Below are 57,671 nucleotides of genomic sequence, written 5' to 3' on the forward strand. Positions count from 1 at the left end.
AGTAATATCCATCTGCATCAGCTACTGCGTCCCAACTAATTCCGGTACTAACACTAACATTCGTTGCTCCGTTACTTGGAAATGTGATTGTTGTACAATTCGGTGCTGTTAGTAATATTTCTGTAGTAAAACTAATTTCTGAACAACCTATAGCACTTCCTAGAGAATTGTATGGAATTACCGAAACATAAATTATGGTCGTTTCTGGTAAATCACTTGCTAGCGTGTAACTCGTTCCTGTTACTACTTCATTACTTACAATATCAGTTCCGCCTGAAGTTGTTCCTATTGACAGGTAATATCCATCTGCATCAGCTACTGCGTCCCAACTAATTCCGGTACTAACACTAACATTCGTTGCTCCGTTACTTGGAAATGTGATTGTTGTACAATTCGGTGCTGTTAGTAATATTTCTGTAGTAAAACTAATTTCTGAACAACCTATAGCACTTCCTAGAGAATTGTATGGAATTACCGAAACATAAATTATGGTCGTTTCTGGTAAATCACTTGCTAGCGTGTAACTCGTTCCTGTTACTACTTCATTACTTACAATATCAGTTCCGCCTGAAGTTGTTCCTATTGACAGGTAATATCCATCTGCATCAGCTACTGCGTCCCAACTAATTCCGGTACTAACACTAACATTCGTTGCTCCGTTACTTGGAACTGTGATTGTGGTACAATTTGGCACATTTACAACTGCATCTCCTGTAGTAAAACTTTCTTCTACACAACCTGTAGCGTCACCTACATCATTGTATGGAATTATACGAACATAATGTATTCTATTTTCTTGTAGATCTTGGGTAAAACTATACGAAGTAGTGTTTCCTACATCAATACTATTCACAACTTCTATTCCTCCTTGAGTAGTTCCTACACTTACTAAATACCCTGTTGCTTCTGCAATTTCATTCCAAGAAATATCAGTATTCAACGGAACATTCGTTGAACCATTTATAGGATTCACTAAACTTGTACAACTAGGTGCTACTGGAATAAACTCTGTTTTAAAAGATTCTTCTCCACAACTTATTGCATCTCCTTCATCGTTATAAGGAGTTATAGTTACAAAAATATCGGTGTCTTCTGGTAAGTCTACAGGTAAATCATATGTTGTACTGTTACCTACATCAATACTATTAAGAATATCTGACCCTCCAGAAGTAGTTCCTACTGTAAGCCTATACCCATCTGCATTGCTTATAACATTCCATTCTAAATTTGTACTTACAGGTATATCTGTACCGCCAGCAAGTGGTAAGGTTAAATTGGTACAATTTGGTACTGTTGATGGAGTTGTAGACAGGGTAAAACTTTCTTCTGAACAAGGTCCTACTGCATCTCCATTTTCGTTTGAAGGTACAATAGTAACATGAACTGTTTCTCCTCCTGAAAAATCTGTAGCAAATTCATAAGTGGTAGCATTTACAACAGTTTCATTTATTATGGTTCCAGATGGTTCAATTCTAATTGTTAAAGCATATTCACGTGCATACAAAACAGATTCCCAAGTTAAATTGGTATTTACAGGAACATCTGTTGCTCCATTTAAAGGAGCTATTAACTGTGTACATTCTGGAATAGGACAATCTAAGACATCACCTGTAAAAGACCATCCAAAATCATCAATCATTGATTGTCTTTCTTCTACAGCATCACAATATGGAAGAGTGTTAGCTCCTAGATTTATTCCAGGTGTTAGTGTTTGTTCAGACCATGCAATAAGCGTATTGTCATAATTTACTCTGGTAAGAGCTGTATTATCTAACATATTTTGCATGTTGGTTACACCACTAATATTCCAATCACCTAAATCTTGATTAAAAGCTGTAGCGTTATTAAACATAGCGTTCATAGATACCGTATTTAATAACCATTGGTTTAAAGATTGATTAAACAAACTTGCACCTTGAAACATTCTATCCATGTTTATCACTGCTGTTGGTCTCCAATTATTAATAGGTTGATTAAAGTTTATTGCACCATTAAACATATCTTGCATGGTGGTTACTCTCCTGATATTCCAACTTCCAATAGCACCATCAAAAGCTTTTGCTCCGTAAAACATTCCTTGCATGTTAGTTACAGATGCTACATTCCATGAATCTAAAGATTGATTAAATGATGCTGCATTTCTAAACATATCTTGCATTGTCGTTACAAAGGAAACATTCCAGTTTTTGATATCTTGATTAAAAACTAAAGCTCCATAAAACATTTCAGCCATTGTTTGGGCTTTTCCTGTATTCCATCCATTTAATGGTTTGTCGAATATTTTTGCTCCCCTAAACATAGCTTCAAAATTTGTAACCACAGCTACGTCCCAACTTTCTATATCTTGATTAAAAACAATAGCTTCTTCAAACATTGAAGGCATCAAGGTAACCGAACTCACATCCCAATTATTTAATGGTTGGTTAAACAATTCTGCTCTTTCAAACATGCTACTCATATTAGCTACAGCACTAACATCCCAATTATTTAATGGTTGATTAAAAGATTTTGCACTTTGAAACATACTAGACATGTTAACTACAGAGTTTACATCCCAACTATTTAAAGGTTGATTGAAGGCAATACTATACCTGAACATTCCAGACATATTGGTTACATTAGTAACATTCCAACTATCTATGTTTTGATTAAATTCTGAGGCAGATGAAAACATATAACTCATATTAGTTACATTACTAACATTCCAATTATCTAATGGTTGATTAAAAGATCTTGCACTTTGAAACATAGAGTTCATATCAGTAACTAAAGACACATTCCACGAATTTAGTGATTGATTAAAATCAACACATGCTAGAAACATTTCAGACATATTAGTAACATTACTTACATCCCAATTATTAAGTGGTTGGTTAAACACTTCTGTTCTTTCAAACATACTACTCATATTGATAACATTACTTACATCCCAATTATTAAGTGGTTGATTAAATACTTTTGCTCCTTCAAACATACTACCCATATTAGTAACATTACTTACATCCCAATTATTAAGATTCTGATTAAATACAACTGCACTCAGAAACATTCTTCCCATATCTGTAACATTTCCAGTATTCCAATTCCCTATATCTTGATTAAACTTTATAGCACTACCAAACATATAGTTCATGTTCGTAACATTACCCACATCCCAATTATTAAGTGGCTGATTATAAATTGAGGCTCCCCTAAACATACTACGCATGTTGGTTATATTACTTACATCCCAATCGTTAATATTTCCATTAAATTTTATACACGAACTAAACATGCTTTCCATATCCGTTACTTTACTAAGATTGGGAATATCTGTAGCCTTGTATTCCATATTTCTACAGCTTTCAAAAGCTTCATACATACTTTCCCATACTTGAGTACCCCATTGATCTATTGATAGTAGCTTATAGGAATCTCCAACGTACTCATGTTTAGGAGAGGGAAAAGTACCTATAATGCTTACTGTATAAACTCCTGGTGTAAGATATGTATGCGTAATATCTCCTGTGACATTATGGTTGTATTGTCCATCTCCCCAATCTATAGAATAATTATATGTTAGGTATTTTGGGTAACCTGAATTTGTTTCTATTTTTAATTGATTTATTGGTGTGGTAAATGAGTATGGTGATTGTATACTTGTATCGTAAGTAAGTTTAAATGCTTCTGGACTATTTACCCAACTCTCTATTACTGTAAAACTAATTTCTTGGCAACCTGTTGCTGGTCCTTCAGCGTTATACGGAACAACTGTTACATATACAGTGTCTCCTGGGCTAAATTCATTAGTAAAGTCTACTCCTACTACATTTCCTACATCTTCATTATTATATATAACCTGTGAAATCGCTCCGTTTTCTCTTCTTACACTAATTCTGTATCCTGTAGCATTAGGTGCTGGATTCCAACGAATATCGCTATTAGCAGGAACTTGTGTGTCACCTACTTTCGGCATCGTTATCTCTGTACATAATACATAAGAACAGTTTACAACATCTCCCGTTATAATCCATCCATTATTATCTATTAAGCTCTGTCTCTGGTTTAACGCATCACAATAATTAAGATTTGTTGCTCCTAAATTAACACCACTTTTTACTGTTTGTAAAGACCAAGCTGTAAGAATTTCATCATAATTTTCTTGAGAAACACCACTATTCGACAACATATTTGTCATGTTTGTAACACTAGATATGTCCCAAACTCCTATATTTTGATTAAATGAGCTAGCCTGATTAAACATATAAGACATATTTCTGGCAGCCGTGGTTACCCACATGCTTATATCTTGATTAAAGGATATAGCTCTATCAAACATATATTGAAAATTGGTAACTTTACTTACATTCCAATTGTTTAAAGGTTGGTTAAAAACTTCTGCTTGCTGGAATATGTTACTCATATTAGTAACATTGCTTACATCCCAAGTATTTAAAGGTTGATTAAAAGCTTCTGTTCTTTCAAACATGCTTTCCATAATTGTAACACCACCAATATTCCAAGTACTTATGTCTTGATTAAATATACCTGCCCCCTCAAACATTCCTCTCATATTAATAACACTACTTACATCCCAACTACCAATATCTTGGTTAAAACCTAAATTGTCACGAAACATATAACTCATATCAGTAACATTACTTACATTCCAAGTATCTATAGGTTGATTAAAAACGGTTCTCCCTAGCCATCCATCAAACATACCTGACATATTAGTAACATTACTTACATTCCAAGTATCTATAGGTTGATTAAAAGTTCGATTACTAAAAAACATTTGAGACATATCAGTAACATTACTTACATTCCAAGTGTTTAAAGGCTGATTGAATTTAGATCGACTAAATGTACCCTTCATTGTTGTAACATTACTCACATTCCAATTTTCTATTGGGTTATTAAAACTAGACTCTTTGAATGTCTCAATCATATTGGTAACGTTACTAACATTCCAGTTGTTCATGGGCTGGTTATATGCACTTGTATAATAAAAGGCACCTTGCATGTTAACAACATTCGCTACATTCCAATTATTAATATTTTGGTTGAATTTAATAGCTTTAAACAGGAAGTTTTCTAAGGTAGTTACAGATGATGTATCCCAGTTACCTATAGGCTCATTGAAGTTTTCTGCAGATCTAAAGGTGTTAGACATATCTGTTACATTAGATGTATCCCACTGATCTAAAGGTCTATTAAAAATTTCGCAATCCATAAATAATCCTGATATATTAGTTATGTTACTCATATTCCAATTATTCATAATCCCATTAAATAATGAACAACCTCTAAAAGCATTTTGTAAACTAGTAACTTGACTTAAATCTGGTGGAGTAATGGCATCAAAATTTAGATTTGAACATCCATAGAATGCATTTTCCATACTTTGCCATTGAATTGTACCCCAAGACAATATTTCAATAATTTTGTCAACGTCTCCAGTATTGTTAAAATAGATTGCAGGAAACGTACCATCTATTTTAATTGTGTAAGTTCCTTGTGTAGCATAGGTATGAGTAATATCTCCTGTTACATTTGAATCTATATTTCCATCTCCCCAGTCAACGGTATAAGAATACGTATAAGCTGAATTGGTTGGTATGGTTATTTCATTATCTGCAGAAGAACCAGTACTAACATTTGCTGTATTCCACAAAGAAGTAAATGATTGTGAAAATAATTGATTTGTTAAAACAAAAAATAGGAATATTAATCCATTTCTTGAAAAGTTATGTCTTGATTTTTTCATTTTCGCATGCTTTTTATATCGACTAAATCGTTTTAGCCTTAACATATAAAAGGTAATTGTACTAGCAAACCTATACTCCGTATAGTTACCTTAAAATTAAGATGCGCAAGATATAACTGTTCGTTATTTTAGAGGTATCACCCTAAAGAGTGGAACCTGATTTATTCATTTTTTCACGGTATTCAGTAGGGGTATAACCTGTTTGTTCTTTGAATACACGGTTAAAAGTTGTTTTACTTTTGAAACCAGAATCGTAAGCAACAGCTAGTATTTTATAATTTTTATTAGTTGGTAAACCTAACAATCTCTTTGCTTCTTCGATTCGATATGAATTAATAAGTTGATAAAAATTGGTATCAAACTCAAAAGAAAGTACTTCTGATAAATGGTGACTGCTTAATGCTAATTTTTGAGCAAAACTTGCTTGAGTTAAATCGTGATTTAAATATACTTTTTCTTCTTCAATCACCTTTGCTATTTTTTGTTTGAAAGAGATTCTATCTTCTGGAGATAATGAGGAGTTTTTGTATTTCTCTGTTATAACATTTATTCCGTCTACTTCTCTTTTTGTTTTCTTAATTGTATTTTTTTGATCATTCCTTTTTATATAAATCCAGAACAACCCTCCCAACCCAAAAACACAAAAAGTACTAAACCATAATATTGTTTTTTGCTGTTCTGACAAAAAAATTGCCGTCTCTTTTTGATCTAAAATTGCTTTTTCTTTTGCTTTTATTTCCTCTTTTAACTCGTCTGTTATTGCTTTTTTTTGGTTATTAAGAACAGCTATACGTATTTCATTGTATTTTTTCTCTGCATTTATAAAAGCTACTTTTTTATCTAATTCTTGGTACACTTTGGTAAGGTTTTCATAGCATACCATTATTATTTCTTCTATATTTTTTTCAGCAGCTATACTTAGTGCCTGATTTAAATGTTTTTCTGCCTCATTATAAGACTTCAACTTTAAATTTGCTACCCCTATATTTACCAAAAGCCATGCTTTTACTCTTGTGTTTTTTTTAAAATACTTATAATTATTGGCTTCACTTGCTGTTTCTATAGCTTTTTGGTAGGCACCTAATTTATAGTGAGAGTTACTAATATGATTTAACGATGTTAATATAATACTTTCATTACCCTTTTTTTCTGCTATTCTTTTTACCTGATTTGCATATACCAAAGATTCCTTTTCATTATCTAAAGCTGAATAACTTATTGACAAACCATTTAAAGCCCCCATTTTCATTAAATCTGGTGTCTTAGTATCTTCAGCATTTTTTAACACCTTTTTCATTGTTTCTATGCTTTTTTCATATAGCTCTACGTTATTATAGGTGTTTCCTAAATTAACCAAAACTAGTGTTTGAGTATGTTTGTCATTTGGTATTTTCTCTGCTATGATTAAAGCTTTCCTATACAATGTAATAGCCTCTACATATGCTGCTTGCATATTTAAGTTTATCGCCTGATTGACCATTGCTTTAACTTGAAAAGCTGTTAGGTTATTTTTTTTTGAAATAAAATATAATGAATCACTATAAATCTTATGTAATTTATAATTCCCTTCTTTATAGCTTTTTTGTACCAGCTTTAAATAGCGCTCAGTCTCTTCAAGATTTTCTGTAGCTTGATCTTCTAAACCATCTTGACTATAAACTTGAGTGACTACACATAAAAATAAATAAAGTGCTATTTTTTTTATCAATCTTTCCTTCTTTTAAGGTTTACATACAATTTTTACAAAATTAAGGTAATGTACAATTTTAAAAATGTTTTATTAATAAAAAACATGACCTCTTTCCATAACAAAATCAAACACTTACTTCACTTGGTAACATTCCAAAGTGATTTTTAAACGCTTTTGAAAACTGACTTAAATTAGAATACCCCATTAAAAAACCTGTTTCTGACACAGAGTAGTTACCTTGTTTTAAGGTTTCCATCGCTTTTTCCATTTTATTTTTTAAATGATATTTATACGGAGTTGTTCCTAAAACTTGTTTAAAAAGACGTTTAAACTTTGATAAACTCATTCCTGCTATACCTGAAAGATCGTTTAACAAAATTTCTTTTTCAGGGTTTGTATCTAGCACTTTTCTTACCTTCATTAACTGCTGTAAATCATTTGGATGTATATTTTGTTTACCTTCTTTTAAAGGTCTACTTCCAAAACGGATAAATAAATAATCGACTATTTGTATAACGTTAGAAATTGATGTTAACCTATTATCTTGGTTTAAATCAATTTTCTTTAATAAATCTTTGAGTTTATAATCTAAATTTTCCGATAAATATATAGGGCTTTCACAACTAAAAAAACCTCTTAAACTCTTATGATCGTCTAATACGTTTTTAAACAACCATTCTTTAGAAATAAGAATATTAAAAGCTTTTATTCTTTGGTTTTTAGGTAGTAATGCTTTTGATGCTGTGGTAGAAGAACTCAATACCATATTTACATTTTCAAAACTTTGCCTAAACGTTTTTCCTTCTGCACATCTTATTATTTCTGTATCGGACAAATAAAAATCAACTAAATAAAAATCATTTGTGTTTTTAGGTATTCGAAATAAACCTATTTCATCATGCAAAGTATAATCTATTTGTTGCGCCCATAAACCTTCTTGCACTTCTATATATTTCATTTTTCCTTTACCTAACTCTTCTTTAAGAGTAAGCTCGGTCCCTATGATTTCTATAGGTAATGTTTTACCTAACTCTGCAAAAAAATCTTTGGGTTGTGCAAGTTGATATTTTATTATTCTTTCCTTCATTTACTTATATGACGATCTCTAACATCAAAAATAATTATTTTAAAACAATCTCTTTTATCAAAAAAAAAGTGCCATAAGTTTTACAACTCCATGACACTTCTTAAAACCACAAACTTACATCCCTATTTAGTGGTAGGTTTTAAAGAATTTAAATTATTAACAATCATATATTCCAATAATACTTCTTTCGGGTAATCGTCAAACAAATTATCGGCATCAAACAAACGACGTTCTAAATCACTTAAATATAATTTGCTAAATAATTCAAGGTCTGCATCTGGTCTTATTTCTCCATTACTTTTAGCTTCTTCAAGTAACTTCATTACATCTGTTGAAACTACATCTTTAGTAATTTCTTTATAAGCATCGTACGCATTAGGATAGTACTTTTTTAACCCGAAAATAAATGACGGTTTAAATTTAACTACGTATTTAAAAATTACTTCATAAACTGCTATTACCTTATCTAAAGCTAATTCATTAGAATTAAGAATAGGTTCAACATCAATTTTAAATTCATTTATTAGCGCTTTGATACTTTCTATAATCAATTCTTCTTTGGATGAAAAACAAGTATAGATTGTTTTTTTAGATATTCCGAGTAATTCGGCTATTTCATCCATTGTAGTATGTTTACTACCAAAAGCTATAAACTTTTCTTTAGCTACATCGATAAGTTTTTTCCTATTACTCATAATAAAACAATCTTATTTCCAACCGCCTCCTAATGCTTCATATAAATTCACTACACTTAATAACTGATTTAATTTGTTATTGATAACGTTTAATTCAGCATTCAATGCACTTTCTCTTGCGGTTAATAAATCTAAATAATTTGCATATCCGTTTTTCAATAATTCTTCAGAGTTTGCTTCTGCTCTACGCAACGCTTCAACTTCATTTTTTCTATACTCGAACTTCTCTGTTTCTGCATTATAATCGAAAAGTGCATTAGAAACCTCATTTCCTGCTGTTAACAATGTTTTCTTAAAGTTTAACAACGCTTGTTCTTGTTGTGCTTTTGCTACTTCATGTTGCGTTCTAATTTTTCTTTGATTGAAAATTGGTTGAGTTAATCCGCCCACAATATTAGCAAACAACGAATTTGCACTTATCAACTCATCTAACTCTAAGCTTTGAAAACCACCATTTGCAGTTACGGTTAACGATGGATAAAAGTTACTTTTTGCTACATTAGTCATTTCAAAAGCATTGATTAAACCATATTCAGCAGCCTTTACATCTGGTCTATTACTTAATAATGTAGCCGGTACGCCAAGGTTAATAGCTGCATTAAGCTCTTGCTGATCTAACTTACTTCTTTCAATAACTACAGAAGTTCTACCTAACAATAGATTTAACGTGTTTTCTGCTTTAAAGATTGCTGCTTCTAAATCAACTTTTAAAGCTTTAGCTTTGTTATATTGAGCTATATTCTGATCTACAGCAACCTGTGTTACTTGACCTGCATTTTTCAATTCTTTAATAGTACTTACACTACTCTCTCTAGTCTCAATGGTTTGTTCTGTTATTTCTAACTGTGCATCTAACGCTACTAATTGATAATATGTAGACGCTATAGCTGAAACTAATTTTGTTTTAACCGCTTGGTGAGCTGCAACACTTTGTAAATAACCTGCTTTTCCTGCTCTTTTATTACTACGTATTTTTCCCCAGATATCTGCTTCCCATGAAAGATTAGCTGCTAAGTTAAATTGATCAAAATGATCAATATCTAAACCTGAAGCTTCTATTTGTCTTCCTACCTGACTACCTTTTGAAAAATAATTTCTTGACACAGAGCCGTTAGCACTTAAAGTAGGTAAATACCCTGCTTTACCTTGTTTCATATAAGCCTCAGCAGCTGCCATTTGTTGAATAGCCACACGAATATCAAGATTGTTTTGAAGCCCTTCATCAATATATTGCTTTAAATGAGCATCAGTAAACATATCTTTCCAAGACACATCTGCCATTGAAAGACTATCTTGTGGTAAATTATCGGTACGATACAAGTGTTCTGTTTCTTTTAGTTCAGGACGAGCGTAGTCTTTTGCTACAAAACAACTTTGTAAGGTTGTAGCCATTACGACTACAACCAAGGTTTTATTTATAAGTTTCATAATTAATCTTCTTTAGTTTCAACAACAGCTGGCTTACTTGATACTTTTTCTTGTAACCATTGGAAAAGGATGAATAAAATAGGGATTACAAATACTCCTAAAATTGTACCAATTAACATTCCTCCTGCTGCTCCTGTTCCGATAGAATTGTTTCCTTCTGCTCCTACTCCTTTTGCTAATACTAATGGCATTAACCCTAAGATAAAAGCAAATGATGTCATTAAAATTGGACGTAAACGTGCTTTTGCTCCATGAATAGCCGCATCTACTATACTTTCACCGTTTTTCCTTCTTTGTACTGCGAATTCTACAATAAGAATTGCATTTTTTGCCAAGAGTCCTACCAGCATAATCAGTGCAATTTGGAAGTAAATATTGTTTTCTAAGCCCATTACTTTTGTTGAGAAGAATGCTCCGAAAACCCCTAAAGGTAACGAGAAGATTACTGCTAATGGTAAAATATAACTTTCATATTGCGCTGCTAGTAAAAAGTAAACAAAAACAAGAACTAATAAGAAAATTACAACTGTTTGGTTACCCGCACTTACCTCTTCACGAGATAAACCAGAATAAGCAACATCATAATTACTTGGTAAGTTTTTAATTTCTTCGTTTACAATAGCTATCGCATCACCTGTACTATATCCTGGGTTTGCTGCTCCGTTAATTTTTGTTGAGTTATATAAATTAAAACGTGTTACTGATTGTGGACCATACACTCTTTTTAATTTTACAAACTGTGTTATTGGAGCCATTTCTCCACTACCCGTTTTTATATACAATTCATTTAATGAATTAGCATCGCTACGATCTTCTGGTAATGCTTGAACATATACACGGTATTGTTTACCAAACCTTGCAAAGTCAGCTGCATAAACCCCTCCAATATATCCTTGTAAGGTTGAGAAAATACTACTTATAGAAACTCCGTATTTTTTAGCTAACGGTACATCAATATCTAATTCATATTGAGGATATTTTGTATTGAATGATGATTGCCCATACTGAATTTCTGGATGTTTCATCAAATTCCCAATAAACTGTTGTGTTGTCTTATCTAAATCTTCAAAACTTCCTCCTGATTTATCTAATAAGTTTACTTCAAATCCTCCTGAAAGACCAAAACCTGGAATACTAGGTGGGGCGAAGAAAATAATATTAGCATCAGGAATTGTAGCTGCAACACCAAACAGTTTACCAATAATAGCATTAGCTGATTGATCATCTGCCTCTCTCTTATCCCAATCTTCTAACTTCACGAAACCTAAACCGTAATTGGTTCCTGCTCCACTAATTAAACTTCTACCATTAATTACCGTTACTCCTCTAACTCCAGGAATTTCTTTTGCTTTCTTATACATTTCCTGTGTTACCACATTTGTTCTATCCATAGAAGCACCTGCTGGTAACTCTACGTTCATAAAGATAATACCACGATCTTCACTAGGAACAAATCCTGTAGGCGTTGTATTAGCAGCCCACCAAATTCCTACTCCTGAAAGAACTAATATTAATCCTGTTACCCATTTATTTTTATATAAAAAGGCTAATGATCTTCCATAACGTTCTGTCGTAGCATTGAATCCTGCATTAAATCGGTCATAAAACTTTTGTAAAAAACTTTTGTTTTCATCTTCATGATCATCATGCCCTTTTAAGAATAAAGCACACAGCGCTGGACTTAACGTTAATGCGTTTACTGCCGAAATTAAAATTGCCACAATAAGTGTAATACCAAACTGCTCGTAGAATACTCCTGTTGGTCCTTGAATAAAGGTTACAGGAATAAATACCGCTGCCATTACTAAAGTAATCGAAATAATTGCTCCTGAAATTTCATGCATTGCATCTAAGGTAGCTGCTTTTGCATCTGTAGCTCCTTCATCTATTTTAGCATGTACCGCTTCAACAACTACGATTGCGTCATCTACCACAATACCAATTGCTAATACTAATGCGAATAATGTTAGGAGATTAATCGAATATCCGAATAAGTTTAAGAAAAAGAACGTACCTACAATTGCTACTGGTACTGCAATTGCCGGAATTAACGTTGAACGGAAATCTTGTAAGAAAATAAATACTACTAAGAATACTAATAAGAAAGCTTCTATTAACGTATTTCTTACCTTATTCATTGAAGCTGTTAAGAAGTTATTTGTATCGTAATTAATCTCGTATTTAATCCCCTCAGGAAAATCTTGTGATAAACGATTTAATTCTAACTTAATATTTTCAATAATTTCTTGTGCGTTAGATCCTGCTGTTTGATAAACTCCCATGTTTACAGAAGGGTGTCCTTCAGTAAAACCAAAAGAATCGTATCCTTGTGCATCTAATTCAACCTTAGCTACATCTTTTAATCGTAAATACTCTCCGTTATCTAATGCTTTTATAATGATATTTTCGTACTGATTTTCTGTTTTAAAGCGTCCGCTATATTTAATATTGTACGAAAATGCTTGTCCGTCGTTTTGTCCTAATGAACCTGCAGAAGCCTCTAAACTTTGCTCTCTTAAAGCAGCTGTAACTTCGGTTGGAACTAAATTATACGCTGCTAATTTTTCTGGTTTTAACCATATACGCATAGCGTAATCTTGGTTAGAGAACACATTTACATTACCTACACCATTTACCCTTTGAAGTGCTGGTATAACATTAATTTTTAAATAGTTTTGAACAAAAGTAGCGTTATAATCTTCGTTTTCAGAATATACTGATAAGAACATTAACGCCGATGTTTGTTGCTTTTGAGTTGTTACCCCTGTTTGAATTACCTCTTGTGGTAATAAAGGGTTTGCTCTAGCAACACGGTTTTGTACGTTTACTGCAGCAATATCCGGATCAGTATTTTGATCAAAATATACTGTAATGTTTGCTGTACCATTATTAGATGCAGAAGAAGTCATATAAGTCATTCCTTCTACCCCGTTAATTTGTTCTTCTATGGGAATGATAACACTTTCTAAAATGGTTTCAGCACTCGCACCAGGATAAACTGCATTTACCTGAATGGTAGGCGGTGCAATATCTGGATATTGTTCAACAGGTAAAGTTGTGTACCCTAAAACACCCAGAATAACTATGATAATCGAAATAACGGTAGATAATACCGGTCTTTCTATAAATGTTTTTAACATAATTTACTGATCTAAAATATTATTGAAATAGGGGTTTAATAGGCTTTACAATACTATCGAAAGCCACCTTTTGTGGTTGAACAGGCATTCCGTTTCTTAACTTACCAATACCTTTAACTACAATTAAATCGTCCTTTTTTATACCTGAACCAACAACATATAACATTTCGCTTTTATCTTTAACAGTAATTAAAGTTGAATTTGCTGTATTGTTTTCTCCTACACTGTAAACATAAGTTTGTCCTTGTTGCTCATAAGTAGCTGATTGTGGCACTACTAAAGCTTCTTCATACAATTTAGGTATTTTAATTGTTCCACTATTTCCATTAGTTAATAACCTGTTAGGATTATCAAAAACAGCTCTAAAACTCACTGTACCTGTCTTAGCATCAATTTGACCTGTAACAGTTTCAATCGTTCCTTTTTCTTCATAAGCTTGCCCGTTAGCTAAAACTAATTCTACCTTAGGAAAATTCTTAATTTTTTCTTGTAGATTTTTACCTTCTGTTTGCTGAAGAAAATTTAAATATTCTGTTTCATTCATAGAAAAGTATGCAAACACTTTTTTAATACTTGCTACAGTAGTTAACGGTTTTGCACTAGTAGCACTTACAAGAGAACCTTCTCTGTAAGGAATTGCTCCTACATAACCATCTACAGAACTTCTTACTGTAGCATAACCTATATTTGCCACCACACTATTATAAGCACTTTTAGCTTGCGCCAACTTTGCTTTTGCCGTTTCTAATTGAACTGGACTTATAATATTTTTCTCTACTAAAGGCTTTAGTTTTTCTACCTCAACTTGTGCAGCGTTAACATTTGCTTTTGCTGCTCCTGCATCTTGGCTTAACGATTGTGTTTCTAGTTTGAATAAAGTTTGACCTCTTCTTACTTTTTGCCCTTCATCTACCAAAACTTTTTGGATATAACCCGAAACTTTAGCTCTTACTTCACTATTGACAGTACCTTCAATAGTTGTTGGATAACTTGTATATGCTGTAACATTTTTTTGAGGAACAGCTACAACTGCTAAAGGCAAAGCTCTTTGTTGGTTGGCAGCCTGTTGTTGCTCTTTCTTACAGCTTGTAAAAGCCATAGCAACAATACCAAGCATAGTAATACCGTATATTCTTGTTTTTTTCATTTTTTTATAATTAGTGTTTGTGGTTTACAATTGTTTCTTTCAATTTGATAATAGATGTTATTGCTCCATCTAAAAATTCGATAAAACTATCGTGAAAACCTAATTCAAATTGGTTTTCTTCTTCTAAAGTTTCATTAGCTTCTTCTTTATAAGCCTTTATTTCTATATGTAATTGCTTCTCTCCTTTCCATTCTTCAACCATGTCACTAATCCCCTGAAGCATTGTATCTTTATTTAAAACAAAATACTTTTTTCTATCTCCTGTCTTAGTAAAGTAATTCACCTTTTTTAAATCTTGTAAGTGGTTAAGGTGTGTTGATATTGTGCTTTTACTCGCGCAAAGACCAGATACTAGGTCTTCAAAAGTTGTCCCTTGTTTTCCTGTTAAAATGATATGTGAAAAAATTCTTGCAGCTACAGGAGCCATTTGTTCTTTTTTCTCTATAAAGATCCCTAGCTTTTCAACTAATTCACATTTTCTCTTTTCTACTTGATTCATCTTCATTTAAAAATTTACTTTGCAAAAATAAGTTTAGTTCGGAACAAACCGAACTAAACGAAGTTAAAAAATTGTTAAATAGTTTTTTAACAAAGATGATATGTATTTGTTTTCAGTATTTTACTTCACTACTTTTAAAAATGAGATGGTTTCTATCCCTTCTTTATTGTAAAATTTTAGTGAATCGCCTTTGACTTTAAAACTAACTGAACTTTGTAACATTTTAAGATAATCAGCACCAACTTGCATATCTCTACACATTTTTTGTGTAGCTGCTATCTGCCCTATTACAATTTTACTTTCTGAGATTTTATTAATCTGGGCTGTATAATTGTTACACCCATTATTTCCAGACAATATCATTTCATCTAATGAAATATTTATACGAGGAGTTTTTACCATTCGATTAATCGGAGCTCCTTCTATTCTAGTAGCAATCCAATTTCCACCCAACGAAACTTCTAATTCTTTTTTAGCTGATTTTGTGAAAGATACGATTTTTTTTCCTTCTTTATTAAAGAAAATCAAGTTGTTCCCTTTAATTAAATAGGTATTTATTTCTCCTAAAGCTTTATTATAACTATTGGCTACATCCATTATAAAACACATTCTTCTAGTAGTTGCCACTGTTTTAATTTTTAAACTTTGTGAGGTAACATTTGATATTTGACCTGTATAATTATTACAACTATCATTTCCTGAAACTCTATTTTTATTTAAGTCAATCGTTAAACTTGGAGCATTTGTTGTTTCATTAAACTCTTTATTATACAAACTTGTAACATTCCATTCTCCAGCTAAATAAGTTCTGATGTCTACATGACTCTCAATTTTTTCAATAAACGTATACATTAAACTAGAGGCATCTGCTGGTACATCTTTAGCGTTTAATCGTTCTACTCTCACTTTTATTTTCTGAAGCATTCCTTCTTCAAAAGTAAATCCTTCAATAGGGGCATAAAAAAATTCCCAAGTCGCATCCGCAATATTATTTCCTTTATAAATATTTAAGCAATTCATCTTGCCAGCACCAGCACTACATTCTGTTTTTATACCACTTACCCAAAACACCTCTTCTGTATTTTTTGCATTCTTTAAACTACCACATGATTGCAACACTAATGAAACAATTATTGGTAAAAACAAACTCACTTTTTTCATCTTACTTATCTTATTTACAGTATTAATAATCTTTACAAAATTAAGCCTCGAAAAACCATACAACTACTCCTCAAGGATTATCAATTACCCCCAAACGTTCAAAAAGTAAGCCAACATAAAAAAATCAAAACTCATTCATTTTAAAAAAAACAAACAAACACCATATAAAAAACATAAAAATCAACTTATTAACATGTAATTTGATTTATTTTTAAAAAAATCTTATATTCACAAGCAGTTACGAAATTAAGTTTGTTTAAAACAAGCTAAAAAAACACAAACTTATTCGTAATAATTCTCCTTAAAATTAAAAGGACATATTACTGTATATTATTAAATATATACTGTTGAAATTCGGCTTTAATCTATTTTAATGATTCAGCCAGCTATGATATTTGTTTTTTTTAAAATTTAAGTCCCTCAGCTATGAGTTTTTACTTCATTCTTTTCAAAAAGGGTTGATACAAACGTAAAGTTTTTCAATCTTAAAAGTCTTTTTTACCATTTTAAATAATGCGTTGCTCAACTCAGTAAACAAACCACTAATATACTTACTGAGTGGTACCTGATTTTTTTTGCATCCAATTATCAACTATTATGAGAAAAACTACTCATGCACTTTTAGTGCCTTTAAAATTTTGCTTACAAGTAAAATTCGTCGTGATATGTATTTTTTTATTCACAAACCATTCTTTTTCTAACACTAATAACAACTACAAAAAACTTAACTATTATTCACCTCCTATTACAGTTCCTTGTAACACAGAAGAACCCGTTGCAATCACCTCATCCACCTTTACCGACTTAACCACATCAAGTGATACAAGTGGTTTTTGTTTGTTAGGATGCGGAATTTCTAATCTTAACAATTTAACAGATTCCGATCTTACAAACTACACTACTGTATCCACATTGCTAGGATTAGGAGTAACCCATACAATTACAGCAACCGATGAAACAACCGATGAATATTTTGAAGCTGGAAGTTATGCTGGTTTTTTAATAGAAAATAGTTCTGTTGCTCAAATAGATTTACTCGGTTCAATCACCATAAGAACTTATCTAAACGGTACTGAACAAGAAACAAGTTCTGGAAATTCATTGGTAACATTAGATAGCTCTCTACTTAATAATGATCAATTCTATGTAGGCTTTTATACAACTTTAGATTATGATAGTATTGAAATTTCCGCTACTAGTTTAGCTGGTATTGCATCAAGCACTAATATTTATTATCCTGTTACTAACAGTTTTTGCGTTGGTCCTACTTTAGAGTCCAATACCCCTACTGTACTAAACAAACCTGATTTTCCTGCTCGTATTGTTGATGAACGTACTGGAATGGGAGGTCTTCTAAATGTTGGTACTGTTACAAACACCAATTCAGCAATTGATTCAAACAGTAACACATACGCTAGTATTGATTTTACCCTAGGAGTTATAGCTACTGGTAGTATTTCAATAAAAGATGAATTAACAAATTATCTTGCACAAATTTATGTAGGTTTTGATATTGAAAATGCATCTGTTTTAAATCTAGAACTACTTGATGGAATTACCATAACAACTTATTTAGATGGAGTTCTACAAGAAGTTAAAACAGGAAGCTCTGAACTACTATCCGTAGACAGCGGCTTGTTATTTACTGGAACTGAACGTTCTCAAGTAGGTTTTGTTACTTCATTACCTTTTGATGAAGTTCAATTATCCATTCAACAGACTCTTTCTTTAGATTTAGGAAGCACTAGAGTTTATGGTCTCATATTAGAAGCTTTTAGTGAGGGTGATTTAAACTGTGATACAGCTACGTTATTAAATAATCCTTCTCAACCTGTAATAATTAATAACACAAACACTGGTGTAAACGGAGTAGCTTGTGTAGCTTGTGAAGTAGATAACGCAACAAATATTATTAGCGAAAGTGAATCTGACTTTGCTATGATAAATGTAACTGCTGGTGTTGCAAGCACAGCTTCTATTTCAGTTGAAAATGTACTAAGTAATTTTCCTTCTGGAAGTTCTGCAGGTTTTGTTATTAGGGATACAAATGACCTTTTACAATTAGATTTATTAAACTCTCTAACTATAACAACATATTTAGATGGTTCAGTACAAGAAACACAATCTGGAAATAATTTACTAGCTCTTGAAGCATTGGGGTTAATAAATATAACTCCATCTACAACTAATGGTTTTTATTTAGTAGGATTTTCTACTTCACTTGAATACGATGAAGTTCAGCTTACTGTCAGTTCACTCGCTGCTACTATTAATAGTATAGAAGTTTATGGTAGCTATGTAGACAATTCAATAAAAATATCTGGAAGTACAATAAAAGAAACATCTATAGGAGCTTCAGATGGAAGTATTTCTCTATCTGTATCTGGAGGAACACCTCCTTACACCTATCTATGGAGTCCTGGAGGTCAAACATCTTCTTCTATTTCTGGTTTAACCCAAGGAAGCTACAATGTAACAGTAACAGATGCTAACGAGTGTCAATCTACAGCAGAATATATTATTTTTACTGATGGTGTACAATATCCTATTCCTTGTAATACAGAAAATCCTGTAGCTATAACAAATGATAATTTTACAGATTTAACAGTAGGTGAAAATACTTCTGGACTCTGTGTAGTAGGCTGTGGAATTTCAGACGCTAATAATATTATAGATACCGACCCTTCTAGCTTTGCTTCTGTATCAACGCTTGTTGGTCTTGGAGTAACACATACTTTAACAGTAACAGATAATACAGCTAGTGAGTTTATCGAATCAGGTGGTTACGCAGGTTTTTTGATAGAGAATACTTCCTTGCTTCAAGCCGATCTTTTAAATGCCATTACAATAACAACTTATCTTGATGGAACACAGCAAGAAACGAATACAAGTACTTCCTTACTAACTTTAGATAGTCCTATTTTAGGAGACGATCAATTTTACGTTGGCTTTTACACCTCAATGAATTATGATGCCGTTGAAATCTCAATTTCAAGTTTAGCTGGAGTAGCATCAACAACAAACATTTATGCAGCTGTAACAAATAGATTTTGTGAAGGACCTGAATTAACTTGTAACACGGCTACTCAACTTACCAAACCAAACTTTCCTGTTAGAGCTGTAGAGGAGCATACAGGAAATGGAGGGCTTTTAACACTGGGAAGCGTTAACAACATTAACAATGCTATCGATTCTGACACTTCAAACTATGCTTCTATAAACTTATTAGCTGGGGTAGCAGGTACAGCATCTATAGCTTATAAAAACGAAATTACCAATTATGCCGCTGATACTTTTGCTGGTTTTAATATTGAAAACACCTCTCTTCTAAACACTCAATTGTTTGACGCCATTACTATTTCAACTTATTTAGATGGAGTACTTGTTGAATCAAAAACAGGTGCAACTGAGTTACTTCCTATATATTCTGGATTATTATTAACAGGAAGTCAATCTGTACGATTAGGATTCATAACCACAGCCCCCTTTGACGAAGTACAACTTTCTATAACACAAACTCTTTCTTTAAATTTAGGTAGTACCCGAATTTATGGAATGGTACTTCAATCTTTCTGCCCAGGAACAATTAATTGTGATGAACCTTACGTAATATCAAACCCCAGTAATTCGGTTATTATTAACAACGAAAATACAGGAACCGATGGTGTTGCTTGTATTGCTTGCGAAGTTGACAATGCCGTAAATGTTATATCTGAAGACAATTCTGATTATGCTCTTATAAACATTGTAGCTGGTGTAGCAGGAAGTGCTTCAATTTCAGTTCAAGATGTACTTGTTGATTACCCTGCTGGTACACAAGCTGGATTTGTGATTAGAGATACAAATGATTTACTTCAAGCAGACTTGTTAAATACACTCACCATCACAACTTATCTTGATGGCGTTCAACAAGAGCAACAAACAGCAAACAACCTACTCGCTATTGAAGCTCTAGGTTTAGTAAATATTACTCCAACTAGCACAGATAGTTTTTATGTTGTAGCTTTTGACACTAGCACTAGTTTTGATGAAGTTCAATTAACTGTAAACTCATTAGTTGCAGCAGTAAACTCAATTGAAGTTTACGGTGGATATATTGATGCTACTAGTACATCTTTTTGTCAACAAGCAGATATTGCTTTATTGAAAGAAGGTGTTTTTAATGACCTAGATAATGACGGATGTGCAAATCCAGGTGAAACAATTACATATACTTATACCGTAACCAATACAGGCAATGTTAGCATTACAAACGTTGAATTAACAGACCCTATTTCTCCTTCTCCTTTAACATTAGACTCTGGTGATACTGATGGTGATAACGAACTAGATGTTGACGAAACATGGATATACTCACTAGACTATATTATTACTCAAGACGATATTGACAATGGTTCTGTTACTGGTCAAGCTACTGTAACTGGAGTGAGCGCAGGAGGAACTAACGTAAGTGATCTATCTGACGATAACAGCATATTAGAAGACGATCCAACTATAGTTAGTTTATGCCAAACTGAAGATATAGCACTGATTAAACAAGGTACAATTAATGATGAAAACGGTGATGGTTGTAGCGATGATGGAGAAACTATAACTTTTTTCCTTTCTGTAATAAACACAGGAAACACAACACTAAATTCGGTAGTAGTAATCGACCCCTTAATATCAGTCTCTTACAGTTCAGGAGACACTGACTCAGATAATGAATTAGATGTTGATGAAGTGTGGATATACACAGGGGCTTATATTATTACTCCGCCTGATATCGCAAATACATCTGTAGAAAATCAAGCAACTGTACAAGCAAGTACCGTTTCCGGAGGTACAGTAACTGATGCATCAGACGACAACAGTGTTCTAGAGGATGACATAACATCTATTGATTTATGTCAAGCACCAGATATCGCCATTGTTAAGACAGCTACTTTTAACGATGAAAATTCAGATGGGTGTAGTAATGTTGGTGAAACTATAACGTATACAATGGCAGTTACCAACCAAGGAAATACTGGTTTAGTAAATGTAACTGTAAATGATCCTCTACTAGGTGGAGTTGTTACTCTAGATTCAGGAGATTTAAACACCAACAATACACTTGATATAGGTGAAATATGGATTTATACTGCTGATTACGCCTTAACACAAGTAAATATTGATACTGGATCAATTACTAATCAAGCTACAGCTAGTGGAGAATCATCACTAGGCGTAATTGTTACAGATTTATCTGATGACAATAGTGTACTTGAAGATGACCAAACACAAACTACATTGTGTCAATCCGATGGTGTTGCACTTATTAAGACAGCCACTTTCAATGACGAAAATACTGATGGTTGTAGTGATATTGGTGAAACAATAACTTATAACTTTACACTAACCAACACAGGAAATACAAGCATTACAAATGTTGTTCTAACCGACCCTATGCTTGGTGGTACAATTCCTCTTGTATCTGGTGACACTGACAATGACAATCAACTTGACACTAATGAAACTTGGAATTATTCTGCAAGTTATACTATTACACAATCTGATATTGATAACGGTTCTGTAAACAACCAAGCAACTGTTACAGGTACAAGTATCAGTGGTAATAATGTAATTGACTTATCTGATAATGATAGTATACTTGAAGACAATCAAACACAAACTACATTGTGTCAATCCGATGGTATTGCACTTATTAAAACAGCTACTTTCAATGACGAAAATACAGATGGTTGTAGTAACATAGGGGAAACAATAACTTATAATTTTACACTTACAAACACTGGTAATACCACTATTACGAATGTGGTACTTACTGACCCAATGCTTGGTGGTACAATTACTCTTGCATCTGGTGACAATGACAGTGACAATCAACTTGATATTAATGAAACTTGGAGTTATTCTGCTAGTTACACCGTTACTCAAGCTAACATTGATAATGGTTCAGTTAATAATCAAGCAACTGTTACAGGTACAAGTATTAGCGGTAATAATGTAAGTGACTTATCTGATAATGATAGTATTCTTGAAGACGATCAAACACAAACTACATTGTGTCAATCCGATGGTATTGCACTTATTAAAACAGCTACTTTCAATGACGAAAATACAGATGGTTGTAGTGATATTGGTGAAACGATAACTTATAACTTTACGCTTACAAATACAGGAAACACTACTATTACAAATGTAGTGCTTACTGACCCAATGCTTGGTGGTACAATTACTCTTGCATCTGGTGATACCAATAACGACAATCAACTTGACACTAATGAAACTTGGAATTATTCTGCTAGTTACACCATTACTCAATCTGATATTGATAACGGTTCTGTAAACAACCAAGCAACTGTTACAGGTACAAGTATCAGTGGTAATAATGTAAGTGACTTATCTGATAATAATAGTATACTTGAAGATGATCAAACACAAACTACATTGTGTCAATCAGATGGTATTGCACTTATTAAAACTGCTAATTTTAATGACGAAAATACAGATGGTTGTAGCGATGTAGGAGAAACAATAACTTACAATTTTACATTAACCAATACAGGGAGTACAAGTATTACAAATGTAATTCTAACTGACAACATGCTTGGAGGTACTATAACACTAGCTTCAGGGGACACAGATAACGACAACCAACTTGATGCTAACGAAACTTGGATTTATACGGCCAATTATAATATTACATTAAATGATATTATTACAGGTTCTGTTAGTAATCAAGCAACCGTTACAGGTGTAAGTATTAACGGTAAAGATGTAAGTGATTTATCAGATGATAATAGTATTCTTGAAGATGATCAAACACAAACTATCTTATGTCAATCGAGTAATATTTCCCTTGAAAAAACAAGTACTTTCAACGATTCTAACGGAGATGGTTATGCTAACTTAGGAGAAACCATTACATATAATTTCACTATTTACAACACTGGAGCTTTAACGCTATATAATATTACCTTACAAGATAATCTTCCTGGTGTTTTAATAAATGGTGGATCTATCTCTCAATTGTCTCCTGGTGGTATAGATAACACAACTTTTACAGCTACTTATACCATAACCCAACAAGATTTAGACAATGAAATGGTAACAAATCAAGCATTGGTAACTGCAGAAGACCTCTCTGGAAATCAGGTTACCGATACTTCAGATGATCCAGAAAACCTGGACAATATTGACCCAGATAATGATGGTGATCCTGATGATCCAACAATAACTGATTTACCAATAGAGGATATTGAATTTGAAATTTTCAATGCTATGTCTCCTGACGAAGATGGTTCAAATGATTTCTTTAGAATTAACGGTATAGAAAACTACCCTAATAATAATCTTAAAATTTTTAATAGATGGGGTGTTTTAGTTTATCAAACTGATGCTTATGGTATTAACGGAAATGTATTCAGAGGAATGTCAGAAGGACGTGCTACAGTTAGTAAAGAACAAAAACTACCAACAGGTACTTATTTCTATATACTCACACGGTGGGATTCTGACCAAGAAGCTATGACTAACAAAGGGTATTTATACCTAAAAAGAAATTAAAAACCCCGAAATCTAATGAAACATTTTTCTATATTACTCTTAATAATTGCTAGTGTAAATGTGTGTTTTTCTCAACAAGATGCACAATACACACAATACATGTATAACACTCAAATTATAAACCCTGGTTATATTGGCTCAAAAAACGCTCTTGGTTTTGGTTTGTTATACAGAACACAATGGGCGGGGTTTGACGGAGCGCCCAATACTGGAACCTTTACTTTTAATACTCCTTTAGGGTTACTTAAACGAAACGCAATAGGACTCTCTATTGTTAACGATCGAATAGGTCCTTCTAACGAAACAGGTATTACAATAGACTATGCGTATTCTCTTTTATTGTCAGGAAATTCAAGAATATCGTTCGGTATTAAAGGAGGATTAAGCATACTCGATGTAGACTATACTAAACTTAATATTTATGATGAAAATGATTGGCAATTTGCAGAAAATATTGATAAGAAAGTCCAACCCCAAATAGGTGCTGGTATTTATTATAACGATGACAAACTCTATCTTGGATTATCAGTACCTAATTTCTTTAATTCAAAACATTACAATGCTAATAACACTAATAATAGTAATGAAGATGCTATTGCAATAGAGCGCTTGCATTACTTTTTTATAGCAGGGTATGTTTTTGATATTAATGAGAGCATACGGTTTAAACCCGCAACCATGCTTAAATGGGTTAACGGGTCTCCATTTCAAGTTGATGTTTCTGCCAATTTTTTATTCAACAATAAATTTACCTTAGGAGCTTCTTATAGATGGGATGCCGCAATTAGCGCCATGGCAGGATTTCAAATTTCAGAACAATTTTTCTTAGGAGTGGGCTATGATTTTCAAACTACCGATATACAAGATCATAGTAATGGTTCCTATGAGTTTTTCTTAAAGTTTGACCTTTTTAACAATCCTGAACGCATACTCACCCCAAGGTTCTTCTAAATTCAAAAAATTATGAAAAAATATATAACTATAAGTCTTTTATGTTTTAGCATTAGTGTTTTAGCTCAAGCTTCTAAGCTAGAAAAAGCTAATATCAATTATGATAAGTATAATTATATTGATGCTCGAGAAATTTATTTAAAGGTCGCTGAAAAAGGATACAAATCTGCCGAATTATACAGAAAAATAGGAGACACCTACTATTTTAACAGCCAATACTCTGGTGCTGCTAAATGGTATTATAACCTAACCAAAGAGTTTCCTAATGAAACTACTGGAATAGACTACTTTCGAGCTGCTCAATGCTTAAAAAGCATCAACCAACCCGAAGAAGCAGAAAAATTAATGAAAATTTACAAAGATAAAGGTGGGCAAGTTATCGATGTAACATCCTATGAGAATGTTGCTGATACTCTTTTTAAAAAAGGAGTTCATAATAAACTTTTTGAAATAGAGAAAATCCCTATTAATACCGAGTTTTCAGATTTTGGCCCTGCTTTTTATGGCAACAACATAGTATTTGCTTCTAGCAGAAAAATGTCTCCTGCTTTAAATGAACAGTCTAATGACCTAGATGGATGGAACAACAAACCTTTTCTAAATCTTTATCAAGCTACTTTAGATAAAGACATGAATTTTGGAAAAGTATCCGCGTTTAATGGAACTGTTAATTCTCCTTATCATGAATCAACCGCTGTTTTTACAAAAGATGGAAAAACCATGTATTTTACCAGAAACAACTATTTAAATGGTAAAAAGAAAAAAGACAAAAACCATGTTGTTAGACTTAAAATATACAAAGCCACTAAAAATGGAGATACATGGGGTAATGTAAAAGAATTACCTTTTAACAATGACAATTATTCCGTAGGTCATCCAGCATTGAGTCCTGAAGAAGATAAATTATATTTTTCTTCTGATATGCCAGGAACTTTAGGAATGTCTGATATTTGGTATGTGAAAATTTTAGGGGAAGATATTTACACTCAACCTACCAACCTTGGTGATAAAATCAACACCGCTAAACGAGAAACTTTTCCATTTATAAGTAAAAAAAACAACCTATATTTTTCAAGTGATGGACATTCAGGCATGGGTGGTTTAGATATTTTTGTTACTAAATTAGAAAATGATTCTCACAAAGAAATTTCAACCTTTGGAGAACCTATAAATAGTATAAAAGATGATTTTAGTTTTATTATAAAGGAAGGAAGAATTGGTTATTTTGCTTCAAACAGAGAAGGCAAAAAAGGAAGTGAAAGTGATGATATTTATCAAATTTGGGAACGTTGCCAAATTACCATTCAAGGCCCTGTTACCGATAAAGCTACTGGTGAATTAATTCCGAATGCAGAAGTTACTTTAATAGACAGTAATAATAACGAAATAAAAACAATAACTGTTGGTAATGATGCTACTTTCACCTTTCTATTAGACTGTCAAGAGCAATACACTTTAAGAGCTAAAAAGGAAAGATATCATCCTAAAGAAAAAATAATAGAAACTCCCAATAACCCTAAGACCATTGAAATGCCTATTAAACTGAATATGCCTTTAAATCTAGAACTTTCAGATCCTTGTCCTCCAAATGATTTAGGATGTAGACTAACCCTACAACCTATTTACTTTGATTATGATAAATCTAACATTCGTCCAGATGCTGAAATTGAATTGGCTAAAATTTTAGCTGCTTTAAAAGAATATCCTATTCTAAAAATTCATATTGAATCACACACCGATTCAAGAGGTAACGATGCTTATAATCTAAAGCTTTCAGAGCAAAGAGCGCAAGCCACGTTAAAATGGTTACTCAAACAAGGAATAGACAAAGATAGAATATCAGCCAAAGGTTATGGCGAATCACAACTAATTAACAAGTGTACAAACTCTACAAAATGTACTGAAGAAGAGCATCAACTCAACCGTAGATCAATGTTTATTATTAAAGAATAACTCTTTCTTTCAAAAAGCTTCTCTTGCATAGAGAAGCTTTTTACTTTTTATTATTTCTTACAAAATAGGCGCTAACAAACGAGCTACTCTTTCTGCAAATCTTATAAAAATAGACCTGCTATTCCACTGCTTTACATCTATTTTTTCGCTGTGCTTTAAATCTTCTAAAAAGGCTTCTTTTAACTGAAGAGCTAGTTCTTTATCATAAACCAAAGCATTAATTTCAAAATTGAGCTCAAAACTACGTTCATCTAAATTTGCAGTTCCTACGGAGCTAATTAACTCGTCAAAAACCATAGTTTTTGCATGTACAAACCCTTTTTTATATCTATATACCTCAACTCCAATCTCTAACACTTCTTTATAAAAAGAATTAGACACTCCGTTTACCAATTTAGAATCTGAAACACTGGGTACTAATAATTTTATATTCACTCCACTTAAACTAGCAATTTTAAGCGCATCTAAAAAAGACGCTCTTGGAACAAAATAAGGCGTAGTTATCAGAATTTCTTTTTTTGATAATAAAATTGCTTGAATGAGCGCATACATTATATCTGGGTGATCAGAATCTGGTCCGCTAGAAATCACCTGAACTAACTGAGTATGCTCGCTTGTTATTTTTTGTTTATCTATAGGGAAAAGTTCTTCTTCTACGATAACATTTTGATCAGCACAAAAGTTCCAATCTGCTAAAAAAACACGTTGTAAGTTCAACACAGCCAACCCTTCAATTTTTATATGTGTATCCCGCCAATAACGATTGAACTTATTAGGATTTATATACCTTTCTGAAACATTAATTCCTCCTATAAAACCAACTTGACCATCAACAACAATAATTTTTCTATGGTTTCGATAGTTGATTCTGTTTGCTAACAGTAACCATTTTATTTTATAGAAAGGATATGCTTCAACACCACATTCAATTAAAGAATCTACGAATGATTTACGAATATCTTTACTTCCAAAATCATCATATATAAAACGTACTTTTACACCTTCAGCAGCTTTTTCTTTTAAAACATCACCTATCTGTTTTCCTATAGCATCGTTTTGGTAGATATAATATTCAATATGTATATGGTTTTTAGCTGCTTTTAATGCTTTGATAACTTCAGGAAATTTGTGCTCTCCGTTTAGTAACAAACTAACTTTATTATTACTTGTTAAAACATTTTCTTGATGTATAAACTTAGAAAGATTGTAAAAGTGTTTTAGTTGAACTTTTGATGTTGATAACGTTTTCTTTGTGTAGTTTTTAAGCTGTTCTTTAAGTTCTATAAAAATACTCTTATCTACTTCGAGTTTTTTATTGTAGAGCTTATAGGTTCTATGGTTTATACCTACAGTTAAGTAAATAATTATTCCTCCGACAGGAAAAAAGATAAGTAAAAATAAGTAAGCTATTGCTTTAGGTGGTGTTGAGGTATTGATGATAATAACCGCAACGGTAAGAACAATAGCTATGTATAGAATTAAGAGTAATGTTGTGAGCACAATATAAATACCTTTTGGTTAAAGATATTTAAAATATCATAAATCCTATACTTAGCTATTAAAAAAGTAATTTACCTTAATTAACAACCTCAATTACATCTTTATAAGGTCTTCTCGATTTCGGCATAACTTCAGGCTGATAACGATCGTCTTTGGCTCTGTACCCTACTGATAAAGCAAAAAGAGGTTTGTAAGCTGACATTCCTAAAATATCCATATACTTTTCAGGTTCTATACCTTCCATAGGGGTAGAATCTAACCCTAATGCGATAGAGGTACTCATAGCAACTCCTAACGCAATGTATACTTGTTTTGCTAACCATACTCGTAAATCGTTTTCTGGTATGTTAGCTTTTATGCTATTATACCAATCACCAAGAGCTGTTGGTAGCTCTTTATCAACTACTTTTTGAAAAGCATCTAAGTCTTCTGCCACACTAAAAACGATTAATAAATCTGCCTGATTCACTTTTTCAGTGTTATGAAGTGAAGCATCCGCTAGTTTACTTTTTATTGCTGGATTTTGTACAAACGTAAACTTCCAAGGTTGAATATTAATAGACGAAGGTGCTAAATGCAATACTTCTTTTAACTCCTCTATCTTTTCTTGTGGTATTTTTTTACTACTATCGTATTTTTTGGTTGCGTAGCGTTTTTTTGCTAATTCTGATGGTTTCATAATTCTTGTTTTTAAACATTTATTATCTTCTACTACGTACTCTAACAGGAACTAATTGTTGTTTTTGTGTCAGAGTATTTACTCTTAATAAGACACTCTCTATCTTACTTAAAAGATTCATTATTGTTTTCATACTCATTTTATCCAATAGACTATAATTACTTTACAAATTTACTTCTTATAACCTCTTAATCAATACCCTTAAAAGCCTAAACACTACTCCTAAAAGTATATTTTAACCTACTTACCCTTTTTTAAAAATACTTCTGCTAATAGTTTTTGCGATTTTAGTCGTGCCTCGTGATTACCTGTAATAGTTTGCAACATAATTTCATCAGTTCCATAAACTTCAGCTATTTGAGTTAACCAACCGTATAATTTTTCAGGAGTACTTGCTAAAACTTTTGGTGGTTGTTTCGGGTCTATTAATTCTTCTGGTTTCTTAAACCTATCCCCTAGTAATTCTAAAGCAGTATCTTCATCCTCAAGCAAACTTTGAGTATCTGCCTTTGTTCTTAAACGATGTTCAAATAATTGAAAAGGAGCAGTCATTCGATGCGCTTCTTTTTCAGTTTCCGCAGCAAAAACATTCAACGCTAACATTAATTGTGGTTTTCTGCTTCCCGATTCGTGTGCTATTGGTTTGAAATTTTGATGGTAATGCTGAGCTATTCCGTAAGACATTGTAGGGTTGATAAAACCTGCAAAAGCATAACGCAAACCTAACTCGGCAGCAGCATTAGAACTCCAAGGACTAGACCCTAACAACCAAAACTCAGGAGTAGTGCCATTGTGATGTGACTTTATCTCAGAAAAAGGATTTTCAGCATCAAAATCTTGATTCATCCAATGCAACAATTCTATCAACTGATCTGCTGAATCATTTATGTTTTGACGATATACAGATCGATGTCGTTGCAATGCCATATCCACTATTTGTCCTCCAGTAGCCCTTCCAATTCCCATGTCTATCCTTTTAGGAAACAATTCTTCCAAACTATTAAAAGTTTCTGCTACTTTAAACGGACTATAGTGGTTTAACAAAACAGCTCCTGAACCTACTTTGATATTCTTAGTTTGCGCTGCAATAAACGGAATCATCACTTCTGGTGTACGTCCTGCCCCTGTTCCTGCCGCATGATGTTCAGCTACCCAAAAACGAGAAAACCCTAACGCATCTGCTTGTTGTGCTAATTCTAAACTATTCATTAAGCTCTTGTGTCTGTCTCCATTCTTTGGCACGATAGATAAATCTAATACTGAAAGCTTCATAATTTTATACTAAAAAGATTAATAGCACAAATTTACTCTCATTACCCCTTCTTATATACCCTTAAAAGCCTAAACACTACCCCTAAAAGATCAGCTAAAGGATTATAAACACCACTTTTTCAGCCCCTTATTTATTTCTAGATTTTAAAATAAAAATATTTTCTCAAAAAATGTGCAGATTTTGTACAAGTATAAAAACAAAAAAAGCCTTAACTCTTTACGAATTAAGGCTTTACTATTTCTATTTGTACGGGCGGAGAGACTCGAACTCTCACACCTCACGGCACTAGATCCTAAGTCTAGCGTGTCTACCAATTCCACCACGCCCGCGTACTTTGAATTTGTGGATGCAAATATAAACATTACTTGCAAACTACCAAGAACAAGTATACTATTTTTCTTATTTTTGAAGTTCATTAATATTCAACCCATGCAAAACGTAAAAGATTACATAGCTCAACATAAAGATCGATTTATTAATGAGCTTATCGATTTATTGAAAATTCCATCAGTAAGTGCAGATCCAGCTTACAATCAAGATGTATTAAATACTGCTTATGCGGTAAAAGAAAGCTTAGAAAAAGCAGGATGTGATAAAGTAGAGATTTGTGAAACTCCTGGATATCCTATTGTTTATGGAGAAAAAATAATTGATCCTAACTTACCTACAGTTTTAGTTTACGGTCATTACGATGTACAACCTGCTGACCCTATCGACTTATGGACTTCTCCTCCTTTCGAACCAGTTATTAAAAAAACAGACATACACCCTGAAGGAGCTATTTTTGCTCGTGGTGCTTGTGATGACAAAGGGCAAATGTATATGCATGTAAAAGCATTAGAATACATGACACATACAGGAAATTTACCTTGTAATGTGAAGTTTATGATTGAAGGTGAAGAAGAAGTTGGTTCTGAAAGCTTAGCGTGGTTTGTTCCTAGAAACAAAGAAAAGTTAGCCAATGATGTGATTTTAATTTCTGATACGGGAATGATTGCTAACGACATTCCTTCAATTACTACTGGTTTACGCGGATTAAGTTATGTAGAAGTTGAAGTAACGGGACCTAATAGAGACTTACATTCAGGTTTATATGGAGGCGCAGTAGCAAATCCTATTAACATTTTAACACAAATGATTGCTTCTTTACACGATGAGAACAATCATATTACCATCCCAGGATTTTATGATAAAGTAGAAGAGTTATCTCGTGAAGAGCGTGATGAAATGGCAAAAGCACCATTCTCATTAGAAGATTATAAAGCTGCGTTAGATATTGATGATGTTCACGGAGAAGCTGGTTATACTACGAACGAACGTAACTCTATCCGCCCTACTTTAGACGTAAACGGAATTTGGGGAGGATATACTGGTGAAGGAGCAAAAACTGTGATTGCTTCAAAAGCTTATGCAAAAATATCAATGCGTTTAGTACCAGGACAAGAATGGGAAGAAATTACTGAATTGTTCAAAAAACATTTTGAGAGTATCGCTCCAAAATCGGTTAAAGTAGAAGTAAAACCTCATCATGGAGGTCAAGGATACGTAACACCTATTGACAATATTGGATATCAAGCAGCAAGTAAAGCCTACCAAGAAACGTTTGGAGTCACTCCAATTCCACAACGAAGTGGTGGAAGTATTCCTATTGTTGCTTTATTTGAACAAGAATTAAAGAGTAAGACTATTTTAATGGGATTCGGATTAAACTCAGATGCAATTCATTCACCAAACGAGCATTTTGGAGTATGGAATTACTTAAAAGGAATTGAAACCATTCCATATTTCTATCAGTATTTTACTGAGTTATCTAAATAATAACACAAAAAAAGTCATTACATCTGTAATGACTTTTTTTATAAAGATATATACCAAGTAGTTCTAAACCACAACGAATTCTTTTTTGGTGTATCTAGCAATTTTCCTAAACGATAGTCAAGTCCAAACTCTAGTTTGTCTTTTTTAGAAAGCTGGTATCCTAAATATGGAGATAATCGTACCTCTAAATCTTCTTCATTAAACTGCCACAAATATTCATTTGACAACTTTACATACCATTCTTTAACATCTACTTTATCTCCTGACAATGCTTTTTCTAAAGAGGCTCGATAACGAGTTCTGTATTGAGGTTTAGCTCCTGATTCAAAAAATTGTTCAAAACCAAAGCGATGCCCTAATTTAAGTGCATCAAAACTTTGCACTAAATTAAAATGTTGAACTGTACGATGAATAATATCATCATCTTTAAATCGAATAATATACCCTACATTAAAAGATTTATTCACATCTGATTTTATCGAAAAAATACTGGATACATCTACTAAACTATGAGAAAAAGCAAACTCGTCTTCATAAAAAACTTCCCTTGCCTCTATACTATTTACCCATTTTGTAGTTGAAGATGTTTTTGCTGATACTACTACTTTAGGTAACCAACCTGATGTAAAACTTGTTTGCCCATTAACCGACACTACAAACAATACAAGCACTAAAAACACAAGTCCCTTTTTCATTAGAATTCTAAATTTAGTGAATTAGACGGGGCAAACTTTAATTGCTTTACAATTGTTCCGTCAGGGTTAATAAGTACTTCATATAAACTTGTAGATTGTGTTTTTCTTCCTTTAAGTACTATTTCATAAAGCGTGTCTATTTTATATTCTTTATCACCGTTAATCAGCCCTTTCAATGTTTGCTCATCCGATTTCCATTGAACTTGAATTTTCCTTATCGTAAACTTTTCAAATTCATTCTTTAATGAATTTTCAATATTCTTTCTAATAGATGGTTCTATCTGCTTCCATTTAATCTTCTTTTCAACATCTAGCACATTACCTTTTATATCAAATTCTACACTGTACTTATAACTATTTTTATAAGACTTTGCTTCAATCGCTTTTCCATCTTGACTTTCTTCCATGTACCATTTTACTTTTTTATCAAACTTACATTGTTTAATAAAGTTTTGTGCTTTTAACGGAACTTCTTCTAATGAAATTCGAAACTCACGCTCAAATTTTTCTTGAGAAAACCCCGAAAACACACAGAATAACAAAAGTGTTATTATAAATCTCATACTTTATTTTTTTCTTCAAAATAACAAATATTTACCTGTTACTTAGATAAGGAATTTATTAATTCTTTATTAAAAAAACACTCTACACTTGTAGAATTAAAAATTATTTCTACATTTGTAGAGTTAATTCTAATCTTGTAGAAATGCAATTATCAAAAACCGAAGAACAAGTAATGCAATACTTATGGAAGCTAAAAAAAGCTTTTATGAAAGATATTTTAGCTGAATTTCCCGAACCGAAACCTGCAACAACAACTGTTGCCACCTTATTAAAAAGGATGAAGGATAAAGGTTTTGTAGATTATAAACTATACGGAAAATCAAGAGAGTATTTTCCTATGGTTAAAAAATCAGATTACTTTTCGAAGCATGTAAACGGATTAATTAAAAACTTTTTTAACAATTCTGCGAGTCAATTTGCTTCATTTTTTACTGAAAAAACGGATTTATCGGTTTCAGAATTGGAAGATTTAAAAAAGATCATCGATCAGCAAATTAAAAAGCAACAATAATGATAACGTATTTTATCAAATCAGGAATTTGTTTAGCGTTGTTACTTGCCTTTTATCACTTGATATTAGAGCGAGAAAAAATGCATCAATTCAACCGATTTTATCTGTTGGGTAGCGTGTTGTTTTCCTTTTTAGCTCCATTGTATAAAATATATATTGAAGTTACCCCACAAGCTTCCGAACTATTTGTTCCAATGATTGTTGACAGCAACACGGCAACAGAGATTGTTACTTCTCAAACACAAGAAATAGATTATATGCTATATCTAGCCTTTGCTTATACAATAATTGCTTTGATTCTTTTGGTTCGCTTTATAAAAAATCTGGTTAGCATTTATCTCAAAATTAAACATCATCAAAAAATTAAAAAAGAAAAAGCTACCATCATCTTGGTTGATGACGCTATTAGTCCACATACATTTTGGAACTACATTTTCATTAACAAAGAAGAGTACAATTCAAATAAGATTGAAACTGAACTTTACACACACGAATTAACACATGCCTTACAAAAACACACGTTTGATGTATTACTTATTGAGTTTTTACAGGTGATTTTTTGGATAAACCCTACGTTTATATTCCTTAAAAAAGCTATTAAATTAAACCATGAATTTTTAGCTGATAACAAGGTAATTACAATTCATAAAAATACTACCGAGTACCAATATTTACTATTAAATAGAGCTGCTTGGAACAACGATTATTACTTGGCCAGTAATTTGAATTATTTATTAACTAAAAAAAGATTACTAATGATGACAAAACAAAGTTCTCGTACCAAAATCTTACTAAAAAAACTGGCAGTAATACCGGTACTAGCTGGATTTACATTACTTTTTGCCGAAAGAGTAGAAGCCTATGAAAGCGCAAATAATATCGAGTTTTTAGATGCTGTTATTGAGAAAAAAACAAAAGAAAACCTTTTTATTGCTTCAATTGAAAGGGACGACAACCATGTTCATTTAAAATGCTACAATTGTGAAAGATGGTCAGGACTAGAAATCCCTTTAAATAAAGAATATACTATTACAGATTGGGGATTTTCAACAGATAAACACGTAGAAATTGCAAAATATGCTTTTACCATTAAAGCAACAGAAAAAGAAGTTATTTTAAAAGGAATAAAAAATATTTCTTGGAATAGCATAATACCACCTTTAAACAACAAAAAACATTTCTTTAATCAACAAGGTTCTCTAGAGTACAAAAAAGATAATTTAGAAGAAGTAATTAAGCAATATGTCAAATTAGAAGCTCCAACCCTATTTATTGATCAAAAAACTAACAACTATTACCTAAATAACAGATTAATAAATATTGATAATATCAGAAGTGAATTTCTTAAAGAAACAAAAGGTGAAAAATCAAATTTAAAAATTTTTACTACAGGAAAAGTTTTAATGTCTCTTATAAAAACTATTCGTGAGAAACTGAGTAAAAAATATTTGGATGAGATTGTGTTAACTAATAGTCTTTCATATTTATATGAGGATGGAGTTTCTTTTAAAACTTCAAAAATTGAATATGATTCAATTCCAGCATTAAAAAGAATTGTTAACCGTAAAAATGAGACTTTTACTTATACAACAAAAGATGGTAGAGAAATTACTAAAAAGATATCTGAATTAACTGAAGAAGAAAAGAAAATACTACCACCACCTCCACCTCCAGTTAAATTAAAACAGAAGACTTTATCTAATAAACTATTCCAAGATTTTAAAAACACTAAAAAGTATGCCATTTGGATTGACGGAAAAGCAGTTAACAACAATGTTTTAAATAGTTATAAAAACACCGACTTTTATAACTACACTGGAAGTTTTGTTCACAAAAATGCAAGAAGTAAGCGTTTTCCTCAAGAGTATCAATATCAGTTAAACACAAAAGAATACATACAAAAAATCAAAAAACAGTTACCACCTCCTCCTTCAAAAAATAAAAAGAACGTTAATTCCGAGAAAAAATTAGGGTGGATAGTAGGTAATAAAGCACACGAGATTAACATACCTAATAAATCAAATGAAAAACTTAATGTATTTGATATAATTAGTCATGATAAAATTTTAAATAATTATACTATCAAAAGATATTTTTTAAACAACAAAGAAGTTCCAGAGCAACACCTTAAAAAAATAGACTACTTGAATTTGGAAACTACAAGGATGAAAAAGATAAGCGATGAAGAAATTAACATATACATAACCACAAAAAACTAATTTTGTTAAAAGCCTCTTAAATGAGGCTTTTTTTGTAACAGAACCCTAAATAACTCGTTATTAAACTATAAGCTTATTTTATGTTAAAACGATTTTTCCTTCTTTGTTCTGGAGCTGATTTAGATTTGCTACAAAAATGTGCTAATGGAGAGCAAAATAAATATGCGGGTATTGGTGCTACAGTTTTCTTCACTGCACTTATGGCAACTATTGCATCTGCTTACGCTTTGTATACTGTTTTTGACAATATGTATACTTCCGTTTTCTTCGGAATTGTTTGGGGGTTGTTAATTTTTAATTTAGATAGATTTATCGTTTCTACCATTAAAAAAAGTGAATCTAAACGAAAAGAACTTATACAAGTACTTCCTAGATTATTATTAGCAATGATTATTGCTATCGTAATCTCTAAACCGTTAGAATTAAAAATTTTTGAAAAAGAAATCAACTAAGTGTTATTGACTGAAAAAAACCAAATGACATTAGACAACAAAACTCAAATTGCGCAACAATTTACTCCTGAAATAGATAAAATAAATACTGAAATCGCTTCATTAAAAAACGAGATTATCTCCAAAGAACAGGAAGTCAATACACTTTATGAAACTTATATTGCGGAAGCTGAAGGAAGAAAGGGAACTAAACTTCTTGGTAAAGGTCCTGTTTATAAAGAAAAAAGAGAAAAACACGATGTTACTCTTGCTGAATTGAATCAGTTAAAAACTGAAAACACCAATAAGATTCAACAAAAAGAAGCTGCTATTGTTAATTTACTAGAAAATCAGAAACTGAAAGAAACACAAAGCCAACCTATTATTTCTAATTTTGATGGACTAATGGCGCGCGTTAATGCTTTAAACAAATTACCTTGGCTACCTTCCTTCTTTATATTCCTTTTATTTTTAGCGATAGAAACTGCTCCTATTTTTGCGAAACTCATCAGTTCAAAAAGTGAATACGATTATAAATTGGAAAATTATGAATCACAAGTAAAAACTTGGATTCAGCAACAAGCTCATCAAAGAGCAGCTATTTTACAAACCGACAAGGATCTTAACGATAAAGTTTACTCCGATTTAAAAACAGAAGAAGAACTACACAATTACAAACAAAAAATGGCTCGTAACTTAATGAAATTACAAACCGATTCATTTTATAAAAATCAACAGGAGAATTTGTAAAAACTACGATTTTTATATTCTATTATTTTTTATATTTTCGTTTTGCTGAAAACAAAATGAATTAATTGCATGAAAACTAACAAACTCACTATTTTTTTAATAGTGTTGATGCTATGTAGTACTATTTTTTCTCAAGAAGAACAAAACCTCTCTTCTCTTTTCATTTCAAAAGAACTAAAAGAAAATGCCAACGCTATACTACGGTTAAACGAATTAGTCATAATAGTAGAAGCCGTAGATCAACTTACAATTAAACAAAAAAGAATTGTTACTGTTCTTAATAAACTAGGGAAAGATCATATTGATGCTTATAAACATTATAATAATGATACTAAAATTACTCGTTTATCTGCTATTATTTATGATGCATTAGGAAATAAGTTAAAAAAATATTCTAAGAACGATTTTCAAGATGTTAGCGCTATTGATGGAGGTACACTATATTCAGACTCTAGGATTAAATTTTTAGAACATACCCCTACATCATATCCCTATACCGTAGTTTTTGAATCTGAAGTAAAAAACTCTTCAACAGCTTTTATTCCTAGATGGTTTCCTATTGAAAATTACTATTTATCTACAGAAAAAAGTGTCTATATTGTAAATAACCCACAAAACATTCCTTTTAAGAAAAGAGAAAAAAACTTCAATGGTTTTTCTATTAAAAACTCTTCTAATGATAATGTTTTAAATTACATGCTAACCAACCAACAAGCTATTAAACCTGAGTACTATACTATTGACTTTGAAGAATTAGTCCCAAATTTATCTTTAGCACTAGAAAACTTTAGTGTAAAAGGAATAAAAGGAAGTGCTTCCAATTGGATAGATTTAGGTAAATGGGAATACAATACTTTTTACAACCAAGAACAAAAAGTTTCTGAACAAACTAAATCAAAAATAATAGAGTTAACCAAAGACATTACTGACCCTATTGAAAAAGCTAAGAAAGTATATGAATATGTTCAAAACAAAACAAGATATATAAATGTTAGCGTAGGAATAGGCGGATTAAAACCTATAGAATCTCATGTAGTTGACAGGGTTGGGTATGGTGATTGTAAAGGTTTAACAAATTATACTCGCGCACTATTGAAACTAATTAATATTGATTCATATTTTGCTGAAGTCTTTGCCGGAAGCAAGAAAAAAAATATGGATTATACTTTTCCTCAGATACAAGGTAATCATGTTATTTTAAACATTCCTAATAATGGAAATGATATTTGGTTAGAATGTACCAGTCAAACTTTACCTTTTGGATTTTTAGGTGATTTTACTGACGACAGAAATGTGCTTGTAATTACTCCTGAAGGTGCTATCGCTAAAAGGACACCTGCTTATATTAATAAAGACAATTTACAGGTTAACAAAGCGACCATTAGGTTATTACCTGAAGGTAATATTTCAGCTCAACTTGAAAGAAAATCATATGGAACTCAATATGATGACAAATATTATATTGAAAATTATACTCAAAAAGAGCTTAACAAACATTACAAAACCAATGTTTGGAGTTATAATAATAATTTAGAAATCGAAGACATTAAGCATGTAAATAACAAAGAAAAAGTTGAGTTTACAGAAAGTCTTAATATCAAAATAGAAAAGTTTGCTACAGTTAGAGATAGCAGTTATTTGTTCAAACTAAATGTATTTAATAGAGTAACTGGAATTCCAAAAAAATACAGAAACAGGCAACGTTCTTTAGAAATAGAAAGAGGTTTTACAGATAAAGACGAATTTATCTTTGGTATTCCTCAAGGTTATACTTTAACGAATTTACCTGATGACATAAACATCACAAATAAATTTGGAACTTATAGTGTTCATTTTGAAAAGATAGATAGCACCTCTTTTAAATATAAAAGAGAGTTTTCTCTTATTAAAGGAGTGCACCCTAAAGAAAACTATAAAGACTACAGAAAATTTAGGAAAACAGTTGCTAAATACGATAATCTAAGAACAGAATTAACCAAACTATAAAATTACTATGAAAAAAGCATTACTCTTATTTACTTTAATATTTATTTATAATTTAAATGCTCAAGAAACAAAATTTGGAAAAGTTTCAAAAGAAGAATTAGAAGAAAGTATACACCCTATAGATTCTACTGCTGATGCTGCCTATCTTTTAAAAAATAGAAGAACTTATTTTAAATTTGACCAAAATAACGGATTTCAAGTTATTACTGATTATCATGAACGAATTAAGGTCTATACAAAGGAAGGGCTTGAGTATGCTACAAAAAAAATAATCTATTATAAGCCTGAAACGGGAGAGGTTGAAAAAATCACCTCATTAAAAGCATATACCTTTAACCTAGAAAATGGTAAAATTGTAGAACAAAAACCATCTAAAAAGGATATTTTTGATATAAAACTTAATAAATACAGAAGCCAAAAAAAAATAACATTTGCTAATGTTAAAGAGGGAAGTATTATAGACATAAAATACACTCTTATTTCGCCTTATTACGATATAAGAACTCTCAATTTCCAATACGGGATACCTGTTAAACAACTAAATACACAAATAGAAATTCCGGAGTATTTTGTTTTCAGCCAAAGAGCTAAAGGTTTTTTTAATATCACCCCAAAACAAACCTCAAAAGAAGGCTCTATAAATTGGACCTCAAAAACGAGACATCAAACCAGATCTGGCATGATGGGACATTCTATTAGTACTGAGTTTTCAAACCATACTAAAAAGTTTATTTTAAATGTATACAACTTTAACGATGAAAATATTCTTCCTCTTAAAGAAAACGAGCCTTTTTCGGGTAACATCAATAACTACAGAGGTGGTCTAGAGTTTGAACTTTCAGGTACTCGTTTTCCAAACTCAATGTATGAAAATTATGCTACAGATTGGAAAAGTGTTTGTAAAACAATTTATAACTCTTCAAGTTTTGGAGCTGAATTAGAAAAAACTAATTATTTTAAAGAAGATATAACTAATTTAGTAAGTATTACAAAAAATGACATTGATAAAATTGCACTAATATTCCAATTCGTTAAATCAAAAGTCAAATGGAATGAATATTATGGAAAGTTTACAGAAAAAGGGGTTAAAAAAGCCTACAAAGAAGGAGTTGGTAACGTAGCTGAAATTAATTTAATGTTAACCTCAATGCTTCAATATACAGGATTTGATGCAAATCCAGTTCTAACAAGCACTAGAGATAATGGAGTTTCATTATTCCCTACAAGTGAAGGCTTTAACTATGTTATATCCAAAGTAAACTTACCTAATGGAAAATATATTTTATTAGATGCTACTGAAGCTTTATCAGACTTCAATATACTTCCTTTTAGAACCTTGAACTGGTACGGAACAGAAATTCTTGAAAACGGAAATTCTCAACAGGTTAAACTTATCCCCTCAACCCTTGCTGAAGAAAATAATATTTTACATATAAAAATTGATGAATTAGGAGAAGTAAGCGGAATGTTACGAAAATCTTTAAAAGGGCATTCCGCAATGTTTTACCGCCAAAAGAATAATCTAAAAAAAGAAGAAGACCTTATAAACTCTATAGAAGATAAATATGATATAGAAATAGAAGATTTTAAAATTTTAAACAAAGAAAACCTATCAAAACCCATTGTTCAAAACTTAAAATTTTCTGGCGAAGATTTTATTGAAGAGGTTAACGATAAATTATATTTATCTCCTTTACTTTTCTTAGCCACAAAAGAAAGTCCTTTTAAATCAAAAGAAAGAAGCTTTCCTATTGATTTTGGTATGCCTTGGCAAGATCAAAATTCTGTTTCAATAATAGTTCCAGAATCTTATTCTATAGAATCTTATCCAGATGAATTAGCTATTGGTTTACCTGATAACCTAGGAGTATTCAAATACAAAGTAACAGTACAAAACAATAAAATCAAACTCTTTTCAGTAACCCAATTTAATTCTAATATAATAGCTCCTCAACATTATTTAGCAGTAAAAGATCTTTATAATCAACTAATTAAAAAACAAACCGAAAAAATTGTATTAACAAAAATATAATGAAAATCATATTATTTACTTTTACTTGTTTATTCTTCATTAATAGTTTTTCCCAAAAGAAAAGGTCCACAAAAATTGGGAACGTAGACGTACATGAATTAAACATGAATCAGTATGAAAAAGATACAACCGCAAATGCAGTTGTTCTTTACGAACATGCCAATTACTATATAGATGAAAGTAGAGACTACAAAAAAACTACCGATTATTATTTTAAAGTAAAAATATTAAAAAAAGAAGGCACTAATAGAGCCACCATAAAAATACCCTTTTATGGAGATGAAAAAATACATTCAATAAAAGGAATAACTTATAACATCTCAGAACACAATACAATTATTAAAAATCATTTAATTGATAAACAAGTTTATACAAAAGATCTCTATAGAGGATGGAAGGAAGTTACATTTACTTTACCCAACATTAAAAAAGGTAGCGTAATTGAATATACATACTCTGTTACCTCTCCTTACTCTAAAATTGATGATTGGTATTTTCAATCTGATATTCCTAAAATTAGAAGTGATTTTACTGCAGCAATTTTAGGAAACTGGAAGTATAACATAAGACTTGTAGGATTTCTTAATTTGAATAGAAGAGATGTTTCTGTAAAAAAAGGATGTGTTTATGTTCCTGGGTTAGGTGATGGTGCTTGTTTGATATTAGATTACGGAATAGACAATATTCCTGCTTTTAAGGAAGAAGATTATATGTTGAGTAAAGAAAACTTTATTTCTAAGCTTTGTTTTGATTTAGAATCTTTTCAAAACCCTAGAGGCGGAGTTGATAAATATACTAAAACATGGAAAGATGCAGATAAAACTTTGAAATATGATTTCTTAGACAATCAAACCTCTAAAAAAAGTTTCTTTAAAAACAACTTACCCCCTTCTCTTCTTTTAATTAACGATGATTTAGAAAGAGCCAAAAAAGTTTATTATTTTATTCAAAATTATTTTACTTGGAATGAAAAATACTGGCCATCAAAAAAAGTAAGAATTAAAGATGCTTTTGAAAATAAAACAGGGAATGTTTTTGATATTAATTTATCATTATACAACTCTTTAAAAGCAGCAAATATTGAAAGCTATCTAGTTTTAACTTCAACAAGAAACAAAGCAGTCCCTACAAGACTCCACCCAATAATTGACGACTTTAATTATTTACTAGTAAAAGCTATTATAAACAATAAAACATACTTTTTAGATGCTACTAATAAACAGTTACCTTTTGGCCTAGTACAACATGAATCGTTAAATGGTGATGGCAGAACTATGAATTTTGCTAGTGGTAGCTACTGGGAAACTATTAAGCTAAATAGAAAAAGCTTTAGAAATATTAAAGCCCAATTATCTTTCAATCAAGAAAATAGCTTAAGTGGTAATTTGATGGTTTCTAGTGATGGTTTCTACGCTGTAAATGATAGGGAGAACTTGAACTCTACAGACTCTGAAAGTTATATTGAAAATTTTGAGTCTAAGTACCCAAACATAGAAGTAATAAATTTAGAACATCAAAACTTAGAAGATAAAGAAAACACTTTACATCAAATTTATGAAATCACAACCGATCCTATAAATTTTGAAACTAAACTCAGAATCAACCCTTTTTTGATAGACAGGTATACTCAAAATCCTTTCAAACTTAATCAAAGAGACTATCCTGTTGATTATGGCTACCCTAGAAATCATACCTATATGCTTTCTTTAAAACTACCAGAAGGATATATAGTAAATAATTTACCAGAAAATAAAGTTTTGTCTTTACCAAATAAAGGCGGTAGGTTTATTATTAATTTTAAAAACTTAAATAATGTAATTAGTGTATACTCAAGAATAAACCTAAATAAAAGAGTTTATACGAGCGAAGAATATCATTATTTAAAAGAGTTTTACAACCAAATAATAAAAGCACAAGATACTTTTATTGAAATTGAAAAATCGAGTAATTAGTTACTCGATTTTTTTTATAAAGCTATTGCTATAGAATTTTTAACTTCACCAATAGTAAAAATACTATGAGTACTACCTATATGTTTTAAGGCCGTAATTTTATTTACCATAAACTCACGATATTCATCCATATCTTTTACGTAGATTTTTAAAATATAATCGTAATCTCCACTTACATGAAAACATTCAGTTACCTCTTCTAGCTTATTAATTTCTCTTTCAAAAACAGCAATATATTCTTTAGTATGCTTTTCTAATCGAATATGGCAAAACACCAAAAACGATTTTCCTATTTTATTCTTATTTACCAAAGCAACATACTGCTTAATAACCTCTTCTTTTTCTAGTTTTTTTATTCGTTCGTAAACTGCAGTAACCGATAACCCCAATTGCAAAGACAACTGTTTAGTTGTTTGTTTACTATCTACTTGGAGTAATTCCAACAATTTTCTGTCTATTTTATCTAACTTCATCTGAAAAAAAATCTATTTATTTAAGATTCTCCACAACAATAGCTGTAATAAAATCTAATAATCACCACAAATCTAGTCTAAAAAACCACAAAAACTATTTTCAATTGATTTTTTAACTCATAATATTGATTTTAGTAGTCGTTTAATAACTAATTCTAATTAACATGAAATTCAAACCTGCAAACAACATACAAGACTTACAATATTTTGGAGAATTTGGAGGAGTCAATCCATCTATTTCAGATTCTTCTACTTATACTTTCTTATCAGCAAAAACAATGTTTGATACCTTTGAAGGAAACACAGACGGTTGTTATTTATATTCTCGTCATTCTTCTCCTTCAAACTTATACTTAGCCGAAGCTTTAGCTGCTATGGAAGGAACAGAAACAGCCAATGTTGCTGCTACAGGTATGGGAGCTATTACCCCAACCATTTTGCAGATTTGTGGTGCAGGCGACCATATAGTTTCTAGCAGAACTATTTACGGAGGAACTTATGCTTTTCTTAAAAATTTTACTCCTAGAATTGGAATTGAAACTTCGTTTGTAGACATAACAAAGTTAGACATCGTAGAGGCTGCTATTAACAAAAACACTAAGATGATTTACTGCGAAACTGTAAGTAATCCACTATTAGAAGTAGCAGATATCAAAGCTTTATCAACTTTAGCAAAAAAACATAACTTACAACTAGTTGTAGATAACACTTTTTCTCCGTTATCAATCTCACCAGCTCAATTAGGTGCAGATATTGTAGTTCATAGTTTAACAAAATTCATCAACGGTTCATCTGACACCATGGGTGGCGTTGTTTGCGGAAGTACAGATTTTATCAATTCACAAAAAAGTGTTATTGATGGTGCTAGTATGTTATTAGGAGCTTCTATGGATTCTTTACGTGCTTCATCAATTCTAAAGAATATGAGGACTTTACACATCCGAATAAAACAACACAGTAAAAATGCTAGTTATTTAGCCGAAAAGTTTGAAGCTGATGGTTTAAAAACGGTATATCCTGGATTAAAATCACATCCTTCTCATGAAGTTTTTAAATCAATGATGAATGAAGAATATGGTTATGGAGGAATGCTAACTATCGATGCGGGTTCTTTAGACAAAGCCAATGCCTTAATGGAATTGATGCAAGATAAAAACTTAGGATATTTAGCAGTAAGTTTAGGCTTTTACAAAACATTATTCTCTGCTCCTGGTACCTCAACCTCTTCTGAAATACCTTTAGATGAACAAAAAGAAATGGGATTGACCGATGGATTAATTCGTTTTTCAATTGGTTTAGACAATGATATTGAACGCACCTATCAGATGATGAAAGAGTGTATGAAGGAAGTTGGTGTATTGTAAACACACTAAATTCATATTTTTAAACCTGTCACTTTAAACAGTATAAAAGCTATTGACTTTTTTCACACTGTTTAAAGTGACATTTTTGTTTATCTATCATTTCTTTTCAATTTTTCTTAAAGAAAGTCTTTAACTGATTCGATTTGTGTAATTCTATTCAAAATCGTAACATTACAATCCGAAAAATACTACACATGCAAGACGACAAAAACCTTTCAGAAATTAAAATTGAAGATCAAAAAATAATTCAAAATAAAGAGCTTAGTATTTGGGAAGCATTAATTCCTGTTTTTGCTTTAATTGCAATGTTAGCTTATAATGTATATGTTTTTGGTGATGATGCTTTAAGTGGTAGTAATCAATTTATATTATTACTAGGAGGTGCTGTTGCTGCTATTGTAGGATTCAGAAACAAGGTTTCTTATGAAAGAATGATAGAGGAAGTTGCTGAGAATATTAAATCTACAGCAGGAGCCATATTAATACTCTTAATGGTAGGTTCTTTAGCAGGAACATGGCTTATTAGTGGTATTATTCCTTCAATGATTTATTACGGACTTCAAATCTTAAACCCTACTATATTTTTAGTAGCCTGCTTAATAATTTGTGCTGTAATTTCTGTTGCCACTGGAAGTTCTTGGACAACCTCAGCTACTGTAGGTATTGCTCTAATAGGTATTGGAGAAGCTTTAGGAATTTCTTTAGGAATGACAGCTGGTGCTGTTTTATCTGGAGCTTACTTTGGAGATAAAATGTCTCCAATGTCTGATACTACTAACCTAGCTCCAGCTATGGCAGGAACCGACTTATTTACCCATATAAGATACATGGCTTATACTACAATTCCTACATTTGTTGTTACCATTATCTTCTTTATCATACTTGGATTTACGCAAACAACTACTGGAGATGCTAACACACAACAAATGCTTACAGATATTAACAAAGCATTTAATATCACACCTTGGTTGTTTATTGTACCTGTGTTAGTTATCATTTTAATTATTAAAAAAACACCTCCCTTAATTGCTCTTTTAGCAGGTACAATTTTAGGCGGAGTCTTCGCTTTAATTTTCCAACCACACATTGTTGCACAAGTTGCTGGAGTTGAAAAATTAAATTTTGAAGCTGCATACAAAGGAGTAATGCAAGCTATTACTGTTGAAACATCTGTTGCCACAGACAATGAAGTTTTAAAAGATTTATTTACAGCAGGAGGAATGAAAAAAATGTTAGGAACTGTATGGTTAATTTTATTAGCAATGGTTTTTGGTGGAGTGATGGATGCTATCGGGGCTTTAGCTAAAATTAGCAGTTTTATGTTAAGCTTATTTGACTCTGTATTCGGATTATTTGCCAGTACAGTTGCTACTTGTATCGGGTTAAACTTTACAGCTTCTGATCAATACTTAGCAATTGTAGTTCCAGGAAAAATGTATGCCCAAGCCTATAGAGATAAAGGTTTAGCTCCTGAAAATTTAAGTAGAACACTTGAAGATTCTGGTACGGTAACTTCTGTTTTAATTCCTTGGAATACTTGTGGTGCTTACCACTCCGGTGTATTAGGAGTCCCTGTTATAGACTATGCTTTTTACGCTATGTTTAACTGGCTAAGTCCTTTTACTACCCTAATATATGCTGCCTTCAGAATTAAAATAAAACAACTTACATCTAAATAACATATAATAAAACCTCACTTTTTGTGAGGTTTTTTTATAGAAAAAAGCAAGTATTCTATTTATTTTTTGAGCTTAAAGTTAAAAGGTTTAAGATTATGGAAACTATTAAAAGTATCCAAGGTGTTCCATGTAAAAACACATCAAACCAATCCATAAACTTCATAGCATGCTCTCCAGAAAAAGCATTTCCTCCTGCAATCCACTGTAGTTTCCCTACAATATGAGGTGGTTTAAAAGGTGCTAAGCCTAAAGTTAAACTTGCTATTAAAAACAGCTTCCAGTTTTGTCGTAATTTTTCTTTCATATTATTAAATAAACCAATTCCAAACGACTCCAAAACGAATTACAAAATCTCTATATGGATAGTTAGGTGCTGAGAAATAATTCTTTTTTAACACGAAAGAACTAACATTATCTGCTTTAAAATAAATTCGAGTTCTTCTTACTCGTGCGTTAAAAAATAAATCAACTGTTGGATAACCTATTTCTGTATCGTTTTGTAACGTAAACTCTGCTAATAATGGGTTATAAGCATTCGCCTTATATTCTGAAAAGTATTTAAACGTTGCTCCTATCTGTACCAATAAAGGTTTTCCTTTAAACCATTCATCAGTATAATAAAATGTATTACGAGTAACAAATTCAGGCACTCTAAAAACACTTTCTCCGCTTGCTACTTTTTGGTACATTAAAGTATTATCTAAAGCAAATTTTCCGAAGGTAAACTCTTTAGAAACTTTCGCCTTTAAATAATTAACATCTCCTGAAAATTGTTTTGGTTGCCCATTTTCATCAAAATAAGCATAGTTACTAATATTAGTAATATCTAACGAAGCATTACCCCATTTAGAATCAATTACACCTCCTAAACTTCGAGTTCCTATTTGAGAAAAATTATTTTCCCAGTTATAATCATCATAACTACTTTGATGCAGCAAGAAGTTAAAATTTGGAGATTTGGTACTAATACCTAACCTACCTTTCACAGTAAACACACTATCTTTCTTGTAAAAAGCTTCTCCTGAAAATTGATTTCCTGATAAACGTCCGCTTCCTGGAGTAAGACTTCCTGAAGCATTTACATGAAAATTACCTATACGTCCATTCCAATCTGCTCCAAATGAAACAGCATCTCCCTTTAACTTGTTTTTTGTTATTCCAACTGTATTATTTTGTAAATTTTCATATCCATAAGTATATGAAGTTACACCTGTTTTAACACGAAACTTTCCTAGCACATACTTTGAGTTAAAATCTAAAAACAGTTGATTATCATACAGCAAATATTTTGTCTTATTACTTATTCCGCTAGAAACATTAACATTACCAAATACATCTGGTGTCGCTGTTCCTTGATTAAAACGATAAAATTTTGAATCTCTCGTAAATGAATGTCCTAATTTTAAATTCGAAAAATCTTTTTGCGTTACACTATCTTTCGATGAAAGTAGTTTAAAAGAGTGTTCAAAGTACAAGCGTTTAGCATCTAGATTATTTTCCGCATTATCTAAAATCACATCCATCCTACCTCTATTGGTGCTAAAATTAGGATCATCGTTTAGAAAAGCTGCTAAAGAAGTTTCTGTTAACCCTCCACTTTCTTGATTAAAAAAATCTTGATTTACCACATGTCCCCTTATCGCATATTGTCCTTTTGGAGTTTCATAACTAAAACTTACTCTAAAATTACCTGTACTTGCTAATGAATGTCTATATTTCCCTAATGAACGAAGTCCTTTATAGGCTATCGCTAAATTAAATCGTTTAGAAAAATTTGTAGTAAACAATGCGTCTACAACTTGCCCTTGTTCCAAACCTGTTCGATACAGAATTTCAGATGTTGGCGTAGGTACATGGTAATAATTTACATCTTCTATCCCCGCATAATTGAACATTTTAGCCCTAAAACCTATATCTGGAAATTGTGAAACATTCGTAAAGTCGTATGCTAAATTATTAAATGTTTGCCCTTGATTATGAAAAGCCAATAATTCAAAATTATCTTTTCGTAGAAAATTAAACTTATACTCTTTTTGAATAGTTAATGTAGTATCTACAACAGTAGTATCATTCTTATGAGATATAATTTTATAATCGGTATACTTTGTTTTTCCACTTAATTTTACATTGATTTCATTTTCAGGCAACGAGTCTCTACCTTGATTAAGTCCTCCTCTACCTCTTGCAAAGCCTCCATCAATTGTTCTTAACTGAGCAAAAAACACCTGAACACTTATCAAACAAAAGAATACTAAAAGATTTTTCTTCATAACAGCAAAAGTAAAATAATTTAACGATTAATTTTAAGTTTAATTTCTTTGAAAACTGTTAATTTGTAGCATGTTGAAATTAAACTTTAGCGGACATCAATTAGAAGCAGGCACTGATGAAGCAGGCAGAGGCTGCTTATCTGGCCCTGTAGTTGCTGCCGCTGTCATATTACCTGATGATTTTCAACATGAATTACTAAATGACTCTAAGCAGCTTTCTGAGAAAAAACGACAAAAACTTCGTCCATATATTGAAGAGCATGCATTGGCTTTTGGAGTCTCTTTCATCCATCAAGAAGAGGTAGATGAATTAAATGTTTTACAAGCCTCAATCACAGGTATGCATCGTTCTATTCAACAATTAAATATTCAACCTGAATTTATTATTGTTGATGGGAATAAATTCAAACCACATGAAGAAATTCCTCATCAAACTATTGTAAAAGGTGATGCTAAATTTATGAGTATTGCTGCAGCTTCAGTATTGGCAAAGACCTACAGGGATGAATATATGGAGAAAATTCACCAAGAATTCCCACAGTATAACTGGAAAAAAAACAAAGGATATCCCACTAAAGAACATCGCGAAGCCATCCGTCAATTTGGAGCAACACCTTACCATCGAAAATCATTTAAATTGTTACCGGAACAATTAAAATTGGAACTTTAATTTTTCTATTTTTGTCTTCCAATTTTTTAGAAGATGATTAAAAGAACTCGTACCGAAATTAGTAAGTGTATTATTCATAAAGTAGCTAATAAATATAATAGCGGACAAAATGCTTTTTCTGAAAGTTTAGTTCGTTTTGATGAAGAAAGTTATGAATTACTACTTCCTTTCTTACTAAAGCCTTTTGGTGCGGTTACACAAAGTTATCGTTTTAGTCATCATGCAGATGTACGTCTAAATGAAATCAACAAATACTCTTCTGATATTTTTGAAGATGACAGCAATGAAGTGTTTATTGAGCATTCTAAAAACATTGTAAATCATTTATACGAACAATCAAACTCTGCTAATATTAAAACAGGAGATGTAATTGTTGCTTATTTTGAAGGCATCGAGTATAAAGATGTTTTAACAGAGGCTGTCGGAATTTTTAAAATTGAAAGCAAGGTAGATTTTTTTCAAACTTATCAAGATGATGACAGTTTTGATGTAGTGGTACAAAAAGGAATTTCAACCAAAAGATTGGACAAAGGTTGTTTGATATTAAACTCTTCTGACACCGAAGGTACTGTAGTTTTATCTGTAGACAACAATCAATACGATGCTCAATACTGGATTAAAAACTTTTTGAGTGTTAAATATGCAGATGACCGTAACTTACACACTCAGAACTATTTAGAAATGTGTAAAGAATTTTCTGAAGAAGTTATAAAACCTGAGTTCGGAAAACAAGAACAAAGTAACTTTTTAGCCAATACTGTTGATTACTTTAAAGAACACGAAAGTGTAGATTATCATAACTTTAAAGATGAAATCTTTGAAGAAACCAAGCACAAAGATTTATTTGAAGACTACAAACAACACTTTGAAAAATTAAATGATGTATTAATTCGTAATAACTTCGAAGTATCTGATGTTGTTTTAAAGAAGGAAAAAAGTAAGTTCAAAACCGAAATAAAGCTAGACACCAATATCCAAATTAAAATAGACGTAGATGCTCCTGATGCTTCTGCTGAATATTTAGAACAGGGATATGATGAAGAGAAAAAAATGAAGTTTTACAAGGTGTATTATAATACAGAGAAATAAAAAGTTAGTCTAACTCCGAAATTTCTTTTTCTAATCTTTTTGCCAACTCTTTCAATTCTTTTAGTTTCTTCTTATCCTGATACCCGCTAGAAAAATGGTAAAGAAGTCAAAAAATCATATAAATAGTTGCGCAAAGCATTACTAATTTTAAATAACTATATTCTGTTTTTTGTAGTATTGATTCTTTATTAGAAAAAGAATGCCCCACGCCATAAGTTGGAGCCCAAAAGCTAAAAACAATACCAGCAGCAATTACTTTCCATCTGTGTCTTAACAAAAAGTCTTGCTGCCTGATAACGTTTTCTATCTTATATCTTGTTGCTTGTAAATGCTTTTCTTTGTAATATTTAGCAGACATTTTATTCTAAATATAAAACCTATTCTTTCTCAGCCATTTTCTTTACATAATCGGTAATAATTACGATTTGTGTTCCGTCTACTTTACCCTCAATGTATTTAGCATTTTCAGGATCTAATGAAATTCTACGTACTGCAGTACCTTGTTTAGCTACCATACTAGAACCTTTTACTTTTAAATCTTTAATCAACACCACGTTATCTCCTGCTTGTAAAATTGCTCCGTTCACATCACGATGAATAATTTTTTCGCTTTCATCTAAATGCTCTCCTGTAGCTTCTGCAAATCGCACATCTTCATCTTCTAAATATAGCATATCCAACAAATCTTGTGGCCACCCTTCTTTTTTCAAACGATTTAACATTCTCCAAGCTACAACCTTTACCGCTCTATATTCACTCCACATACTATCATTTAAACAACGCCAGCGATTTGCATCAGTAGTTTCAGGATTTTCTATTTGCTCAATACAAGTGCTACAAGCCAGTAAACTACCATCTACTCCCCCCGTAGAAATAGGTGGCACTTCATAAATTGATAAGTTATCTTTTGATGCACATAGCTCGCATTGATTTCCGCTTCTATCTTGTAATTCTTGTAATAAACTCATTTTGTTATTTTTTTGCTTCGCAAAAGTACATTTTTAATTTATATTTAAACCATGTTATTAGAAAGCGAACGATTAATCATAAGAGACGCTCTGGTGAGTGATGCTCCTTTTTATTTTGAGTTATTTAACGACCCTGATTGGATTCAATTTATAGGTGACAAAAACTTAAAATCTATTGAAGAAACTGAAGTCTATTTAAAAGATATTTTATTTAAAAATTTAAAATTAGGTGGATTAAGTTTTTTTACGGTTATTTTAAAAGAAACCAACAGGCCTATTGGTGCATCTACCGCCTTACAAAGAAATACTCTTGATTTTATTGATATTGGCTACGCTTTTTTACCAATTGGAAGAGGCAAAGGTTATGCAACTGAAGCTACTAAATTAATTATTGAATACGTTCGCACAAAATTTAAACAAGAAAAAGTATTGGCTTTAACTATGCCTAAAAACGAAAAATCTCAAAAACTGTTAAAAAACTTAGGTTTTAATTACATAGGAATGCAACAAGTTTTTGAAAATGGAGAAGATTGCGTATTTGAGTATGTTTTTTAGACATTAACAAACATATACACTCTATGTTAATTTTCTTGTTTTTGGATGAATTCAAACTCTTTTTTATAAAGTTTTAATTATTATTGCAATGCTTTAACAAAGTATACCTTTAAAAATAATTATGCTTTGTTAATCATTCCCCTCCCCAATTACATTTATCTGTCCTTTTTTAAAAAAAAAGAGGAGTTATTCTTGTTGTATTACACATAAAATTTTACTCAACCAAACTAAAAAAAGGAAATGAAAATTAACCTAAAACCTGCTCAAAAAAAAGTAAAAAACAAAATTAGTCGCTTCCTAATCTTCCCTTTAATTTTTAAAGGACAGTTCTTTTGGCTAGAAAGAGTTATTATAAAAAGAAACTTTAACGGTAGAAACCTTCAAATAACCGATGTTATTAGATCAAAAGACTTGATTGAAAAAGAGATAAACAAAAAACATTATAAATTAAAAGTTGTAAAAAAGCTATATAGCTAAAAAAAACGGAAGGGTTACTCCTTCCGTTTTTTATACTATCTAAATAAATACCTCTAACTAATTTTATCCTAAATACAACTCAATTAGCCCTTCAGGTGTACTTACTTCAATTACTTGATTTTCTCTGTCTACCTTTTTAATAAAATCGTCTATCATCGGGATAAAGATTTCTTTACCCTCTCTATCAATTTCAAACAAAGGTTGTGCAGAAGCATCATTAATACTAACGACAGTTCCAACTTCACCAAAATTATCATCTACAACCGTAAACCCAATAACTTCATGATAATAAAACTTATTTCCAGAAAGTTTTGGAAGCAAATTTAAAGGTAAATACACTTCTGAACGCAAAATAGCTTCTGCATCAGCTTCCGTATCTACATCTTCAAACTTTACTCTAAACATAGTTCCTTTACTCAACGAAGATTTTTCAATAAAAAAAGGAACCAGATTATTGCCTAAATCGACAAAAACTGATTCCAAATTTTCGTAAAGACCGGGTTCATCAGTATCTAACTTAATAATTACCTCACCCTTAAAACTATGTTTTTTAACGATTTTGCCAAGATAAAAGCAATCTTCTTTTTGCATCATCGTAGTACATGTTTTTATTCTTCGCTATCAGCACCTGTTTCAGCAACAGCAGCATCCTCACTATCAGTAGCAGGAACAGCAGCAGCAATACGTGCTTCGTTTACAGCTTTTTCAGCTTCTAAAGCTTTAGCTTTAGCATCAGCTTCTGCTTTCGCTAAACCATCTGCTTTACCAGCTACTTTAGATGCTTTTTCTTCTAACCAAGCAGTAAATTTAGCTTCTGCTTGCTCTTCAGTTAAAGCTCCTTTTTTTACTCCACCAGCTAAGTGATTCTTTAATAAAGCTCCTTTGTAAGATAAGATAGCTCTAGCAGTATCAGTTGGTTGAGCACCATTTTGTAACCATTTTACAGCTCCATCAACATCTAAATCGATAGTTGCAGGGTTAGTGTTAGGGTTGTAAGTTCCAATTTTCTCTAAGAAACGACCGTCTCTTTTAGCTCTAGAATCAGCAGCTACTACCCAATAAAATGGTTTTCCTTTTTTACCGTGTCTTTGTAATCTAATTTTTACAGGCATAATTTTTAATTTTTAAGGTTCGCGACCTTGGTTATTAATAAATCTTATCATCTCGTGATAAGTGGGCGCAAATTTATAAAATCTTTTTGATTTAAAATCAAAAAAAACACTTTATTAAAATAAAAAAGAGTCTGTAATACAGACTCTTAAGAAAAATAAAATATGAGATATATTATAATACTCTAACGCTAACTGCGTTTAATCCTTTTTTTCCTTCTTTAAGCTCAAACTCAACTGTATCACCTTCTCTAATCTCATCGATTAAACCTGATACGTGTACAAAATGTTCTGTGTTTGACCCTGACTCTGTAATAAATCCAAAACCTTTAGATTCATTGAAGAACTTTACTGTTCCTTCTTTCATTGTAAAAAATATTATATTAAAGTGCAAATGTAATCTTATTAATTGATTATCAATCACTTTTTCTGATATTTATTTTTAATTTAACCTATTAATAACACAATATTTAGTTACAGTCAACCAATCAAGCCTTTACCTCAACTCAAAAACTATCGTTAATAACTTCTCTATCTAGCAATCTAAATTCTTCGTACTTTTACACTTTGCTTTACTCAAGAAAAACACTTCAAGTAATTTTTGCCCATGTATTTAATTTTCGATACCGAAACTACTGGATTACCTAAAAGCTGGAACGCTCCAATAACCGATACCGATAACTGGCCTAGAGCCATACAAATTGCATGGCAATTACATGATGAATTAGGTAATTTGGTTGAACACAACGATTTCTTAATACAACCTGACGGATTCAACATTCCATACGATGCAGAACGTATTCATGGAATTTCTACTGATTTAGCTATTGAGCAAGGTATTCAACTAAGTGAAGGACTGGAGTTATTCAACAATGCTTTGCAAAAAACAAAGTTTATTGTTGGGCAAAATGTTGGATTCGATGTAAATATCATGGGATGTGAATTCCATCGTTTGGGTGTTCAAAACAATTTAACTGAATTACCGGTCTTAGACACCTGTACTGAGCATACGGCTGAAATGTGTCAAATTCCTGGAGGTCGTGGAGGAAAATTCAAACTTCCTACACTTACAGAATTACACAACCACTTATTTGGAACTGGCTTTGGAGAAGCACATAACGCAACTGCCGATGTTGAGGCTACAACTAGATGTTTCTTAGAATTAATTCGTTTACGCCAGTATACCGAGGAACAACTAGATGTTCCTTCAGATTATTTTAAGCGTTATACCGAAGCAAACCCTAATCCGATTCAAGTTATCGGACTTAAACACTTAAACCTTAAAAAGGAAAGTGAAAAAATCCGCAAAAGAAAATCTTCAGAAACTGAGGAAGCTACTACCATTTCTACTGCAGAAGGTTTAGCTGAACTTGAGGGAGTTAAATTTGCCCATTTACACAACCATACACAATACTCAATTTTACAGTCTACCATCCAAATTGGTAATATCGTAAATGCTGCTGCAAAAGATAACATGTCAGCAGTTGCTATGACCGACACTGGAAATATGATGGCTGCCTTTCATTTTGTACAAGCAGTTTTAGGACATAACAAAGCAGCAGAAGCCGCTAATCAAGAAGCTATAGAGAAAGGTGAAACACCTACAGAAACTATTTTAAAACCTATTGTAGGTTGTGAGTTTAATATTTGTGAAGATCACACAAATAAAAACCAAAAGGACAATGGATATCAAGTTGTGTTACTTGCCAAAAATAAAAATGGATATCACAACTTAGCAAAAATGTCTTCCATCGCTTTTGTGGATGGTTTTTACTATGTTCCACGAATTGATAAAAAAATCATTGAACAATACAAAGAAGATGTAATTGTTTTAACAGGGAATTTATACGGAGAAGTTCCTAGTAAAATATTAAATGTTGGTGAAACCCAAGCGGAGGAAGCTTTACTTTGGTGGAAAAAACAATTTGGTGACGATTTATACATCGAATTAATGCGTCATGGACAAGAAGATGAAAGAGTAGTTAATGAAACTCTTTTAGAGTTTTCAAAAAAACATAACGTAAAAATTGTTGCTACAAACAATACCTTTTATTTAGGAAAAGAAGATGCCAACGCACATGATATTTTGTTGTGTGTAAAAGACGGAGAAAAACAAGCAACTCCGAAAGGTAGAGGAAGAGGTTATCGTTACGGTTTACCTAACGATGAGTACTACTTTAAATCTACCGAAGAGATGAAAAAACTCTTTGCTGATTTACCAGAAGCTATCATTAACATTCAAGAAATTGTAGACAAGGTTGAACCTTTTGGTTTAGCTCGTGATGTATTATTACCTGCTTTCGATATTCCTGAAGAATTTAGAGATGAAAAAGATTTAGAAGACGGAGGAAAACGTGGAGAAAATAATTTTTTACGTCACTTAACCTATGAAGGAGCAAAGAAACGATATGGAGAAATTACAGATAGTATTCGCGAACGTTTAGATTTTGAACTCGATGTAATTGCTAAAACAGGATATCCTGGGTACTTTTTAATTGTTGAAGACTTTATTCGAGAAGCTCGAAACATGGATGTATCCGTAGGACCAGGGCGTGGTTCTGCAGCTGGTTCGGTAGTTGCTTATTGTTTATGGATTACCAATATTGATCCTATTCAGTATGATTTACTTTTTGAGCGTTTCTTAAACCCTGAACGTGTATCGATGCCCGATATTGATATTGATTTTGATGATGAAGGTCGAAGTCGTGTAATGGATTACGTAATTGAAAAATATGGTGCTAATCAAGTAGCACAAATTATTACCTATGGTACCATGGCAGCTAAATCATCTGTCCGTGATACCGCTCGTGTACTTGATTTACCTCTATTTGAAGCTGATAGAATTGCCAAGTTAATACCTGGAATGAAATTGGCTAAAATATTTTCTTTAGATGAAGCTGGATTAAAAGCAAAGCTTCGTTCCGAAGAAATTGAAATGGTAAACGAACTAAAAGCCATTGCCGATGGTAATGGATTAGAAGCAGAGACCATTAACAAAGCCCGAATTCTAGAAGGTTCTGTTCGTAACACAGGGATTCATGCTTGTGGAGTAATTATTACTCCTGATGACATTACCAAATTCGTACCTGTATCGGTTGCAAAAGATTCTGACATGTATGTTACCCAGTTTGATAACTCGGTAGTAGAAAGTGCAGGATTATTAAAAATGGATTTCTTAGGGTTAAAAACATTAACCCTGATTAAGGATACTGTAAAAATTGTAAAAGCGCGTCACGGAGTAGAACTCGACCCAGAGAGTTTCCCTATTGATGATGAAGAAACGTATGCTTTATTCCAACGAGGAGAAACCGTGGGGATTTTCCAATACGAATCTCCAGGAATGCAAAAGTACATGCGTGAATTAAAGCCTACCGTTTTTGCCGATTTAATTGCAATGAATGCTTTATATCGTCCAGGCCCTTTAGAATATATTCCTTCATTCATTCGAAGAAAACATGGTGATGAAGAGATTCAATACGACCTTCCTGCAATGGAAGAATACTTAGCAGAAACCTACGGAATTACTGTATATCAGGAGCAAGTAATGCTACTTTCG

General features: G+C 31.9%; 38 protein-coding genes, 1 tRNA gene and 1 pseudogene (1 of these 40 only partly in view). 17 read left to right on the forward strand and 23 right to left on the reverse strand.

All coding sequences use genetic code 11. From position 1 onward, the window contains the following. From C8N26_RS00795 to C8N26_RS00835, 9 genes are all read right to left on the reverse strand, one after another. A partial coding sequence (locus C8N26_RS00795; RefSeq protein WP_170141611.1) for a BspA family leucine-rich repeat surface protein occupies nucleotides 1-5,749 on the reverse strand: 5,749 nt, incomplete at its 3' end. 142 nt (nucleotides 5,750-5,891) lie between these two features. Further along, nucleotides 5,892-7,457 carry an AraC family transcriptional regulator gene (locus C8N26_RS00800; protein WP_120185627.1) on the reverse strand — a complete coding sequence of 522 codons (1,566 nt, stop codon included), beginning with the start codon at nucleotides 7,455-7,457 and terminating at the stop codon, nucleotides 5,892-5,894. A gap of 106 nt (nucleotides 7,458-7,563) precedes the next feature. Further along, on the reverse strand, nucleotides 7,564-8,526 hold the full coding sequence (locus C8N26_RS00805) for a helix-turn-helix domain-containing protein (RefSeq protein WP_120185628.1): 963 nt from the start codon (nucleotides 8,524-8,526) through the stop codon (nucleotides 7,564-7,566). 122 nt (nucleotides 8,527-8,648) lie between these two features. Then, a complete protein-coding gene (locus C8N26_RS00810; protein ID WP_120185629.1) occupies nucleotides 8,649-9,221 on the reverse strand; it encodes a TetR/AcrR family transcriptional regulator in 573 nt (190 codons plus the stop codon). A gap of 12 nt (nucleotides 9,222-9,233) precedes the next feature. Further along, nucleotides 9,234-10,649: an efflux transporter outer membrane subunit gene (locus tag C8N26_RS00815; protein WP_120185630.1), complete on the reverse strand. Its 1,416-nt coding sequence runs from the start codon at nucleotides 10,647-10,649 to the stop codon at nucleotides 9,234-9,236. A 2-nt stretch (nucleotides 10,650-10,651) separates the two neighbouring features. Further along, nucleotides 10,652-13,789, reverse strand: coding sequence for an efflux RND transporter permease subunit (locus tag C8N26_RS00820; protein WP_120185631.1), 3,138 nt, complete (start codon nucleotides 13,787-13,789; stop codon nucleotides 10,652-10,654). 19 nt (nucleotides 13,790-13,808) lie between these two features. Further along, nucleotides 13,809-14,936, reverse strand: coding sequence for an efflux RND transporter periplasmic adaptor subunit (locus C8N26_RS00825; protein ID WP_120185632.1), 1,128 nt, complete (start codon nucleotides 14,934-14,936; stop codon nucleotides 13,809-13,811). A 10-nt stretch (nucleotides 14,937-14,946) separates the two neighbouring features. Next, nucleotides 14,947-15,441 (reverse strand): GbsR/MarR family transcriptional regulator, encoded by a 495-nt coding sequence (locus tag C8N26_RS00830; protein WP_028891279.1) that lies wholly within the window; start codon nucleotides 15,439-15,441, stop codon nucleotides 14,947-14,949. 114 nt (nucleotides 15,442-15,555) lie between these two features. Next, nucleotides 15,556-16,596 carry an META domain-containing protein gene (locus tag C8N26_RS00835; protein WP_120185633.1) on the reverse strand — a complete coding sequence of 347 codons (1,041 nt, stop codon included), beginning with the start codon at nucleotides 16,594-16,596 and terminating at the stop codon, nucleotides 15,556-15,558. A gap of 597 nt (nucleotides 16,597-17,193) precedes the next feature. Here C8N26_RS00835 and C8N26_RS00840 point away from each other — a divergent pair. The 3 genes from C8N26_RS00840 to C8N26_RS00850 are packed head-to-tail and all read left to right on the forward strand — an operon-like array spanning nucleotide 17,194 to nucleotide 27,051. Next, nucleotides 17,194-24,147: a DUF7507 domain-containing protein gene (locus C8N26_RS00840; protein WP_120185634.1), complete on the forward strand. Its 6,954-nt coding sequence runs from the start codon at nucleotides 17,194-17,196 to the stop codon at nucleotides 24,145-24,147. A 15-nt stretch (nucleotides 24,148-24,162) separates the two neighbouring features. Continuing rightward, nucleotides 24,163-25,098, forward strand: coding sequence for a PorP/SprF family type IX secretion system membrane protein (locus C8N26_RS00845; protein ID WP_120185635.1), 936 nt, complete (start codon nucleotides 24,163-24,165; stop codon nucleotides 25,096-25,098). A gap of 12 nt (nucleotides 25,099-25,110) precedes the next feature. Next, on the forward strand, nucleotides 25,111-27,051 hold the full coding sequence (locus C8N26_RS00850; protein WP_120185636.1) for an OmpA family protein: 1,941 nt from the start codon (nucleotides 25,111-25,113) through the stop codon (nucleotides 27,049-27,051). A gap of 57 nt (nucleotides 27,052-27,108) precedes the next feature. Here C8N26_RS00850 and cls read toward each other — a convergent pair whose 3' ends face one another. The 4 genes from cls to C8N26_RS00870 form a co-directional block, all read right to left on the reverse strand. Beyond that, a complete protein-coding gene (cls, locus tag C8N26_RS00855; protein ID WP_038005494.1) occupies nucleotides 27,109-28,551 on the reverse strand; it encodes a cardiolipin synthase in 1,443 nt (480 codons plus the stop codon). A gap of 76 nt (nucleotides 28,552-28,627) precedes the next feature. Then, nucleotides 28,628-29,230 carry an NAD(P)H-dependent oxidoreductase gene (locus C8N26_RS00860; RefSeq protein ID WP_120185638.1) on the reverse strand — a complete coding sequence of 201 codons (603 nt, stop codon included), beginning with the start codon at nucleotides 29,228-29,230 and terminating at the stop codon, nucleotides 28,628-28,630. Nucleotides 29,231-29,470: 240 nt separating this feature from the next. Further along, the gene (locus C8N26_RS00865; RefSeq protein ID WP_120185639.1) at nucleotides 29,471-30,502 is read right to left on the reverse strand and encodes an MsnO8 family LLM class oxidoreductase; all 1,032 of its coding nucleotides are present in this window, start codon (nucleotides 30,500-30,502) and stop codon (nucleotides 29,471-29,473) included. A gap of 248 nt (nucleotides 30,503-30,750) precedes the next feature. After that, nucleotides 30,751-30,832 (reverse strand) — tRNA-Leu (locus C8N26_RS00870). Nucleotides 30,833-30,932: 100 nt separating this feature from the next. Between C8N26_RS00870 and C8N26_RS00875 the strand changes: the two genes are divergently transcribed. Then, nucleotides 30,933-32,321 carry a dipeptidase gene (locus C8N26_RS00875; RefSeq protein WP_120185640.1) on the forward strand — a complete coding sequence of 463 codons (1,389 nt, stop codon included), beginning with the start codon at nucleotides 30,933-30,935 and terminating at the stop codon, nucleotides 32,319-32,321. 38 nt (nucleotides 32,322-32,359) lie between these two features. Here C8N26_RS00875 and C8N26_RS00880 read toward each other — a convergent pair whose 3' ends face one another. Further along, entirely contained in the window at nucleotides 32,360-33,016 is a 657-nt protein-coding gene (locus C8N26_RS00880; RefSeq protein WP_120185641.1) for a DUF2490 domain-containing protein, read from the reverse strand. Then, entirely contained in the window at nucleotides 33,016-33,579 is a 564-nt protein-coding gene (locus C8N26_RS00885) for a hypothetical protein (protein WP_120185642.1), read from the reverse strand. Before C8N26_RS00885 ends, C8N26_RS00880 begins: the two co-directional genes overlap by 1 nt. A gap of 143 nt (nucleotides 33,580-33,722) precedes the next feature. Between C8N26_RS00885 and C8N26_RS00890 the strand changes: the two genes are divergently transcribed. The 6 genes and pseudogenes from C8N26_RS00890 (at nucleotide 33,723) to C8N26_RS00915 (ending at nucleotide 43,461) form a co-directional block, all read left to right on the forward strand. Next, a complete protein-coding gene (locus C8N26_RS00890) occupies nucleotides 33,723-34,091 on the forward strand; it encodes a BlaI/MecI/CopY family transcriptional regulator (protein WP_028891286.1) in 369 nt (122 codons plus the stop codon). Next, nucleotides 34,091-36,310 (forward strand): M56 family metallopeptidase, encoded by a 2,220-nt coding sequence (locus tag C8N26_RS00895; protein WP_120185643.1) that lies wholly within the window; start codon nucleotides 34,091-34,093, stop codon nucleotides 36,308-36,310. The genes C8N26_RS00890 and C8N26_RS00895 overlap by 1 nt, the downstream gene beginning before the upstream one ends. Before the next feature lie 80 nt (nucleotides 36,311-36,390). After that, a pseudogene (locus C8N26_RS00900) lies at nucleotides 36,391-37,491 on the forward strand (DUF4407 domain-containing protein). A gap of 69 nt (nucleotides 37,492-37,560) precedes the next feature. Further along, nucleotides 37,561-39,477: a DUF3857 domain-containing protein gene (locus C8N26_RS00905; RefSeq protein WP_245962507.1), complete on the forward strand. Its 1,917-nt coding sequence runs from the start codon at nucleotides 37,561-37,563 to the stop codon at nucleotides 39,475-39,477. Between the two features lie 7 nt (nucleotides 39,478-39,484). After that, nucleotides 39,485-41,509 (forward strand): DUF3857 domain-containing protein, encoded by a 2,025-nt coding sequence (locus tag C8N26_RS00910; protein ID WP_120185644.1) that lies wholly within the window; start codon nucleotides 39,485-39,487, stop codon nucleotides 41,507-41,509. Continuing rightward, the gene (locus C8N26_RS00915) at nucleotides 41,509-43,461 is read left to right on the forward strand and encodes a DUF3857 domain-containing protein (protein WP_120185645.1); all 1,953 of its coding nucleotides are present in this window, start codon (nucleotides 41,509-41,511) and stop codon (nucleotides 43,459-43,461) included. Before C8N26_RS00910 ends, C8N26_RS00915 begins: the two co-directional genes overlap by 1 nt. Before the next feature lie 14 nt (nucleotides 43,462-43,475). On the opposite strand, the gene C8N26_RS00920 is transcribed toward C8N26_RS00915, so the two are convergent. Beyond that, the gene (locus C8N26_RS00920; RefSeq protein WP_028891290.1) at nucleotides 43,476-43,934 is read right to left on the reverse strand and encodes an Lrp/AsnC family transcriptional regulator; all 459 of its coding nucleotides are present in this window, start codon (nucleotides 43,932-43,934) and stop codon (nucleotides 43,476-43,478) included. A 164-nt stretch (nucleotides 43,935-44,098) separates the two neighbouring features. On the opposite strand from C8N26_RS00920, the gene C8N26_RS00925 reads away from it, so the two are divergent. Together C8N26_RS00925 and nhaC are read left to right on the forward strand one after the other, a co-directional pair. Then, nucleotides 44,099-45,298: an aminotransferase class I/II-fold pyridoxal phosphate-dependent enzyme gene (locus C8N26_RS00925; protein WP_120185646.1), complete on the forward strand. Its 1,200-nt coding sequence runs from the start codon at nucleotides 44,099-44,101 to the stop codon at nucleotides 45,296-45,298. Between the two features lie 194 nt (nucleotides 45,299-45,492). Next, the gene (gene nhaC / locus C8N26_RS00930) at nucleotides 45,493-46,977 is read left to right on the forward strand and encodes a Na+/H+ antiporter NhaC (protein WP_038005498.1); all 1,485 of its coding nucleotides are present in this window, start codon (nucleotides 45,493-45,495) and stop codon (nucleotides 46,975-46,977) included. A gap of 55 nt (nucleotides 46,978-47,032) precedes the next feature. On the opposite strand, the gene C8N26_RS00935 is transcribed toward nhaC, so the two are convergent. Continuing rightward, nucleotides 47,033-47,281: a hypothetical protein gene (locus tag C8N26_RS00935; protein WP_120186053.1), complete on the reverse strand. Its 249-nt coding sequence runs from the start codon at nucleotides 47,279-47,281 to the stop codon at nucleotides 47,033-47,035. A gap of 4 nt (nucleotides 47,282-47,285) precedes the next feature. Next, nucleotides 47,286-49,247: a putative porin gene (locus tag C8N26_RS00940; RefSeq protein WP_120185647.1), complete on the reverse strand. Its 1,962-nt coding sequence runs from the start codon at nucleotides 49,245-49,247 to the stop codon at nucleotides 47,286-47,288. A 70-nt stretch (nucleotides 49,248-49,317) separates the two neighbouring features. On the opposite strand from C8N26_RS00940, the gene C8N26_RS00945 reads away from it, so the two are divergent. Both C8N26_RS00945 and C8N26_RS00950 read left to right on the forward strand, forming a co-directional pair. Further along, a complete protein-coding gene (locus C8N26_RS00945) occupies nucleotides 49,318-49,917 on the forward strand; it encodes a ribonuclease HII (protein WP_120185648.1) in 600 nt (199 codons plus the stop codon). A gap of 33 nt (nucleotides 49,918-49,950) precedes the next feature. Next, complete coding sequence (locus C8N26_RS00950; protein WP_120185649.1) at nucleotides 49,951-51,006, forward strand: nucleoid-associated protein; 1,056 nt, start codon at nucleotides 49,951-49,953, stop codon at nucleotides 51,004-51,006. Between the two features lie 106 nt (nucleotides 51,007-51,112). Here C8N26_RS00950 and C8N26_RS00955 read toward each other — a convergent pair whose 3' ends face one another. Next, entirely contained in the window at nucleotides 51,113-51,364 is a 252-nt protein-coding gene (locus C8N26_RS00955) for a hypothetical protein (protein ID WP_120185650.1), read from the reverse strand. Nucleotides 51,365-51,383: 19 nt separating this feature from the next. Beyond that, on the reverse strand, nucleotides 51,384-51,974 hold the full coding sequence (locus C8N26_RS00960) for a PhnA domain-containing protein (RefSeq protein ID WP_120185651.1): 591 nt from the start codon (nucleotides 51,972-51,974) through the stop codon (nucleotides 51,384-51,386). 51 nt (nucleotides 51,975-52,025) lie between these two features. On the opposite strand from C8N26_RS00960, the gene C8N26_RS00965 reads away from it, so the two are divergent. Both C8N26_RS00965 and C8N26_RS00970 read left to right on the forward strand, forming a co-directional pair. After that, nucleotides 52,026-52,529, forward strand: coding sequence for a GNAT family N-acetyltransferase (locus C8N26_RS00965; RefSeq protein WP_120185652.1), 504 nt, complete (start codon nucleotides 52,026-52,028; stop codon nucleotides 52,527-52,529). A 240-nt stretch (nucleotides 52,530-52,769) separates the two neighbouring features. Next, on the forward strand, nucleotides 52,770-53,006 hold the full coding sequence (locus C8N26_RS00970; RefSeq protein WP_120185653.1) for a hypothetical protein: 237 nt from the start codon (nucleotides 52,770-52,772) through the stop codon (nucleotides 53,004-53,006). A gap of 63 nt (nucleotides 53,007-53,069) precedes the next feature. Here C8N26_RS00970 and rimM read toward each other — a convergent pair whose 3' ends face one another. The 3 genes from rimM to C8N26_RS00985 form a co-directional block, all read right to left on the reverse strand. Next, on the reverse strand, nucleotides 53,070-53,597 hold the full coding sequence (rimM, locus tag C8N26_RS00975) for a ribosome maturation factor RimM (protein WP_120186054.1): 528 nt from the start codon (nucleotides 53,595-53,597) through the stop codon (nucleotides 53,070-53,072). 17 nt (nucleotides 53,598-53,614) lie between these two features. Further along, nucleotides 53,615-54,118, reverse strand: a complete 504-nt coding sequence (locus tag C8N26_RS00980; protein ID WP_028891301.1) for a 30S ribosomal protein S16 — start codon at nucleotides 54,116-54,118, stop codon at nucleotides 53,615-53,617. A gap of 172 nt (nucleotides 54,119-54,290) precedes the next feature. Beyond that, complete coding sequence (locus C8N26_RS00985; RefSeq protein WP_028891302.1) at nucleotides 54,291-54,482, reverse strand: cold-shock protein; 192 nt, start codon at nucleotides 54,480-54,482, stop codon at nucleotides 54,291-54,293. Between the two features lie 240 nt (nucleotides 54,483-54,722). Here C8N26_RS00985 and dnaE point away from each other — a divergent pair, with 240 nt between their 5' ends. Further along, nucleotides 54,723-57,671, forward strand: partial view of a DNA polymerase III subunit alpha gene (gene dnaE, locus C8N26_RS00990; protein WP_120185654.1) — the 5' portion only. Its footprint extends 1,425 nt past the window's final position; 2,949 of the gene's 4,374 nt are visible here — the first part of the coding sequence; its start codon is at nucleotides 54,723-54,725; its stop codon lies off the right edge, out of view.

It is taken from the genome of Tenacibaculum lutimaris, assembly GCF_003610735.1.
GTDB lineage: Bacteria > Bacteroidota > Bacteroidia > Flavobacteriales > Flavobacteriaceae > Polaribacter > Polaribacter lutimaris.

What these genes read in the sequence shown, in the direction of transcription:
- C8N26_RS00960 (WP_120185651.1), bottom strand. Translation starts at nt 51,974, where the DNA reads ATGAGTTTATTACAAGAATTACAAGATAGAAGCGGAAATCAATGCGAG.
- C8N26_RS00920 (WP_028891290.1), bottom strand. Translation starts at nt 43,934, where the DNA reads ATGAAGTTAGATAAAATAGACAGAAAATTGTTGGAATTACTCCAAGTA.
- C8N26_RS00945 (WP_120185648.1), top strand. Translation starts at nt 49,318, where the DNA reads ATGTTGAAATTAAACTTTAGCGGACATCAATTAGAAGCAGGCACTGAT.
- nhaC (WP_038005498.1), top strand. Translation starts at nt 45,493, where the DNA reads ATGCAAGACGACAAAAACCTTTCAGAAATTAAAATTGAAGATCAAAAA.
- C8N26_RS00905 (WP_245962507.1), top strand. Translation starts at nt 37,561, where the DNA reads ATGAAAACTAACAAACTCACTATTTTTTTAATAGTGTTGATGCTATGT.
- C8N26_RS00915 (WP_120185645.1), top strand. Translation starts at nt 41,509, where the DNA reads ATGAAAATCATATTATTTACTTTTACTTGTTTATTCTTCATTAATAGT.
- C8N26_RS00845 (WP_120185635.1), top strand. Translation starts at nt 24,163, where the DNA reads ATGAAACATTTTTCTATATTACTCTTAATAATTGCTAGTGTAAATGTG.
- C8N26_RS00865 (WP_120185639.1), bottom strand. Translation starts at nt 30,502, where the DNA reads ATGAAGCTTTCAGTATTAGATTTATCTATCGTGCCAAAGAATGGAGAC.
- rimM (WP_120186054.1), bottom strand. Translation starts at nt 53,597, where the DNA reads ATGCAAAAAGAAGATTGCTTTTATCTTGGCAAAATCGTTAAAAAACAT.
- C8N26_RS00805 (WP_120185628.1), bottom strand. Translation starts at nt 8,526, where the DNA reads ATGAAGGAAAGAATAATAAAATATCAACTTGCACAACCCAAAGATTTT.
- C8N26_RS00880 (WP_120185641.1), bottom strand. Translation starts at nt 33,016, where the DNA reads ATGAAAAAGGGACTTGTGTTTTTAGTGCTTGTATTGTTTGTAGTGTCG.
- C8N26_RS00895 (WP_120185643.1), top strand. Translation starts at nt 34,091, where the DNA reads ATGATAACGTATTTTATCAAATCAGGAATTTGTTTAGCGTTGTTACTT.
- C8N26_RS00885 (WP_120185642.1), bottom strand. Translation starts at nt 33,579, where the DNA reads ATGAGATTTATAATAACACTTTTGTTATTCTGTGTGTTTTCGGGGTTT.
- C8N26_RS00890 (WP_028891286.1), top strand. Translation starts at nt 33,723, where the DNA reads ATGCAATTATCAAAAACCGAAGAACAAGTAATGCAATACTTATGGAAG.
- C8N26_RS00965 (WP_120185652.1), top strand. Translation starts at nt 52,026, where the DNA reads ATGTTATTAGAAAGCGAACGATTAATCATAAGAGACGCTCTGGTGAGT.
- C8N26_RS00850 (WP_120185636.1), top strand. Translation starts at nt 25,111, where the DNA reads ATGAAAAAATATATAACTATAAGTCTTTTATGTTTTAGCATTAGTGTT.
- C8N26_RS00910 (WP_120185644.1), top strand. Translation starts at nt 39,485, where the DNA reads ATGAAAAAAGCATTACTCTTATTTACTTTAATATTTATTTATAATTTA.
- C8N26_RS00970 (WP_120185653.1), top strand. Translation starts at nt 52,770, where the DNA reads ATGAAAATTAACCTAAAACCTGCTCAAAAAAAAGTAAAAAACAAAATT.
- C8N26_RS00810 (WP_120185629.1), bottom strand. Translation starts at nt 9,221, where the DNA reads ATGAGTAATAGGAAAAAACTTATCGATGTAGCTAAAGAAAAGTTTATA.
- C8N26_RS00925 (WP_120185646.1), top strand. Translation starts at nt 44,099, where the DNA reads ATGAAATTCAAACCTGCAAACAACATACAAGACTTACAATATTTTGGA.
- C8N26_RS00835 (WP_120185633.1), bottom strand. Translation starts at nt 16,596, where the DNA reads ATGAAAAAAGTGAGTTTGTTTTTACCAATAATTGTTTCATTAGTGTTG.
- C8N26_RS00815 (WP_120185630.1), bottom strand. Translation starts at nt 10,649, where the DNA reads ATGAAACTTATAAATAAAACCTTGGTTGTAGTCGTAATGGCTACAACC.
- C8N26_RS00935 (WP_120186053.1), bottom strand. Translation starts at nt 47,281, where the DNA reads ATGAAAGAAAAATTACGACAAAACTGGAAGCTGTTTTTAATAGCAAGT.
- C8N26_RS00875 (WP_120185640.1), top strand. Translation starts at nt 30,933, where the DNA reads ATGCAAAACGTAAAAGATTACATAGCTCAACATAAAGATCGATTTATT.
- C8N26_RS00950 (WP_120185649.1), top strand. Translation starts at nt 49,951, where the DNA reads ATGATTAAAAGAACTCGTACCGAAATTAGTAAGTGTATTATTCATAAA.
- C8N26_RS00825 (WP_120185632.1), bottom strand. Translation starts at nt 14,936, where the DNA reads ATGAAAAAAACAAGAATATACGGTATTACTATGCTTGGTATTGTTGCT.
- C8N26_RS00860 (WP_120185638.1), bottom strand. Translation starts at nt 29,230, where the DNA reads ATGAAACCATCAGAATTAGCAAAAAAACGCTACGCAACCAAAAAATAC.
- C8N26_RS00830 (WP_028891279.1), bottom strand. Translation starts at nt 15,441, where the DNA reads ATGAAGATGAATCAAGTAGAAAAGAGAAAATGTGAATTAGTTGAAAAG.
- C8N26_RS00940 (WP_120185647.1), bottom strand. Translation starts at nt 49,247, where the DNA reads ATGAAGAAAAATCTTTTAGTATTCTTTTGTTTGATAAGTGTTCAGGTG.
- C8N26_RS00985 (WP_028891302.1), bottom strand. Translation starts at nt 54,482, where the DNA reads ATGAAAGAAGGAACAGTAAAGTTCTTCAATGAATCTAAAGGTTTTGGA.
- C8N26_RS00980 (WP_028891301.1), bottom strand. Translation starts at nt 54,118, where the DNA reads ATGCCTGTAAAAATTAGATTACAAAGACACGGTAAAAAAGGAAAACCA.
- C8N26_RS00840 (WP_120185634.1), top strand. Translation starts at nt 17,194, where the DNA reads ATGAGAAAAACTACTCATGCACTTTTAGTGCCTTTAAAATTTTGCTTA.
- C8N26_RS00820 (WP_120185631.1), bottom strand. Translation starts at nt 13,789, where the DNA reads ATGTTAAAAACATTTATAGAAAGACCGGTATTATCTACCGTTATTTCG.
- C8N26_RS00955 (WP_120185650.1), bottom strand. Translation starts at nt 51,364, where the DNA reads ATGTCTGCTAAATATTACAAAGAAAAGCATTTACAAGCAACAAGATAT.